Source organism: Kribbella sp. NPDC051587, assembly GCF_044453945.1.
Classification (GTDB): domain Bacteria; phylum Actinomycetota; class Actinomycetes; order Propionibacteriales; family Kribbellaceae; genus Kribbella.
This window is the reverse complement of record NZ_JBITDE010000006.1, coordinates 165863-221927: the sequence shown is the minus strand read 5'-3', so window position 1 is coordinate 221927 and position 56065 is coordinate 165863. Positions and strand designations below refer to the sequence as shown.

The following is a 56065-nucleotide window of genomic DNA, read 5'->3' as shown; positions in this document are numbered from 1 at the left end:
GCGAGCGCCGACGGGAACGGTCACGGAGAGCGCTATCTCACCGTTGCTGCGGGACCACGCGACCGCGGCTTCGCCGTACGGGGTGAGGTGTTTCGCCGAGGCGCTGGCGAGGTGCGTCGAGATCAGCGGATCGACGACGAGAGAGCGGTATCCCGGTTCTCCCGGAGCGAGTCCGGCGACGCGGCGGTGCATCCAGTCGGCGACGGCGCCGAGCGCGTAGTGGTTGAACGAGGTCATCTCGCCGGGGTTGATGCTGCCGTCGGGAAGCATGCTGTCGTAGCGTTCCCAGACCGTGGTCGCGCCCATCGTCACGGCGTACAGCCAGGACGGGCAGTGCGTCTGCAGCAGCAGGCGGTAGGCGATGTCGGTGTACCCGGCATCCGTCAGCGCGTCCGCGATCAGCGGCGTACCGACGAATCCGGTGCTGATCCGGAACGCCGCCGACCGGACCAGATCGGCTAACCGTGCACCTGCTCGCATCCGCTGCTCGTCCTCAGGCAGCAGCGCCCACTGCAGGGCAAGCGCATACGCCGTCGGTGCGTCGCTGAGCACTCTGCCGCCATCGGTGACGTACTCGGCCGCGAACGCCTTCCGCACCTGAGCAGCCAGATCGCGATAGTCGGTGGCGAGATCGCGCTCTCCCACGATCTCGGCCGCTTGGGCCACCACCTCGGCCGAGCGCGCGAGATGCGCGGTGGCGATCACATCCGGGTTGGCCTGGGCCTTGGCCGCGTTCTCCGGGGGAGCGGTCGGGTCGAGCCAGTCCCCGAACTGGAACCCGCCGGCCCACAACAGGTCGTCCCCGGCCAGCGCGGCCATCTTGTCCACCCAGGCGCGCATACTCGGCAGTTGGCGCTTGAGCAGCCCGGCGTCACCGGTTCGGTGGTAGACGACCCACGGAACGATCGTTGCCGCGTCACCCCATGCAGCCGTGGCCGGCTCGGCGTTCCGCAGGACGTCGGGAATCACGAACGGAACCGCGCCGTCCTTGTGCTGCTCGGCCGCCAGGTCGGACAGCCAGTTGCCGAGGAACCCAGCCGTGTCGAACAGGAAGCTCGCGGTGGGGGAGAAGACCTGGATGTCACCGGTCCATCCGAGCCGCTCGTCGCGCTGCGGGCAGTCGGTCGGCACGTCGACGAAGTTGCCGCGCATGCCCCAGACGACGTTCTCGTGGAACTTGTTCAGCAGCTCATGCGACGAGTCGAACCACCCCGTACGGCGCAGGTCGCTGCCGACGACGACCGCGGTCAGGTCCTCAAGACGCAGATCCGGTACGCCGGTCACCTCGGCGTACCGGAATCCGTGGAAGGTGAGCGGCGAGTCGAGCAGGACCTCGTCGGGACCGGCCAGCACGTAGGAGTCAGTGGCTTTCGCGGTCCGCAGCGGACGAACGCCGAGTTCGCCGTTCTCGAGGACCTCGGCGTGCCGGATGACGACCTCGTCGCCGGCTGCTCCGCCGCGCACGGTGAGCTGGACCCGGCCGACGAGGTTCTGGCCGAAGTCGATCAGGGTCTTGCCGCTGGGAGAAGTGGAGAGCGCTCTCGCCGGGAGTTGCTCGGTGATCCGCACCGGCGGACCATCGGGCGCGACGAGCAGGCCGAGGTCGGCGTCGATCACGTCAACGGGGCCGGAAGCGCCGGGTGCGCGACGGAGGTCAGTGCGCTGCCCGTCGTACAGGTCGTCGGCCAAAATCGCGCTCTCTCGCGTGATCCAGGTGCCGTCGGTGCCGAAGGTGTGAAGCCGGCCGTCGCCGGTGGTGACTTCGAGCTGAGCCAGTACGGCGAGGCGATCGCCGTAGACCGCTTTCTGGTCGCGGAAACCGAGGCGGCCGCGGTACCAGCCGTTGCCGAGCAGGAACTCGAGTTCGTTGTTGCCCGCCTGAACCAGGTCGGTCACGTCATAGGTCTGGTAGCGCAGCCGCTGCTGATAGACCGTCCAGCCGGGAGCGAGTTCCTCGTCGCCGACCCGGCTTCCGTTCAGCTCGGGGATGTAGAGACCGTGCGCCGTCGCGTAGAGCCGAGCCTTGGTGATGTCGCCCGGCAGGTCCAGGGCGGTGCTGACCAGGGGAGCGGGGGAGCCATGCGGGTTGTCGCGCGGGCTGATGAACTGCGCGGTCCAGTCCTCCGGGCTCAGCAGACCAGCCTCGACAACGGCCGGCTCGCTCCACTCACTCCAGTCGCCGTCCCCACGCACGCGGACTCGAACAGACGCCTGCTCACGCGAGGCCAGTGGCTCACCAGGCCACGGGACCAGCACCTGCTCGGCGGATTCCACGGTGTACGACTGCGTCGTCGTACCGGTGATCTCCACCTCGTACGACGTTTGGGCATAGGAGGCGGGTGCGGAAGCGACCTGCCAGGACAGACGAGGTGTGGCGGTACCCAGGCCGATGACAGGCCCGGAGTCGGTGCGGTGTTCGAAGCGGATGCTGCTCGGTGCGGCGAGATTCGGCATGGGGCTCCAACCGTTGCGAATGAAACGATTCAGGGCCAGCTTGCGTCGGGTGTCCGTTAAGAAATAGTCCGGAGTGCACGAGTCCTAGCACGAAATGCACCTCGGCCATATCGTGAGGCATGGTCGACGAGCCGGTCCGCACGCAGGGCACCACGCTGCACTTCGTGGAGGGCGCGATCGTGCACGCGGGAACGCACGTTCACGAGGACGGGCACCCGCTCCACACGCACAGTTTTTTCGAGATCGCGCTGGTCGTCGGCGGCGAAGGTGTGCACCACAGCCAGGCCGGCCGACAACCTCTGGTGGCCGGCGACGCGATTCTGCTGCGGCCGGGCGTGTGGCACGAGTACGAGCAGTGCCGGTCCCTTGAGGTGTACAACTGCTGCTTCTCGGCTGACCTGATCCGGCGCGAACTGGCTTGGACCCGCGAGGATCCGCTGCTCGGCTACCTGCTGTGGACGGGACCGTTCTCCGCTCAGCGTCGCGGAGTGCTGAGCACACATCTGGACGGCGACACATTCGCCGACGCGCTGCAGCATCTCGACGGTCTTCGCGCACTGCGCGACCATCCGATCGGCCGCCATCGGGGCGATCTGATCGGCTGGCTGTCGCTGTACCTGAGCTGCCTGGCTCGGAACGTGGCCGAGCGTGAAGACCTGCACGGGCACACGCACCCCGCCGTACTGGATGCGATGCGGTTGCTGGAGGCCGACCCGGCGCGGCCGTGGACGCTGACCGATCTGGCGCAGGCGCTGCACCTGGCACCGGGGTATCTCGTCCGGCTGTTCAAGTCCGCGACCGGCCTGCCGCCGATGGCCTATCTCTCCCGGCATCGCGTCGAGTTGGCGGCCGTGCAACTGCTGCATACGGACCTGCCGGTGAGCCGGATCGGCGAGTCGGTGGGCTGGCCGGACCAGAACTACTTCGCCCGCCGGTTCAAGTCGCACTTCGGACTCAGCGCCAGCGTCTACCGGCAACGTTTCAATACGCCGAAGTTCACGCCTTCCGGGCGTTGATCAGCAACTCCAGCCCGTCGAGGATCCGCTGGAGTCCGAACTCGAGGCCCTGGTTGTCCTGGCCTGCCGACCGCATCGCCGCGGCCAGGCTGGGGAACCGGTCGCCGTGCGTCGTGAGGATCGCGGCGAAGTCGCTGAGGAACGCCTCCTCGGTCAGGCCCTGCCGGCCAGGAACCGTCGTGGTCTGCAGGGTCAGCGTCCGAACGTGCCCGACCAGTACGACGATCGCGTCGAGCTGCTCGCTGCCGTCGAGACCGGTGTCGGTCAGCGCGCGGACGCCACGGTCCATCCAGGTCAGCTCGTTCGGCCCGATCGGGCGGCGGCCAATGGTGGACAGCAGTAGCCACGGGTGCCGGCGGAAACCCTCGTAGAGGTCCATCGACCACGCGTACAGCGCCTCCCGCCAGGGAAGCGAAGGGCGCTCCGGCGGTGCGCCCATCGCGAGATCGCTCATCACCGCGACCAGTTCGGCCTTGCCGGGGACGTAGCGGTAGAGCGCCATCTTGGTGACCGGCAGTTCGTCGGCGACCCGCTGCATCGAGACCGCGTCGAGCCCTTCGGCGTCGGCGATCCCGATCGCGGCCTCGGCGATCCCGGCCAGCGTCACGGCCGGCTTCGGGCCGCGGCTCGGCGGTTGCGCTGAGCCCCACAGCAACTCGGTCATCCGGAAACCCACTTCCCTTGTCGGTCGATCTGTGTCTACCATACACATTATTGTGTCCACCGGACACAGTTAACGGTGAGGAGCGGGAGCGATGAAGATTCTGGTGTCGGGGGCAAGCGTGGCGGGTCCGTCGGTGGCGCTGTGGCTGGGCTGCGCGGGACACGAGGTGACGGTGGTGGAGATCGCACCGGGACTACGGCAGGGCGGGTACGCCGTGGACTTCCGGGGCGAGGTGTTCCTGACCGTGCTGGAGCGGATGGGGGTCCTCGCGGATCTGAAGGCGCGGCAGACCGGCGGCAACGCGTGGCAGTTCGTGAACGCGTCGGGCAAGCACGTGATGCGGCTGCCCGCGGAGTTCGCCGGTGGCGAGCTGGAGGTCTTGCGCTCGGACCTGTCGCAGGTGCTGCACGACCACGGACGCGGCGCGGCGTCGTACCGGTTCGGTGACTCGATCGCGAGCCTGCAGGAGTTCACCAACGGCGTCGATGTGACGTTCGAGAGCGGACTGGAGGAGACCTACGACCTGGTGATCGGTGCCGATGGCATGCATTCGGTGGTACGGCGGCTCGCGTGGCCGGCGGAGCGGGTGACCGAGCGGCACCTGGACTACTACGTGGCCGGCTGGGAGGTGCCGAACACGCTCGGCCCGATCGACGAAACCCTGCTGTACAACGTGCCCGGGAAGCTGGCCAGCGTCAGCCCGGATCGGCGGGATCCCAAGTTGGCGCAGACCCTGTTCGTCTTCAAGTCACCCGTGCTGAGCTACAACCGGCGCGACCTCGACGAGCAGAAGGCGATCATCCGTGACCAGTTCACCGGGGTCGGCTGGCGGGTGCCCGAGCTGCTCGAGGCGTTGCCGTCGGCAACGGAGTTGTACTTCGACTCGATCAGCCGGGTGTACGTGGATCGCTGGTCCACCGGCCGGATCGTGCTGCTCGGGGACGCCGGGTACGGCGCGACCTTCGGAGCGCTCGGTACCGGGTCGGCCGTCGTCGGGGCGTACGTGCTGGCGGGGGAGCTGGGCCGGGCCGGCACCGACTACCGGACCGCCTTCGAACGCTACGAAACGGTGATGCGCAAGGCGGTCTCGACGACACAGGACGGCAGCCAGGCCGGGCGGTTCATGGCGCCGCCGACCAAGCTCGCGCTCGCCGCGCGCAACCTCACCCTCGGCAACCGGCTCGGGCTGACCATGATGCTCAAGCTGGCGCAGAAGATGAGCACCCTGGTCGACCTGCCGGACTACTCAGTGCAGCAGCGGTAGCTTGTGCAGGAACGACTCCCAGGAGTCGGGCAGCCAGCCGGGGACGCCGAGCACGGCCATGTAGAGCCAGATCGCGATCAGCACGCAGCAGAAGAGCGCGATCGTGCCGAGCGTCTTCAGCCAGGCGGGCTGCTTGCCGGTCCAGGCCGTGAGCTGTTTGACCCAGTCCTTGACCTTGTAGAGCAGGCGCTGGGCCCACTCGAACTCGCTGGCCAGGACGGCAAGACCCGCGATGAACAGCGGGATACCGCCGGGGCCCGGCAGCCAGCCGGTCAGTGGTGCCGCGATGATCAGCAGGCCACCGACCACGCCCACCACGATGCGATAGATGAGGTGCTTCTTCGGGTTCGCCCGAATCCGGCGCCGCCACTCCCACCGGTCGTCGTCAGCGTCCAAGGTGATGTTGTGATCAGTGCGGTCGGGACTGTTCTGCTCGGCCACGCCACCACCCTACGTGCTGACGCGGCCGAACCCTTGGAAATGCTGCTGACCAATCAGGAGCGGTTGGCGCGACCGAACTCCCAGTGCCACGGCTCCTCGCGGCTACCGCCCTGCTCGGCCCAGTCCGGGTGCACCCAGCCGAACGCGGGAGCGTGCGACTTCATCCAGCTGTACTGCGCGGTGTTGTACTTGTCGATGCCACCGCACAGGTCGACCGCGACACCCCAGCCGTGGTTCGACGTACCAGGGAGGGCGGCCAGGGACGGCTTGCGCGCGTACAGGCTGACCTGCGACTGGTAGGAGCGGTAGGAGTCGGTGATGCACAGCGCCTTGTCGAAGGCCTTCTTGAACGAGCCGGCCAGCTGCAGGTAGGCCGCGGCAGCGTCGCAGCGCAGCATGTGACCGTTGCCGATCGCACACAGTTTGCTGGACGGGATCATGCCGTTGCTGTAACCGCCCCAGCCGGTGGTCGCGGACCCGGTGGCCAGGAACGGCATCGGGTTGACCGGGTCGCCGCCGATCCGGACCTCGAAATGCAGGTGGGGGCCGGTCGAGTTGCCTTCGGTACCGACCGCGCCGATCCGCTGGCCCGCCACGACCTCCTGGCCATCGGTCACGTTGACCTGGCTCAGGTGGGCGTAGAGGGTCTCGAAGCCGTTGCCGTGATCGATCCGGACCAGGTTGCCGGCCCAGCTCGGGTGCTCGACCCGGACGGTTCCCGACGTGACCGCGCGGACCGGCGTACCGATGGCGGCGGGGAAGTCCTGGCCGGTGTGGAAGCCGGTCGACCACATCGAGCCGGACTGACCGAACGGCGTACCGATCTCGTAGGTCCCGTCGGCCAGCGGCCACGTCCACGCGCCGGTTCCGACGTTGACCGACGTACCGGTGTTGCCGCAGCGGAAGTTGACCGCGTTGGAGCCGGCCGTGGGGGAGACCTGCGGCTTGGTCGGGGCGCCGAGCGTCGGGCGGAGGGCCGCCCAGAGGTTCTGCGGGACGGGCGTGACGACGACCGAGCCCTTCGACTCGTCGGACGCGATCATCTCTTCGTTGTCGAGCGCGATGCCGATGTGGACCAGGCCGAGCGAGCGGCTGCCCATCAGCATGATGTCGCCCGGCTGGATCTGGTCCGGCGGGATCTGCTGGTAGCCGGGGTAGACCTTGCTGATCGTGTTCGGAAGCTTCGCGTACGGCGCCCACGCGGCGCGGGTGGCACCGAGGCAGCCGTACTGATCCGGGCCGGTGGCGTCGATGGCGTAGGCGCGGCCGACCAGGTTGAACGCCTGGTTCACGGCGCGGATCGTCTCCGACGACAGCACCCGAAGAGTCTTGCCGTTCACCGTGACCGACGCTGCGCCGGGAACCGGCTGTCCACCGGCGACCAGCGGACTCAGGCCGGCCGGGAGGGCCGCGGGGTTCTTGATCGTGGCGGCGGGCGGCAGCGTCACCTTGGCTGCGGTCAGCTCGGTGAGGTAGGCCTGCCAGCGCAGGAGCGCCTGCTGGTTGCGGGCGAGCTGGAGCTGCCTCGACAACTCCGAGGCGCCGTCGAGCTCCGGAAGCTGGTCGATCGCGCGCGAGGCGGCGTCGGCGGCCTTCTGCTTCACGTCGTTGCCGAGCTGCTGGGCGCGCTCGGCCGCTGCCTTCGCCGCGCCGCGCTTGCTGGCTGCCTCCGCCTTGGCCTGATCGGCGATGGCTCCGGCGTTCATCGCCTTGTTGTACTGCGCGGTCTGCGTAGTCCCGACCTGCTGGATCGCGGTCTGCCGGTCGGCGATCTCCTGCAGGTTCTCCGCGACCGGGGCCAGCGACCAGAGGATCGACTCCGCACCCAGCTGTGTCGGCACGCCCATCTGGTAGGCCTGCGCCGTGATGACGCCGAGCTTGCGGCGCTCCTCGTCGGCCCGGCCGGTGGAGGTGTTCGCGGCCGCCTCGGCCTTTTTGGCCGCGGCCTCAGCCTCGTCGGCGGCCTTGAGCGCGTTCGTGTAGGCGATGGTCGCCTTGGCGAAGTCGGCCTGCAGCACGGCGGCCTCGGCCTGGAGCTGCTCGAGCGAGCGCTTGACGTCGGTGACGGAGGCAGGAGGCGGTGGTGTGGGCGTGTCGGCGTACGCGGGCAGTGCCACCACTGCCAGCAGTGTGCCGAGCGCCGCGAACCGCAGCCCCCGACGGTTCCCCAGAACCATCAGGCTCCCCATGGTCGTCGTGCCTCACGTGCGCAGGACGGACGGAAGCCCCCGCGCGTGCCCAGCGTAGGCCGCGAACGGTCCTGACGGAAGAAAGCTGCCCGATCGTCACGTGACTGGCGTCACCCACTAAAGTCTGGAGTATGGCCTCGCACTTTGACGTTGTTGTCCTCGGCGCAGGTCCGGGTGGGTATGTCGCGGCGATCCGCGCGGCTCAGCTCGGGCTCAAGACCGCCATCATCGAGAAGAAGTACTGGGGCGGTGTCTGCCTGAACGTGGGCTGTATCCCGTCCAAGGCGCTGCTGCGGAACGCGGAGCTCGCGCACATCTTCCGCACCGAGAAGAAGGCGTTCGGGATCAGCGGTGAGGTCAGCTTCGACTTCCCGACCGCCGTCCAGCGCAGCCGCAAGGTCGCCGACGGCCGGGTCAAGGGCGTCCACTTCCTGATGAAGAAGAACAGCATCACCGAGTTCGACGGGTGGGGCGCGTTCACCGACGCGAACACCCTCGACGTGACGCTGAACGACGGTTCGTCCGAGACCGTCACCTTCGGCAGCTGCATCATCGCCACCGGCGCGACCACCAAGCTGCTGCCGGGCACCCAGCTGTCCGAGCGCGTGGTCACCTACGAGGAGCAGATCCTCACCGAGGAGCTGCCCGGCTCGATCGTCATCGCCGGTGCCGGCGCGATCGGTGTCGAGTTCGCCTACGTGCTGGCCAACTACGGCGTGAAGGTCACCATCGTCGAGTTCCTGGACCGGATGGTCCCGCTCGAGGACCCCGAGGTCTCCAAGGAGCTCGCCCGCGCCTACAAGAAGCTCGGCGTCGACGTCCTCACCTCCACCCGGGTCGACTCGATCGACGAGTCCGGCGAGAAGGTCAAGGTCACCGTCACCGGCAAGGACGGCGCCTCGAAGGTGATCGAGGCCGACAAGGTCATGCAGGCGATCGGCTTCCAGCCGCGCGTCGACGGCTACGGCCTGGACAAGACCGGCGTCCAGCTCACCGAGCGCGGCGCGATCGCGATCGACGGCCTCTGCAAGACCAACGTGCCGAGCATCTTCGCCATCGGTGACGTCACCGCGAAGCTGATGCTCGCGCACGCCGCCGAGGCGATGGGCGTGATCGCCGCCGAGACGATCGCCGGCCACGAGACCATGGAGCTCGACTACGCCATGATCCCGCGGGCGACCTTCTGCCAGCCGCAGATCGCCAGCTTCGGCTACACCGAGGAAGAGGCCAAGAAGCTCGGCCACGACGTGAAGGTCGCGAAGTTCCCCTTCACCGCCAACGGCAAGGCGCACGGCCTCAACGACCCGAACGGCTTCGTCAAGGTCATCAGCGACGCCAAGTACGGCGAGCTCCTCGGCGCGCACCTGATCGGCCCCGAGGTCACCGAGCTCCTCCCCGAGCTCACCCTCGCCCAGAAGTGGGACCTCACCACCAAGGAACTGGCCCGCAACGTCCACGCCCACCCGACGCTGTCCGAGGCCCTCCAGGAAGCCTTCCACGGCCTCGAAGGCCACATGATCAATTTCTGATCGCGCTTCGCAGCCGCCGTGGACCGCTGGTCCGCGGCGGCTGTTTTCTTGACGGCACAACCATTACGCTGACCTCCCGTTCTCGGCCTCGGAGGGACAGCGTGGCGAAGAAACAAGCCGACCCCTTGCCGCAACACACGGCCGAAGAGGTCCGGGTCGCGTGTGAGGCTCCGCTGCCCATGGGCGTGACCATGGTCCTGATGAAGAAGACCATCACCGGTCTCTACGTCCACGAGGGCGGCGTCTCGATTCTCGAGCGCCCCGACCGTGCCTGGCGTCAGCTGCCCGCCGTGACGAAGGTGTCCCGCGGCGCCTTCATCCGCAGCCGCATCAGGCTCCGGTTCGCCGACGGGAGCAAGGCGACGGTGCGCCCGTACAAGCCGAAGCTCCGGTGCCTGCTCGAGACAGGCAAGCGTGACAGCCTGACCTTCTCCTCGACCACCAGCGGCGACGCCCGCAGCAACGACTCAGCCCTGGACAGCCTCGCCGCAGTCTTCGTGATCCTGGTGGCGCTCGTCATGTTCCCGATCTCGCTGGTCCTGCTGGCGCGCGAGCTGTCCGGCACCTCCGCCCGCGCGAAGCAGGCAGCACTCCTGCTGCCGCAACTGCAGGCAGTGGCCCAGCCGCACTGATCTAATGACAAGGTGACCTCGCCTGCTCCGCCCAACTGGCCGGCCCCGCCGCCGGCGTAGCTGATGGTTCGTTGGCGGATGATCGTGCTCGCGGGACTGATCGCCGTACTGGTGGTCGGTTGTGCCGACGCGCGCAGGTACGACGGGAGCCAGCGGATCGGTCTCGACACCGCGACGCGTTCCTTCGGGCTGGAACTTCCGTCGTGTGAGGTGCAGAGCCTCGGGTACGCCGCCGGCGGTGCTCCGGCGGCGTACCTCGACCTGTCGTTCCGGGCACCGGGCGAGTGTGTCGATCGCTATCTCGCCGATCATCAGGCTGGCCCCGGCGTACCGGAGAACGCGCCGTTCGCCCGATCCGAGCTGACCGACAACGCGCGCTGGCCGGCCTACGGCTGGGAGAACCATGCTGGGCACTCGTATCTCAGCTACCCGGGCTTCCGTACCTCGACCGACCAGACGTTCCGGGTGATCGTCGACCGCACCACCCGGACGGTCTACCTCACCAGCGACTAGCTCACGGGTGGCGGTAGAAGGTTTGTAGGGGTTCGCCCGGGTGGTGGATGTGGAGGGCAAGGCCGGGAGCGGCGTCGGTGTCGACGATGGTGCCGCTGGCAGGCGCGGGCTCGAAGGGGAGGGGGACGGTCGAGCGGATGCCTGGTGCGCCCAGGACGGGGTGGCCGGCGAAGGAGGTCACGACCGGGTTGTGGACGTGGCCGGTCAGGATCGCGGTGATGGGCTTGCCGGTGAGGACTGCCTCTAGGGCGGGCTGCTCGAGCAAGAGCCATTGGTCCATGACTGGGTGGTGCATGGTGAGGGGCGGGTGGTGCATGGCTACGAAGGTCGGTCCGTCGAAGGGCTCGCGCAGTACGGCGTCCAGCCAGGCCAGCGAGTCCGCCGACAGCAGGCCGTGGTCCTCACCAGGCACTGAGGTGTCGACGAGGACGAAGCGCGCGCCGGCGGCCTCACGCACCTGATGGATCGGGTGGCCGGTGCCGGGGGAGTCCAGGTACGCCGCGAGTCCGGTCCGCAGCGGTTCACTCACGTCGTGGTTCCCGGGCAACACCAGAACCGGTACGCCGGTCGGCAGTTCCGCCGCCAGTTCGTCGTACTCGGCCAGCAGCCCGTGGTCGGCCAGATCCCCACTCACCAGTACGACGTCGACCGGCGTACTGAAGGCGGCCAGGTACGCCGTGATCCGCCGCAGCCGGTCGCGCGGCACGTCGGTTCCGTCCAGATGAGGGTCACTCAGGTGTGCGATGACGATCATCGCCCGACCCTAACCGCAGAACCCGGTCGTCAGGTCGCTGCAGGGGACCAGACCGCCACGCTCGAGGACGGGCCGGGCCTTGGCCGACCCGATGTAGTCGAGGAACGCCGCCGTGAGCGACTTCGGTTCGGGCGCTTTGTAGGTGTAAGCGTGCTCGACCTCCCAGAACCGGTACGACCGGTCCGCCACCCTCGCCGTGTCCGAGGCGACCTGGTCGATCGTCACGATCGAGACCTGCGCGAACCGCCGCGCGCTCCCGAGCTCGGCGTACCCGATCGCGCCGTCGATCTCGTTGACGCGGGTCAGCAGCTCCTCCGTCGTACCGACCTCGCAGCGGTGGTACCTGGCGACCGCGTCGTCGTCGCGAGCGCAGTTGTCGGAAGAGATGCCGAGCTCCTGGTCACCGGCGAGCACCTTCTCGCGGAACACGCGGCGCGAGCCGGAGTCCGGTCCGACCCGGCTGACCATCCGGATCGGGAGGTCGCGTCCGCCGAGCTGCTTCCAGTTGGTGAACTTGCCGCTGTAGATGTCGCGCAGTTGCGTCGTGGTCAGCGCGGTGACGTCGGCCGCCCGGTTGACCGTCACGGCGAACACGACCACCGCGACCGGCGTACCGACGAGCTGGGGTGCGCCCTCGGCGGGACCGTCCGACATCGCGATCTGCTGAGCGGCCTGGGCGGCGTCCTGAGCCCCGAGGTCGGCCAGGGCACGCACACCGCTGCGGCTCCCGTTCGCGGCGATCACGATGTCGGCGTTGGTGCACTCGGCCGCGTACGCGGTCCGCAGTTCACGCATGGTCGGCTCCACCGCGGTCGAGCCGATCACCCGGAGCTGGCCCGACGAGCAGTCGTCCGGCGGCCTCAGCACGTCGACGAGGAAGAACGCGACCAGCGCACCGACCAGGACGAGTGACAGCGCGCCGAACAGCAGCGTACGGCGACCCGGCCCGCGCGGACGTGGTTCGTGATAGACCCCGCCGCCGGTCGAGCCGCCGGCCAGGTACCCCGAGTGGCTGACGCCGGTCCCGGTACCGGACAGCACGAGCAGGAACTTGAAGTGGTCGCCGCGGTTGATCGCGATCCGCGGCAGGACGAGTTTGCTGGTGTCGACGAAGTTCGCCGGGGCCAGCCGCCGTTCCAGCATCTCGCCCAGCGACTGCGGGTAGGCCTCGGTCACCTTCAGCCCGACGATCTTGCGATCGGGGAACGCGAAGGCGACCTTCCCGTGCATGTCGTGCGGGTCGATGTCCATCCCGCCGGCGTTGTCCAGCCGGAGCAGCACGATGCTCGGGTCGGGGACCACCGCGCCCTGGTGGCGGACCTCGACGTCGACCATCCGCTGGGTCTGGTCGGCCCGCGGGTAGACACCGATCCGCGCGTCCACCTGGACGCGGTAGACCAGCCGCTTGCGGCGGAGCACGTAGCGGTCGACCAGCCAGGCGACCGCCGTACCGATCAGGGCGATGGCAGCGATGACGGTTTCGAGATTGACCGACGCGAAACCAGAGAAGTCGAACACCGTGCCCCCACTTCGATGAGTGCAGGACGCTAGTCCGCCGCGGTGAACGCTCCCTTACCGCCCGATGACGCGCCGGGGTGGGGCTTGGTCGGGCGGTTGCCGTCTGAGAGATTGGCGCCATGGCTGAACAGGTTGACGTGGTCGTGATCGGGCTGGGTGTCGGTGGCGAGGAAGCCTCCGGGCGGTTGGCCCAGGCCGGGCTGAACGTGGTGGGGATCGAGCCGCGGCTGGTCGGCGGTGAGTGCCCGTACTACGGGTGCATCCCGAGCAAGATGATGATCCGGGCCGCGAACCTGATCGCCGAGACTCGCCGCGTCGACGGCATGGCCGGTACGGCGTCCGTGCAGCCGGACTGGGCTCCCGTGGCGAAGCGCATCCGCGACGAGGCGACGGACAACTGGAACGACCAGGTCGCGGTGGACCGGCTCGTGAAGAAGGGCGTCACGTTCGTCCGCGAGCACGCGACGATCACCGGGCCGCGCACCGTGAAGGCGGGCGACCGGGAGTTCGAGGCGTCGAAGGGCATCATCGTCGCGACCGGGACGGTGCCGCTGGTGCCGCCGATCGAGGGCCTGGCCGGTACGCCGTACTGGACCAACCAGGACGCGATCCGCGTCGAGACGCTGCCGGCCTCGCTGGTCGTGCTCGGTGGCGGCGCGATCGGGGTCGAGCTGACCCAGGTCTTCGCGCGCTTCGGCGTCGCGGTGACCGTGGTCGAGGGCGCGGAGCGGATCCTGTCGATGGAGGAGCCCGAGTCCGGTGACCTCGCTCGCGAGGCGCTGGAGCGCGACGGCGTGACGGTCAACACCGGCGTCCACGCGTCCAAGGTCTCCTACGACGGCAGTAGCTTCACGATCACGCTGGACGACGGCCGCACGGTCACCGGCGAGAAGTTGCTGGTGGCAACGGGCCGGCGGGTCGACATCAAGGGGCTCGGGCTCGATCAGGTCGGGCTGGATGCCGACGCCCGCCGGATCGAGGTCGACGAACACGTCCGGGCCGCGGACGGCGTCTGGGCGGTCGGTGACGTGACCGGCGTCGGCGCGTTCACCCACACGGCCATGTACCAGGCGAACATTGCCGTCCACGACATCCTCGGTACCCAGGACGCTCCGCTGGCGCGCTACCACGCGATGCCGCGGGTCACCTTCACCGATCCGGAGATCGGCGCGGTCGGCCTGACCGAGAAGCAGGCGCGCGAGCAGGGGCTGACCGTGGCGACCGGGATCACCCAGATCCCGTCCTCGTCGCGGGGCTGGATCCACAAGGCCGGTAACGAGGGATTCATCAAGGTCGTCGTCGACACCGACCGCGGCGTCCTGGTCGGTGCGACGAGCGCCGGGCCGACCGGTGGCGAGGTGCTGAGTGCGCTCGCGATCGCCGTGCACGCCGCCGTACCCGTGCACTCTCTGCAACAGGTCATCTACGCATACCCGACGTTCCACCGCGCGATTGGTGATGCGCTCAAGGATTTATGACCGTCGCTGTTGCGATTCGATCGCAAAAGGACGAAGAATGACGGCGTGCATGTTCCTGATGGGTTCTTCGACGCCCCGACCTCCATCGCCACCGGCCTGATCGCGGCCGGTGCGGTCGGCTTCAGCCTCCAGCGGGCCAACCGCGAGATCCGCGAGACGGGTCCCGCGCTGGCCGGGCTGACCGCCGCGTTCGTCTTCGCCGTCCAGATGGTGAACTTCCCGGTCGGTGCCGGCACCAGCGGTCACCTGCTCGGTGGTGCACTGGCTGCCGCGCTCGTCGGCCCGTGGACCGCCGTACTGGTGATGTCGACGGTGCTGCTGGTGCAGGGGCTGTTGTTCGCCGACGGTGGGCTGACTGCGCTGGGCACGAACATCACGTTGATGGGGCTGATCACGGTCCTGGTCGGGTACTTCATCACGCGGGCGCTGCTTCAGGTTCTGCCGCGCCGGACGGGGAGCGTCGTACCGGCGACGACCGTTGGTGCGCTGGTGTCGGTTCCGGTTGCTGCGCTGGCGTTTACGGGCCTGTACGCGATCGGAGGTGCGGTCGACATCCCGCTCGGCAAGCTCGCCACCGCGATGGTCGGTTGGCACATCCTGGTGGGAATCGGTGAGGCGGTTATCACTGCCGCCGTACTGGGTGCTGTCGTCGCGACGCGGCCGGACCTCGTGTACGCCGCTCGCCATCTGCAGCAGGAGCTGGTGCTGGTCGATGCCGATGGCAACACTTCCACTGTGTCGCCGGATACGCCGATCGCCGCCAAGCCTGCTGGTCGGTCGTTCGGTATCGGGATCGCCGTGACGCTGGTCGTTGCCGGTGGGGTGAGCTTGTTCGCCAGCGCGCATCCTGACGGGCTCGAGTTCGTCGGCGCCAAGCTCGGCTTCGAGTCTGCGGCCAAGCACTCGGCGGTCGCGAGTAGCCCGTTGGCCGACTACGGCGTCAGCGGGATCGGGAACACCCAGGTGTCCGGCGCGCTCGCCGGGATCATCGGCGTACTGGTCACGATCGCCGTGGGGCTGGCCATCGCCAAGATTGCTTCGCTGCGCACGAACAAAGCCTCGTGAGCGGAGACGGCCTGCTCGTCGCGGTGGACAGCAAGGTTCACCGGATTCCGGCGCAGGTGAAAGTCGTCGCCCTCTTCGTCTTCGTCCTCGCCGTCGTCTCCACCCCGGCCGCGCACTTCTGGGCCTTCGCCCTGTACGCCGCTTTGCTCGTGGGCGCGCTCGTGGTCGCGAAGCTCCCGATGCCCGTGGTCTCGCGACGGCTGGCCGTGGAGACGCCGTTCATCGTGTTCGCGCTGCTGCTCCCGTTCGTCGCGACCGGCCCGACGGTCGACGTACTGGGCGTGCACTTGTCGCAGTCCGGCGTACTGGGTGCTTGGAACGTGCTGGCCAAAGGCACGCTCGGAGTCCTCGCAGCAATCTTGCTGTCGGCCACGACTGGGCCGCGCGAGCTGCTTGCCGGTCTCGAGCGGCTGCGGTTGCCATCGACACTCGTGGCGATCCTGTCGTTCATGGTCCGTTACCTGAGTGTGGTCTCCGACGACCTGCACCGGATGCGGATCGCCCGGGAGTCCCGCGGGTACGTCGGCGGCCGAGCCGGGCACCTGAAGGCGATCGCCGGGGGAGTGGGCGCGCTGTTCGTGCGCAGCTTCGAGCGTGGTGAGCGCGTGCACCTGGCGATGCGATCGCGCGGGTACAACGGGCGGATGCCCCTGCTCGGTGAGGTCGGCGCGACGCGAGCGCAGTGGATCGAGGGGCTGACGATCTCCCTGGCGGCGGTCGCCGTCGCGATGGCGGCTAGGGTTGTCAGCTTGTGAGCGGTCCTGCGATTCATGTCGAGCGTCTCGTCTTCGCCTACCCGGACGGACGGCAGGCCCTGTTCGGCGTCGACTTCACCGTCGAACGTGGCGAACGCGTCGCGCTGCTCGGCCCGAACGGCGCCGGCAAAACCACCCTGGTCCTGCATCTGAACGGGATCCTGGGGTCGGTCGCCGGTGGTTCGGGGAGCGGGCGGATCGAGATCGGCGGGACCGGGCTGCACCGCGAACATCTGCCGGTGATCCGGCGGAAGGTCGGGCTGGTCTTCCAGGATCCGGATGACCAGCTGTTCATGCCGACCGTGCGTGATGACGTGGCGTTCGGTCCGGCGAACCTCGGTCTGCGCGGCGTTGAGCTCGAGGATCGGGTGCGCGAGGCGCTCGTCCAGGTCGGCATGCAGGATCACGCGGATCTCGCGCCGCACCATCTCTCGTACGGCCAACGCCGCCGGGTAGCGGTCGCGACCGTGCTCGCGATGCGGCCCGAGGTGCTCGTGCTGGATGAGCCGTCGAGCAACCTGGACCCGGCCAGCCGGCGCGAGCTCGCCGACATCCTGACCGGCCTCGACGTGACCCTGCTGATGATCACCCACGACCTCCCGTACGCGCTCCAGCTGTGTGAGCGCAGCCTGCTCATGGACAGCGGCCGGATCGTCGCGGACGGCCGGACCCGGGACCTGCTCGGCGACGCCGACCTGATGAGCGCGCACCGCCTCGAGCTCCCGTACGGGTTCGATCCGCTCTCGGTCCCCGGCCCTGAAGGCCGCTGACCTACTCCAGAAATACCCCGCCAGTTTCTTACCAAGACCTTGTCTGTTACCCGCGAGTCGGCCATCGTGACTTTGAGTACTGCAGTCGCCACCCCTCGCACACAAGGCGGTCCGCCCATGAAGTCCATCGCCAGCCTGTTGTCCGCCGCGGCCCTCGGCGCCGTGGTCCTGCTCAGCCCAACGGTCGCCCACGCCGCGGTCAACTACGTCGCCCTCGGGGACTCCTACGCCTCCGGAGTCGGCACCCGCACCTACATCTCCAGCAGCGGCTCGTGCCAGCGCTCGGTCAAGGCCTACCCGTACCTCGACGCTGCCCGGCTCGGCGCGAACCTCACCTTCGTCGCCTGCTCCGGCGCCCGCGTCGCCGACGTCACGGCCAACCAGCTCAGCGCCGTGACGAGCGCCGCCAACCGCATCACCGTCCAGGTCGGCGGCAACGACGCAGGCTTCTCCTCGGTGATCACCGAATGCGCCAAGCCCGCCTGGCTCGGCGACTGCACCACCGCGATCAACAACGCCACCGCCACCATCAACAACACGATCCCCGCTCGCTTGAACGGCCTCTACGCCGCCATCAAGAGCCGCGCCTCATCGGCCCGAGTGATCGTCGTCGGCTACCCACGCCTCTTCAACGGCACCGACTGCAACGCCGGCACCTTCTTCAGCCCCGACGAAATGACCCGCCTCAACGCCACCGCCGACCTCCTCAACTCCAAGATCGCCGCAGCCGCCGGCGCCGCCGGCTTCGCCTTCGTGAACCCGACCACCGCCTTCATCGGCCACTCCGTCTGCGGCAACCCCGAATGGATCAACGGCCTGTCCAACCCGGTCAGCGAGTCCTACCACCCCAACGTCACCGGCCAAGCCCAATACGCCAACCTAGTAGCCCCCACCCTCAAATAACCCCACCACCTCCCACCCCACCCCACCCCGCCGTACCGGCCCCATCACCTACCGCCCCGCTCACCCCGCCGTACCGGCGCCCGCCCCCGCCGTACCGGCGCCCGCCGTTGGGCGAACCCTCCAGCTCAGGGGATATCCACTCAGCTGGAGGGTTGCCCATCGAAAATCTCAGGGGGCAACCCTCCAACTCAGCGGGCAACCCGGACCGGCCGCGAGCACGTGGGGCGCGCTTTGTGCACGCATCAACGGTGGTGCGGGCGGCGAGGTGGTTGAGGGGTGCTCAAGGTGGTGTGGTGGGACTTTGTGCACGCATCGACCACTTCGCGTGCGGTGAGGTGGTTGGGGGGGGTGCTCAAGGTCGTGGGGTGGCCGCACTTTGTGCACTGATCGACCACTTCGCGCGCCGCGAGGTGGTCGAGCGGTGTTCAAGGTGGGTTCAAGGTGGGTTCCGGCGTGAGGACATCCCGCGGGCCGGCCATCCGTCCGGCGAAGCTGCTGCATGACTCAGGCGTTGAAGAAGCGGGTGATGACTGGGGCGACGGCCTCTGGGTCGGCGACGTGTCCCTGGTGGGGGATGATCGCGCGCTCGGCTCCGGGGATGGCGGCGGTGACCGCGTCGGCGGCCGTGTCGAAGAATCCGGTGCCCAGGCCGGCCATCGTGTCGTCGGTGGTGCCGCCGGTGGCCATCAGGACCGGCTGCGTGATGGAGGCCAGCCGGTCGGTTGGCGGGGTGCCGTCGCCAAGACATGCCGCGTCGTAGGCCAGGGTGTGCGCGACGGCGACCGAGCCGGCCCACATCGGCGAGTTGTGCGCCTGCGCGATCGCCTCCTCAGGCGCGCCGGCCAACCGCATGAACAACCGCATGGCGTCGTCCCGGCGGTCGTCGGCCAGCAGCGACTGCACCTTCTCGGTGTACTCGAGGTGACGTTCCCTGGCCCCCTCGGACACGTCGTAGGGCACCTCGTAGGCGGCGACCTTGGCGATCGGCAGGCCTGCGGCGGCGGCCTCCAGGGCCAGCGCCGCGCCCGAGGACACGCCGTACAGGTACGCCGTGCCGCCGGCTTCGTCGATCAGGGCCGCGATGTCCTCGAACTCGCGTTCCAGGGCGTAGGGCATGGTGTCTGTGCTGTCGCCGCGGCCCCGACGGTCGTAGTTGTACACGGTGAAATGCTTGGCCAGCACCGGAGCCAGTGGGGCGTTCTCCGACCGGTCGACGATGCCGCCGCCGACCAGGATCACCGCCGGACCTTCTCCGAACCGCTCGTACGCGATCGACGTTCCGTCTTTCGACGTGACCCGCTGCATCGAATCCTCCTTGTCGTATGACAGACCCGCCACGGGTTCAGCCCATCAGGGAGATGGCGAGTTCCTCGAGCAGGTTCATCTGCTCCTGCATGCCGATCTCCATACCGGACTGGATGATCGTGTCGCGCAGTTCCTTGGTGCCGCACTGCATCAGCAGGGTGAGCGTGGTGCGCCCGTCGCGTTCGCTGAAGGTGGTGGTGGTGACCGGCGCGTCGGCGTCGGACCCGGGGGCGTCCGGCGTCTCGAACATTTCGGTGTTGACGATCCGTTCGTTGGGCACGATCTCCAGGAACTCGCCGTGGAAGGCCATCTCGCCGTGGCCGGCGGCCATCACATACCGCCACCTGCCGCCGACCCGCAGGTCGATCTCGACACTGCGCATGCTGCCGCGGTGACCGCTCCAGAACTGTGCGACCAGCTCCGGCGTGGTCCACGCCCGGTACACCAGATGCTTGGGCGCGTTGAACTCCCGGGTGATCAGGATCTGATCGTCCGCCGGCAGGCTGACTACCGCGGTCCCCTTGCTGCTTGTGGTGCCGGCCATCTCACTTCTCCTCGTTCTTGAGTTCTTCCAACACGGCGTCCAGCCGCTCGAACCGCTCCGACCAGGTGCGTTCGTACCGCGTGACCCAGTCATGGATCGGTTTCAGTGCCTGCCCGTTGAGCCGGTACAGCCGCTGCCGCCCGTCATCACGCACCTCCACCACCCCCACCTCGCGCAGAACCCGCAAGTGCTTGGACACCTGTGGCTGGGCCAGCCCCAGTACACGCACCAGGTCGTTGACCGGCCGTTCCCCGTCGATGAGGGCATCGAGGATCTGCCGACGCCTCGGTTCGGCCACCGCGTTGAACGCGTCCGTCGTCGTTGCTGCTCGTGCCACACTTGAATCATATACCCATATGGGAATGCGTCAAGCTCGGCCGAGCAGCTGTTGAACCTTTTGGGGGTGGTGGGGCGTGGACTGGGGACGGGTGATGGAAGGGGAGCCGGATGGTGAATTACGGGCTGGACTTGTCGGGCGTGGATCTTGATGCGGCGCTGGTGGATCTGGTGGCTGAGGGCGATCGGCTTGAGGCGGTCGTTGCGGGGGAGAGGGATTGGTCGCCGGGTACGCCGGCGGTGGGGTGGACGGTTGCGCACCAGATCGCGCATCTCGCCAAAGCCGATACGAACGTACTGATCGCGCTGAAAGACCCCGCGTCGTTCGCAAACGTCGGCACGGACGCCGATGGTGATGCTGCGGTGGGAGCAGCTCAGCCGCGGGAGGTGCTGTTGGAGCAGTGGCGGACTGGGCGCGTGGAGTTGTCGGAGGCGCTGGGCGAATTGCCGGCGGACCGCGCGTTTCCGTGGTTCGGGTCGGAACTGAACGCGCAGTTGATGATTTCGCTGCGCCTCATGGAGACATGGGCCCACGGGCAGGACATCTACGACACCTTGGGTATCGAGCACGAACCGACCCGCGGACTTGAACATGTGGCTGCGCTGGGAGTGGCTGGTCGTGAGATGTCGTTCGCGGTCGCACAACTCGCCGTACCGGCTGAGCCGTTCCGGGTTGAGCTGACCGGGCCTGGCGGTGGCAGTTGGGGTCCGGAGGATGCAGAGCAGCGGATCGAGGGGAGTGCGCTCGACTTCTGTCTCCGGGTGACCCACCGAAGGGATCGCGCGCAGACCGACCTCAAGGCAGTCGGGGAAGACGCGGACAGCTGGCTGGACGTTGCCCGCGTCTTCCTCTGATTAACAGCTACTGGATGTACGAGCGGAGGTGTTCCGCGGTCAGTGTCGGGCTGCTCTCGACGAGGTCAGCCGGCGTACCGGTGAAGACGACCTGACCGCCGTCGTGGCCGGCGCCTGGCCCGATGTCGATCAGCCAGTCGGCATGCGCCATGACCGCTTGGTGGTGTTCGATCACGATCACTGTGTTGCCGTCGTCAACCAGTTTGTCGAGCATCGTGAGGAGCGCGTCGACGTCGGCCAGGTGCAGCCCGGTCGTCGGCTCGTCGAGGATGTAGATCGAACCGCTCTTGCCCATGTTGATCGCGAGCTTCAGCCGCTGCCGCTCACCACCGGAGAGCGTGGTCAGCGGCTGCCCGAGCCCGATGTACCCGAGCCCCACCGACGACAACCGATCGAGGATCGTCCGCGCTGGACCCTTCACGAAGAACTCGCGCGCCTCGGTGACGGTCATCCGCAGGACCTCGCTGATGTTCTTCCCGCGCAGCTTGTACGCGAGCACCTCAGCCGTGAACCGAGCTCCGTTGCAGACATCGCAGACCGAGCCGACCTCACCCATCATCGCCAGATCGGTGTAGACCAGCCCGATCCCCTTGCAGGACGGGCAGGCACCGACGGAGTTGGCGCTGAACAGTCCCGGCTTCACCCCGTTCGCCTTCGCGAACTCGGCCCGGATCGGGTCGAGCAAGCCCGTGTACGTCGCTGGATTGCTGCGCTTGGACCCGCGAATCGGTTCCTGACCAGCCACGATCACCCCCGGCCGACCAGCCAACGACCCGTGGATCAATGAACTCTTCCCCGACCCAGCCACACCAGTGACGACGGTCAGCACCCCGAGCGGGACCTCGACACTGACGTCCCGCAGGTTGTGCAGGTTCGCGTGCTCGATCGACAGCTGCCCGGTCGGACGCCGTACGTCGTCCCTCACACCAACCCGGTGATCCAGGTACCGACCGGTGAGCGTGCCGGACTTCTTCAAACCCTCGAGGTCACCCGAGTAGCACAGCCGCCCACCCGACATCCCGGCTCCCGGTCCGAGGTCGACCACGTGGTCGGCGATCCGGATCGTCTCCGGCTTGTGCTCGACGACCAGGACGGTGTTGCCCTTGTCGCGGAGCTGAACCAGTAGGTCGTTCATCCGCTGGATGTCGTGCGGATGCAGCCCGACCGTCGGCTCGTCGAAGACGTAGGTGACATCGCTCAGACTCGACCCGAGGTGCCGGACGAGCTTCACCCGCTGCGCCTCACCACCGGACAGCGTGCCCGATTCACGGTCGAGGCTGAGATAACCCAGCCCGATGGTGACCATCGAGTCGAGGGTCTGCCGCAATCCGTCGACCATCGGACCGACCTCGGTGTTCTCGACGCCGGCCACGAACTTGGCCAGGTCGCTGATCTGCATCGCGGAGCACTCACCGATCGTGCGCCCGTTCACCGTGACCGACCGGGCCGTCTCGTTCAGCCGGGAACCACCGCACTCCGAACAGACGTCCTGTTTCACCGCCCGCTCGGCGAAGGCCCGCGCCTGGCTCTGCATGGCGTCGATGTCCTTGCCGATGTACTGGCGCCGGACCTTCGCCGCGAGGCCTTCGAAGGTCATGCTGTGCTGGCCGACCTTCACCTTCGTCGGTTCCTGGTAGAGGAACCGCTGCCAGTCGTCGGGGGAGTAGTCGCGCAGCGGCAGGTCGGGATCGAACAGCCCGGTCTTCGCGTACCCCTGCCACCACCAGGTGTCGACGGCATAGCCGGGCGCTGTGATCGCGCCCTCGTTCAGGCTGAGCGAGCGGTCGACGAGCTCGTCGACGACGAGCTCGGTGGTCCGGCCGAGGCCTTCGCAGGCCGGGCACATCCCCTCGGCCAGGTTGAAGCTGAAGGCGCCGGCTCCGCCGATGTGCGGCGTACCGGCGCGGCTGAACAGGATGCGCAGCATGGTGTGTGCGTCGGTCGCGGTGCCGACCGTGGAGCGGGAGTTGGCCCCGATCCGCTCCTGGTCGACGACAATGGCAGCGGACAGGTTGCGCAGGGCGTTCACCTCGGGCCGGGCCAGGCTCGGCATGAAGTTCTGGATGAACGCGGTGTAGGTCTCGTTGATGAGGCGCTGGGACTCGGCGGCGATGGTGTCGAAGACGAGTGAGGACTTGCCCGATCCGGAGACTCCGGTGAACACGGTCAGGCGGCGTTTGGGGATGTCGAGCGACACTCCGGCGAGGTTGTTCTCCCGGGCACCACGGACTTCGATCACGTCATGGCTATCAGCAAGCATCCTTCAATCCTCCCATTGAACCGCCGATGAAGACTTTGGCCGGAACGTGATCGCTGACCACCCCGGAAAAGTTTCGACAGGGCATGAAGGGTGTGAGAATGTCCGGCATGCGTGCCACCGTGAAAGACGTCGCGAAACTGGCCGGGGTCTCCCCGAAGACGGTCTCCAATGTCATCAACGGTGTGGTGTTCGTCCGGCCGGAGACCCGGGCCCGGGTCGAGCAGGCGCTGAGCGAGCTCGACTACGTACCGAACATGAGCGCCCGCGGCCTGCGCAACGGCCGGACCGGCATGATCGCCCTGGCCTTGCCGGACCTGCTCCGGCCGTACTCGGCCGAGATCGTGCACCTGGTCGTCGAGCTCGCCCACGAGCGCGGCTGGGGTGTGCAGATCGAGCAGACCGCGGCCGAGCCCAGGCGTGAGTTCGAGCTGTTGTCGAAGGCTCGCGCGTACCTGGTCGACGGCCTGATCCTCAACCCGGTGAACCTCGACGACAGCGCCGTACTGTCGGCCGGCCCGCTGCCACCGCTGGTTCTGATCGGCGACGTCGACCAGGACCTGGTCAGCCAGGTGGCGATCGACAACGCCGCCGCGGCCCGCGACATGACCCGGCACCTGATCGCGAAGGGCTGCCGCCGGATCGCCGCCGTCGGTACGCCGGAAATCCCGCGCGGCTCGAGTGGCGCCGGCGTACTGGGTGGAGCAGCAGAAGCACCCGGTACGGCGGCATCCCGGCTGCGGACCGCCGGCTATCGCGCTGCGCTCGAGGAAGCCGGCATCCCGAACGATCCGGCCCTGGAGATCGGCCTCGACCGCTGGCGTCCCGAGGGCGCAGCCACCGTGGTCGGCAAGTACCTGGCCGACCACCAGCTCCCCGACGCGTTCTTCTGCTTCACCGACACCCTCGCCTCCGGCGCCCTGTCCGCGCTGTGGGGCGCGGGCGTCGCCGTACCGGGTCAGACTCTGGTCGCCGGCTTCGACAACGTGCTGGAGAGCCAGTTCATGATCCCGCCGCTGACCACGGTCGACTTCGACCGGCGCGCGTTCGTCAGCGCGGCCCTGGAGCTCCTGGAGGAGCGGATGGCCGACAAGAACGCCGCCCCGCGCCGCGTGATCGTCCCGCACCGCATCATCGAGCGGGTCAGCACCACCCGCTGACAAGACACATTCCGGCAAAAACAAACACAAACACTTGTCAACGCATTCCAACGATGTAATCATCCAGGGGCCCTGCGAAGGAGACCTGAATGAGTGCGTTGGACCAGCATTTCTCCCGGCGCCGGTTGCTCGGGACGGCGGCAGCGATCGCCGGTGGCGGTGTCCTGCTCGGATGCTCACCCGGAGCGTCCCGGTCGGCCGCCGACCTCAGCTACTGGCACCTGATGACCGGTGGAGACGGGATCGTGATGGCCGGCCTGGTGGACGCCGTCAACGCCCAGAACCTCGGCTTCCATGCGACCCAGACGGTGCTGGCCTGGGGCCCGCCGTACTACACCAAACTGGCGATGGCCTCGGCCGGCGGCCGTGCACCCGATCTCGCGATCATGCACGCGTCACGGATCGCCGGATACGCGCCCGGCGGCCTGCTCGAGCCGTGGGACCTCGACCTGCTGGCCGAGGTGGGCCTGCACGAGAGCGACTTCCCGCCGCTGGTGTGGCAGAAGGGCCTGTACGACGGGAAGCTGTACTCGATCGCCCTCGACACGCATCCCTTCGTGCTCTACTACAACACCGAGCACGCGGAGAAGGCCGGAGTCACCGACGACCTGCACACGCTGAAGTCCCCCGAGGAGTTCACCGAGGTCGCGCGCAAGCTCCAGAAGGTCACCGGCAAGCACGGACTCTCGTACGGCTACCTCGGCGACGGCTCGCAGATGTGGCGGCTGTTCTACACGTTCTACCGGCAGCAGAACGCCGAGATGAAGCTCGTGCCCGGCCAGCAGGCGCAGGTCGACGAGGCCGCGGCGGTCAAGGCGCTCAAGTTCGTGCAGTCGTTGCTCGACGACACGATCGCCACCAAGGCCGGCGACGGCGGTACGGCGACCAGCGAGTTCCTGCATGCGGAGAGCGGAATGCTGTTCGGTGGTGTCTGGGAGCTGCCCCCGATCAAGGATGCGAAGCTGCCGTTCGACGCGATCCCCATTCCAACGTTGTTCGGGACCGACGCGGCGTACGCGGACTCGCACACGTTCGTGCTCCCACGGCAGTCGAAGATCGATCCGGTACGGCGTAAGCACACGTACCAACTGGTCGCGGAGATCCTCAAGCGCTCGGTGAAGTGGGCCGGTGCCGGCCACATCCCGGCGTACCAGCCGGTGGTGAAGAGCTCGGAGTACCAGGCACTGAAGCCGCAGTCGAACTACGCGGGGATCCCGGAGTACGTGAACTACGACCCGGACGCGTGGTTCGGCGGCGCGGGCAGTGACTTCCATCGGTACTTCGCCGAGAACGTGCAGAACGTCTTCCTCGGCAGCGGGGATCCCGCCGCCGGGTTCGAGGGCTTCGTGAAGCGGCTGAACGTGCTGCTCGACCGTCCGCAGCCGCTGTGAGCGGGGTCGCGGTGCAAGAGGCCGACGTGAAGGGGGCCGCTGTGAAAGGGGATGGAAAGATGTCGACCACCCGGCGCGGGGAGCACCTGACCGGATGGGCGTTCGCGGCACCGTTCGCCGTACTGTTCGTCCTCTTTCTCGTGGTGCCCGCGGTCTACGGTCTCTACCTCAGCTTCACCGGGGAGACGCTGACCGGATCCGGTGGCTCGGTGATCGGTTTCGCGAACTACGCCGAGGCGCTGACCGACCCGGACATGTGGCATTCGCTCGGAAACACCTTGTGGTTCACGGTCTTGAGCACGGTGCCGCTGGTGATTCTGTCGCTGGCGTTCGCGTTGCTGGTGAACCTCGGGTTGCCGGGGCGCTGGTTGTGGCGGTTGTCGTTCTTCCTGCCCTACCTGCTCGCCTCGACGGTCGTGGTGATGTTCTGGTCGTGGATGTACAACCCGAAGCTGGGACTGATCAACGGCGTCCTGGCCGAGTTCGGGATCGGGCCGGTGGCGTGGTTGCAGGATCCGAAGGTCGCGATGATCTCGGTGGTCATCACCACGTTGTGGTGGACGATCGGCTTCAACTTCCTGCTCTACCTGGCCGCGTTGCAGAACATTCCGGAGCAGCAGTTCGAGGCGGCTGCGATCGACGGCGCGGGTAAGTGGCGGCAATTGTTCTCGATCGTGATCCCGCAGTTGGCGCCGACGACCGGATTGATCCTGACGCTGCAGATTCTCGCGTCGCTGAAGGTCTTCGACCAGATCTACATGCTGACCAACGGCGGGCCGGCCGGTTCGACGCGTTCACTCGTGCAGTACATCTACGAGTCCGGCTTCACCGGCTACCGCTTCGGTTACTCGTCAGCGATCTCGTACCTGTTCTTCGCGATCATCGTGCTGGTCTCACTGGCGCAGTACAAGCTGATCAACCGCAGGAGTGCCGCATGAGTTCCTACACGTTGTCCCGAGGGATCAAGCAGGGACACAAGCCGGGAGAGAATCCGTGGAGTGTCTCGCGGATGGTTGCCCTGCTGGTGCTGGCCTTCCTGGCCGCGACCTGGCTGGTTCCGTTCGCGTGGTCGGTGCTGACATCGCTCAAGAGCGAGGCGGACGCCGGCGCTTCGTCGATCAGCCTGAATCCGCCGGATGGCTTGGGATTCGAGGCCTATCGCAAGGTGCTCGCGGCGGGCGACATCCCGGCCTGGGCATGGAACAGCCTGCTGACCTCGGTCGCGATCACCTTGATCACGGTCGCGACGTCGGCGCTGGCCGGCTACGCTTTCTCGCGCGTCGACTTCCGGGGCAAGCGGTGGTTGTACGCCGCGATCATTGCGGCGATCATCATTCCGCCGCAGTTGCTGATCGTCCCGCTGTTCCGGCAGATGCTGGCCTTCAACCTGGTCGACACCTATTGGGGAATCATCCTGCCGCAGGCGTTCGCACCGGCGATGGTGCTGATCCTGAAACGTTTCTTCGACCAGATCCCGGTCGAGCTCGAGGACGCGGCGCGGGTGGACGGCGCGAACCGGCTGCGGGTGTTCTGGTCGATCGTGCTGCCGTTGTCCCGCCCGATCCTGGCGGCGGTCGCGATCTTCGTGTTCATCGGTGCCTGGAACAACTTCCTCTGGCCATTCATCGTGACCACCGACGCCGACCTGATGACGTTGCCGGTCGGCCTGCAGACCGTGAAGAGCGCGTACGGCTTGCAGTACGCACAGAACATGGCCTCGGCGATCCTCGCCGCATTACCGCTCGTAGTGGTCTTCCTGTTCTTCCAGCGCCAGATCATCAAAGGCATTGCGACGACCGGATTCGGTGGCCAGTAAGGCAAAGCGCAACGTTTACGTGACGCGACAACGTCCGCACGATTACTGGACAACGGTTCCGGAACGCGGGATTCCTGAACTCATCCCTTGAAAACCTCGTCACTCTCAGCAAGGCTTCACGGATCACTTCCGCGTCGTATCCGGGAGCGGGCATGACGGGGGAGTGTGTGGCCACGTGAGACACGCGGCCACGCCAATCCGCCCTCGGGGGTAATAACGACAAGAAGGGGGACGTGTGTCAGCGATGACAAGGCTCGTCGAGCAGTGCCGTGATGTGAGGAGTCACGGCAACGAAGGTCTCGGACGGGCTTCGATCCAACCGGCGGTCTGCAGCGGCATCCACGAGGTGACCTCGTCGATTCCGTCGGTTCAGCCGCGACGCGTGGCCTTGCTCAGACTGAGTAGCGGTCTGACCACCACGCTGCGTCTCGACGAAGGTGCCAAGGCACCGGAGCGGGGCGCGACTGTGTACGTCCGGGGTGGCCGGGGGATGGGCGACGCGCCTGTCTCAGGTGGGGTCATCCTCGCGTCGGCTCACCCCAGCTGACCACGAGTCAGCTGACAACATGGTCCAGGCCACTGGACTGAATCAGTGACTCGCCGGTCTCAGGTCCCAACGCCGAGCTGAGGCCGGCAAGTCCCTGCCGAGGTCCTACCAGGTCTGGCCCGCGGGCGTACGCGTCACCGCGTTGAATCGGTTGAACATGTTCGTCAGACCGATCATCAGCAGAATCGCGGACAGCTGCTTCTCGTCGAAGTGCTCGGTAGCAGCTGTCCACGTCGGGTCCGACACCGCATCGCCGCGGTCGGCGATGCGGGTCGCCTCCTCGGCCAGCGCGAGTGCGGCGCGCTCGGCGTCGGTGAACAGGTCCGATTCGCGCCAGGCCGCGACCTGGTGCAGGCGTTCGTCGGTCTCGCCGTTCTTCAGCGCCGACTTGATCCCGCCGTACACGCAGGCCGAGCAGCCGTTGATCTGGCTTGCCCGCAGGTGCACGAGCTCCAGCACCGGACCCGGCGCTCCGCCTTGGTAGACGGCCTTGAAGATGTTCTGGATGCCCTTCATGGCGTCCGGCAGCAGCACGGTCGGGTTGGGCATGCGAGCAGTCATGGGAGGTACTCCTGGTTCCGTTGTGGTGTCTTCACTCCCTCGACGGATCCCGGCCCCAGGATGTGACAGCGGCCCGCAGATCTTTCCGGACGCGTTCCTCGACCGATACGGTCAGGTCCGAATACTGCGCCGTCAGACAGATCGGTCCGTCGTAGTCCGCCTTCACCAGAGCAGCGTGTACGGCGTTCCAGTCGGCCAACCCGTCGTCGGCCTGGCCGAACTGGGTCTTCCAGCCCTCGTCGGTCTCGACGTACTTGGCGTTCTTCAGGTTGACGATGCCGAGCCGATCGGCGCCGAGCTCGATCGTCACGGCCGGATCGTCACCGGCCAGGGCGTCGTGGGCCGCATCCCAGACCAGCTTGAACCGATCCGGTAGTCCCTCCAGCAACTGGAGCACACCAAGCGTCGACGGGATGAACTTGCCGTGATGCGGCTGCACGCCGACCTGGACGTCATACCGCTCAGCCAGTACGACGGACTCCTCGAGCTGCGCGCGATTCCGCCGTACCGAGGCTGTGTAGCCGTCGGGACCGAGCGGCGCCATGATCCGGATCATCGGTACGCCGGCTGCCGCGCAGGCGGCGAAGACCGGTTCGGTGAGATCGGAGGCGACGCTGATCGGCTCGATGCCCTCGTCGCGGAGCTGCTTGGTGAACGTGGGCAGCTCGGCCTCGGCCGTCGCCGTCGTGACGTAGGCCGTGTCCCGGACCGGGACCTCGGCGCCGGCGAACCCGAGTCCGGCGATCAGCCGGCCGAGCTCGTCGCCGGGCAGACCGGCCCACGGTTTGGTGAAGACGGACCAGATCATCAACGGCCTCCCAGCCCACTCATGGTGATACCTCGGACGAACCAGCGCTGTGTCAGGAAGAACAACACGATCAGCGGGACGGTGGTGACGGTCGCGGCCATCAGCAGCAGGTTCCACTGAGTGCCGTTGGTGTCCTGGAACACTTGCAGCCCGACTGACGCCGTACGGGTCGCGTCGCTGTTGGAGATGACGAGCGGCCAGAGCAGGTTGTTCCACTGACCGATGAACTTGAAGACTGCCAGGGTCGCGATCGCCGGTACGGCGAGGGGCACGATCACTCGGACGAACGCCTGCCAGCGGTTCGCGCCGTCGAGGCGAGCCGCTTCCTCGTAGTCGCGGGGGATACCGAGGAAGAACTGGCGCAGCAGGAAGACGCCGATCGCGGTGAACGCGTGCGGCAGGATCATCCCGGGCCAGGTGTCGATGCCGTGCAGTTTCGCCACCAGGACGAACTGCGGGATCAGAGTGACCTGCGACGGGATCATCAGCGTGGCCAGGTAGATGCCGAACAGCCAGGTGCGGCCGGGGAAGTTCAGCCGGGCGAACGCGTACGCCGCGAGGGCCGCCGTCACGGTCTCCAGCAGGGTGGTGCCGGCGGCGAAGTAGATGGTGTTGAGCAGGTACTTGCCGAGCGGCACGAGTTCGAAGGCGCGGGTGAGGTTCTCCGGGTGCCAGCTGCTCGGCCAGAACGACGGCTTGGCCGCCATCGACTCGGCGTCGGACTGGAACGCGACCAGCACCATCATCACGACGGGGACGAGGGTGAGCGCGGTGACGACGAAGCAGGTGAAGACCACGAGCTTCTTGCGGACGTCAGTTGTCATAGTGCACCAGCTTTCGCTGCATGGTGAACTGGGCCGCGGTGATCAGCACGATGAACGCGAACAGCACCAGCGACTGGGCGGCGGCGTACCCCTGGTCGTAGTTCTCGAAGCCGGTCCGGTAGATGTACATGACGAGGGTGGTCGTGCGGGTGCCTGGACCGCCGTTGGTCATGATCAGCGCCTGGTCGAAGACCTGGAACGAGCCGATGATCGAGGTGACGATCACGAAGAACAGTGCCGGTGACAGCATCGGGAGCGTGACGTTGCGGAGGGTCTGCCAGCTCGTCGTACCGTCGACCCGGGCCGCTTCGTAGAGCTGTTGCGGGATGGCCTGCAGACCGGCCAGGAAGACCACCATGCCGAAGCCGAAGCTCTTCCAGACGCTCATCAGGATCAGTGCGGGCATCGCCCAGTTGTCCGAGATCAGCCACTGCGGTCCGTCGATCCCGAACCATCCGAGCACGGCGTTCACCAGGCCGTCGTGCGGGATGTAGAGCCAGATCCAGACGAACGCGACCGCCACCGTGATCGTTGCGTACGGCAACAGCAGCAGCGAGCGGAAGACCGCGATGCGCTTGAGCCCTTGGTTGAGGAGCAGCGCGAGCAGGAGGCTGACCAGGATGGTCAGAGGGACGCTCACGAGCGTGAAGTACGCCGTGTTGCCGAGCGCGGACCAGAAGGTCGGGTCAGGTCCGAGTCGCGCGAAGTTGCGCAGGCCGACCCATTTGGGTGGGCTGAACAGGTTCCAGTCCAGGAGCGAGATGACTCCGGCCGCGACGACGGGGCCGGCGGTGAAGATCAGGAAGCCGATCAGGCTGGGCAGGATGAACAGCCAGGCGGTGAGCGACTCGCGGTTGCGCCACCTGGGTGTGGGCCTGGACGTTGGCGTCAGCGTCGGTGTGGCGGCTGCGAGTGGTGCGGTGTCGACGGCCATGGGTCACCCCTTCCTGGCCGTGGCTTGGCGGACGGTGTCCTGGTGCTGACGCATCAGGATGTCCAGGCGTGGAGTGAGGCCGGCGATCGCCTCGCTCACGGTCACCTGGCCGAGGAACGTGCGCGGGAGGTCCTGGCCGAGCAGCTGCTTGACCTGGTTCCAGTTCGTGGTGACGTCGAAGGGGTGACCGCCGGCGACCTTGCCGGCCAGGATGTCCTGGACGATGCCGAGGTTGTCCGGCGGTGGCTGGAACGCGCTGCCGGCGCTGAGCCGGGCCGGGTTGTTCCGGCCGGCCTTGGCGTAGATGTCGAGGGCACCGGTGCTGGTGAGTGTCTTGAGCAGCTTCCACGCGAGGTCGAGCTCGGCGCCCTCGCGTACCCCCGATGGAATTCCGAAGCTGGATCCGGACACTCGCGGCGTGCTGCCGGCATCTCCGGCCGGGAACGGGATCACGTCCCAGTCGAACTTCGCCTTGCGGGCGTTGACGACCTGCCACGGGCCGTTCTGCATGAAGGCGACGTTGCCCTGGATGAAGTTGGCCAGCGAACTCTCGGTGACCAGGTTCTTGATCGGCGGCGTCACCTTGTCCTTGACGAACAGGTCGATGACGAACTGGATCGCCTTCATCGCCTCGGGCGCGTTGAGCGTGCTGCGGTCGGCCGCGGCGTTCATCACGTTGCCGCCGGCGCAGTAGATCCAGGAGACCAGGTCGTCGATCGCGGGCGCGCAGGTGAAGCCGTACTGGTCCTTGCCGGTCAGCTCCCTGGCCAGGTCGCGGAAGGTTGCCCACGGCATCGGTTCGGTGCGGGAGGGGAGCGGGATGCCTTGCTTCTGCAGCAGCGTCTTGTTGTAGAACATGACAGTCGGGGCGACGTCGAAGCCGATCGCGTAGGTCTTGCCGTTGAAGCTCGAGATCTGCCGGCTGGTCGGGTAGAAGTCGTCCAGGTGGAAGTCCGGGTCGGCCGCGATCAGGTCGTCGAGCGGCCGGTGCGCTCCGCGGGCGGCGTACGTCGGGATCAGGGTGCCGTTGATCGCGGTGACCAGGCTCGCGGTACCGCTGACGAGTTGCAGGTCGAGTTTGGTCGGGTAGCCGCTGGACGGAGTGAGGGTCGGGACCGACTTCACGCCGAGCTGTTGCTCGACGTACTGGCTGAAGTCGTCCCAGACCTTCTTCTCCGCGGCGCTGCTCGACCACATCGCCCAGGTCGCGGCGCCGCTGGGCGGACCGGTCGAGCATCCGGTGACGGCCGCCCCCAGGCCGGCCAGTCCGGTGAGTTCGAGAAAGCTGCGGCGGGACAGCTTGGCTGGCATAGCTCTCCTCAACGTCTCTTTAGTTGAAGGCGAGGTCGATGGATTCGGCGCGGATGCGCTCTTCGTCGACCTGTACGCCGAGGCCTGGGGCGGTGGGGACGGTTGCGACCGCCTTGGTGATGGTCAGTCCTTCGACATACAGGTCGGAGAGGAGCTCCGGCCCGTTCAGCTCGGCGGGCAGCGCGAGCTCGAGCTGGCTGAAGACGTGCAGCGCGGCAGCAAACGCGATCCCGCAGTCGGTGAGTCCGCTGGCCAGAATCTCGAGACCGCCGGAGAGCGCTGTCTGAGCGGTCTTGAGGGCGTTCCGCAGACCGCCCGACTTGCAGATCTTGACCACGACCAGGTCGGCCGCCTCGAGGCGGATCGCCCGGGCGAGGTCCTGGGCGGAGAAGCTGCCCTCGTCGATCGCGATGGGGAGGTCGATCAAGCCCCGCAGCCGCGCCATGGCCAAGGTGTCGGTGCTGGGCACCGGCTGCTCGACACAGTGGATGGTATGGACGTCGTGCGTGCGGTCGAGCAGTTGCTTGAGTGCGCTCGGGCGGTAGGACTGGTTGGCGTCCAACCAGAGCGGCTTGCCTCCGGCAACCTCCGCAACGGTTCGGATCGCCGCGGCATCCGCGTCCAGGTCGCCACCGATCTTCACCTTGTACGCCGCATAGTCCGCTGACTGGACGGCGTGCTCGCGGACGGTGTCCTGGTCGCCGACGCCGATCGCGGAACACAGTGGGATCTCGTCGTGGATCTTGCCGCCGAGGAGTGCGTGTACCGGGATCCCGGCGAGCTTGCCGGCCGCGTCGTGCATCGCGACGTCGACGGCGGCACGGGCGAACGGGAAGCCGTTGGAGACGGCGGGGCTCAGCCGCTTCGCCGCGCGCTGGTGGAAGAGCTCGACGTCGAACGGCGTGAGCTCGAGCAGGATCGGGGTGAGGTGCCGGCGGATGATCACCGCCATCGTCTCCGCGGTCTCGTAGCTCCAACTGGGGAGCGCTCTCTGCTCTCCCCACCCGACGACCCCGTCCTCGGTAGTCAGCTTCACGAAGATCACCGCGGCCGCCTGATCCGGTCTGCTGTCCGGTGCCCCCACCGCCCCGCTGCCCAGCACGAACTTCCGCGCAAACGGCACCGCGACCGGAAACACCTCAACCCGCCGAATCCGCCCCCCACCCCCAAGGGCCCCCACCCCTCCCAACCCCAAAGCTCCTGGGGCCGCCGATCCCGTCGTCCCCGGACCTGCCCGGCCTGGGCTCGTCGATCCCGACGCCATCACCTCTGGGCTTGCCGGGGGTGTGTGCGTTGGGGGTGTGCTCGTCGGGCTGGGGCTTGTGGCGGTTGGTTCTGTGCTCATGGGGTCGTCCCTTCAGGCCGCGATCGACCAAGTGGCCGGGTCGACGAAGCTTGGGCCGCGGGTGCCGTTGTCCAGCCACGCCAGGGCATCGCCGAGGACGTAGCCGGCGAGGGCGAGGTGACCTTCGACCGAGTCACCGGCGATGTGCGGGCTGAGCAACAGGTTCTCGGCCCGGAGAACGCTCTCTCCGAAGCTCGGCGGCTCGGGGTCGTAGACGTCCATCGCCGCGTACAGGCGGCCGTCGAGGACGTGGTCAAGGAGTGCCTGCTGGTCGATCGCCGGTCCGCGGGAGGAGTTGACCACGACCGAGCCGTCGGGGATCCGGCCGATCAGCTCGCGGGTGATCATGCCCTTGGTCTCCGGCACGTTCGGCACGTGGATCGTCAAGAAAGCGCTCTCTACCGTTTCTCCGAGCTCGGCCGTGCGTACTCCGAGCTGCGCAGCACGCTCGGCGCTCAGGTACGGGTCGTACACGACGATGTCGCAGCCGAAAGGCTTCAGCAGCGTGATCAGCGCGCGGGCGGTACTGCTCGCTCCGACGATGCCGACCTTCGCCCCGGCGACCTCATGACCGCGGAAACCGGACTGCTTCCACCCGCCGGCCCGGATCGCGCCGTCGAACCGGGGGAGTCGCCGCGCCAGCGTGAGCATCGCCGCGAGGCAGTACTCACCGACCGACCACGCGATCCGCGGCCCGGCCGAGAACACCGCGACTCCCTGCTCGAGGATGGCCGGGTCGATCAGGTTCTTCACCGTGCCGGCCGCGTGCGCGACCACCTTCGGCCCGGTTCCGTCGGACCACAGTTCCTTGCCGAGCGTCGGCGTACCCCAGCTCGTCAGTACAACGTCCGCACCCGCCACCAACTCGGGTACGGCGGCCGGGTCGAGCGCGGCCGGCTTCGCCGGGTCATCGGTACCGGCGAGGTGCTGCTCGGTCGCCCAGACCACCTCGAACCGCTCGTCGAGCAGGCGCCGCGTCGCGGCGTCCACCACATCGGCGGCCCGCGCCGGCGACATCAGCGCGGCCAGTCTCAGCCCAGAATTCGACACAGGGTCAGCTCCTCAGTTCCGTGGTGATCTCGACGGTAGGCGCTTTCCGTTATGCAGGTCCAAGCCCGATTTCGCATGAACCGATACCGTGCTGGCATGGATCTCTCGCTGCAGCAGCTCCGCGGGTTCGTCGCCGTCGCCGAGGAACTCCACTACGGCCGCGCGGCCCAGCGCCTGAACCTGACCCAGCCCCCGCTCACCCGGCAGATCCAGGGGTTAGAGCGCTCTCTCGGGGTCAAGCTGTTCGACCGGACCGGCCGGGGCGTGCGGATGACCGCGGCCGGCGACGCGTTCCTGGATCACGCTCGCCGCGTCCTCGCGCTGCTCGAGGTCGCCCCCGAGGCCGCGCGCCGCGCAGCTGACGGGATCACGGGAACGCTGCGGATCGCATTCACCGCGATCGGCGCGTACGCCGTACTGGCTGACTTCCTGACCACGGTCGCCAAGCACGCGCCGGCCGTGACGTCTGAGCTCACGGAGCTGGTCAGTCCGGATCAGTTCGAGGCGCTGGCGGACCTGAAGATCGACATCGGCCTGGTGCGGCCGCCGATCCCGGAGCAGTTCGCCTCGGTTCTGGTTCACTCCGAGGACCTGGTGCTCGCCGTACCGGAGAACCATCCACTGGCCGGCGGCGACGCCCCGGTGACGCTGGCCGATGTGACCGACGAATACATCGGGTACAGCCCGGAGGGATCGCAGTACCTGCATGACATCTGCGCGGCGATGATCGGCATGGATCGGTACGCCGTCAGTCAGTTGGCCTCGCAAGTCCCGACGATGCTCGCGTTGGTGCGGGCAGGGTTGGGGTGTGCGCTGATCCCGCGGTCGATCATGGCGATGCGCGTCGAGGGCGTGAGCTACCGTGAACTGGAGGCGGCTGACGCGCATTCGGTGACGCTGCACGCCTGCTGGAGTCCCGACAATCCGAACCCAGCTCTGCAACGCCTGACGGCAAGCTTGACTTCGAGTGCACTCTAGCTCGTAGTGTCGAAGGCATGACTGGACAGCACGCAATCGGTTCTGGGTTCGGGCACGACAGCACTGCGGACGAGGTCCTCGACGGTATCGATCTGACCGGCAAGCTGGCGGTGGTCACCGGTGGCTACTCCGGCCTCGGTCTGGAGACGACCCGCGCCCTGGCGAAGGCCGGCGCGCACGTGCTCGTCCCGGCTCGCCGCCCGGATATTGCCAAGACGGTGCTTTCTGAGATTGGGCTCTCCGAGATTTCCGGTGTAGAGATCGATGAGCTGGATCTCGGAGATCTCGACAGCGTCCGCGCGTTCGCCGACCGGTTCCTGGCCTCGGGCCGGAGCATCGATCTGATGATCGACAACGCCGCAATCATGGCCGCGCCGGAGACCCGGGTCGGTCCCGGCTGGGAGGCGCAGTTCGCGACCAACCACCTCGGTCACTTCACGCTCGTGAACCGGCTCTGGCCCGCGCTGGCCGCCGGCGGTGGCGCCCGGGTGATCTCGGTGTCGTCGAGCGGGCACCGGCGTTCGGACATCCGCTGGGACGACCTACAGTTCGAGCAGGGCTACGAGAAGTGGCAGGCCTATGGTCAGGCCAAGACAGCAAACGCTCTCTTCGCCGTGCAGCTCGATGCCCTGGGCAAGGATTCCGGTGTGCGCGCGTTCGCGTTGCACCCGGGCGGCATCCTGACTCCGCTGCAGCGGCACCTGGAGCGCGAGGAGATGGTCGGGCTCGGCTGGATCGATGCCGAAGGCAACCCGTTGAACCCGGGCTTCAAGTCGCCTGAGCAGGGCGCCGCCACCCAGGTCTGGGCAGCCACCTCACCGAAGCTCGAGGGTCTCGGCGGACTGTTCTGCGAGGACTGCGAGATCGCGGAGCTGTCCACCGACGACAGCCCGGGCGTGCGTCCGTACGCCGTCGACCCGGACTCCGCGGCCAGGTTGTGGACGGTCTCGGCGGAGCTGACCGGGGAGAACGCGTTCCGGTAGGGTCCTGCGCAGTGTCCGTTCCGCTTTCGCCTGTCGACCTCGGCGACCTCGTCAACCGCCTGCGCGCGGCCGGCTGCGTGTTCGCCGAGGACGAGGCCGCGCTGATCGTGGAGACCGCGCGGAACGCGGCCGAGCGCGAGGCGATGACGGTACGCCGGATCTCCGGCGTACCGCTGGAGTATGTCGTCGGCTGGGCGTGGTTCCGCGGTTTGCGGATCGCGGTCGATCCCGGGGTGTTCATCCCGCGTCGCCGTACCGAGTTCTTGGTCGAGCAGGCGCTGCGGGTGACCGCCTCGGGCGCCGTTGTGGTCGACCTCTGCTGCGGCGCGGGCGCCTTGGGCGCGGCAGTTGCCGCCGAGCGGCAGGTCTCGCTGTACGCGGCCGACATCGAGCCTGCCGCCGTCCGCTGCGCCGAGCGCAACCTCGCGCCCTGGCAGGGAGCGGTTTCTCAAGGCGATCTGTACGACGCTCTGCCGGCCGAGCTGCGAGGGCGGATCGACGTGTTGCTGTCGAACGTGCCGTATGTGCCGACCGACGAGATCCGCCTGCTGCCGCCCGAGGCACGGCTGTACGAGCCGCGCGTCACGCTGGACGGCGGCCCGGATGGATTGAGCACCTTCCGCCGGGTCGCCGCCGGTGCGGCCGAGTGGCTCGCACCGGGTGGGCATCTGTTCGTCGAGATGAGTGATCAGCAGGCTCCGCCGGCGCACGCGGTGCTGCTCGAGCACGGTCTGACCGCGGAGATCGCGGTCGACGACGAGCTCGGCGCGAATGTTGTCCACGGCACCTATCAGCCGTAGCTGCCCGGAGAGGCAAATCCACTCGCTCGCCTGCGGATCGCTCGCGATGATGCATCCCGTTATGGGTAAACACATCGCGTTCCTGACCATCCCGGCCGCCGGGCACCTCAATCCGACCCTCCCGCTGGTCGCCGAGCTGGTACGGCGCGGTCACCGCGTCACGTATGCGACCGGTCCGTCGTACCGGAGTGCCGTCAAGGCCGCAGGGGCCACCTTCGTCGAGCTGGACTGGATCCCGAAGCCGGTGAAGGTGTCACCCGGTGGTCAGACGACCGCGGATCTCAGCGCGATGCTGACCGGGTTCGTGCGGGCTTCGCGACCGGTGATGCCGACGACCGGCCGGACCTGTTCTGCTACGACATGATGACGTTCATCAGGTCGATGATGGCAGACAAACTCGGCCGGCGATCGGCGCCCGGGCCGCGACCTCGGAGTGGGAGCCGCCGACGCGATCGAGGCTCAGGTGAGCGTCTGAGTCTCGGCCGCGGACTTCTCCTGGCCGGCCGCCCACGACGCCAAGAGCGCTAGTCCGTCCGCGGCCGCGGTACCGACGGGCGCGGTGTAGACGTTCAGGCGCAGGCCAGGATCGGCAGGCAGCTCCATCGACTCGACGTCCAGGTCCAGCCGGCCCACGACCGGATGGTGTAGACGCTTGCGTCCAGACCGGTGGAGCCTGACGTCCTGCGATGCCCACCGTTGCCGGAAGAGCTCACTCTGTGTTGACAACTCACCGACCAGGGCGATCAGGTCCTCGTCATGCGGAGTGCGTCCGGCCTCCAACCGGAGCTTCGCGGCGACATCGCGTGCGATGCGGTCGTAGTCGACGAAGAACGTCTGAGCCGATGCGGGATCCAGGTACACGAACCGTGCGGTGTTCGCCGGCCGTCGGGCCTCCGCCAGCACCGGTGAGTACAGTGCGCGAGCCAGTTGGTTGGTGGCCAGGACGTCGTACCGGCTGTTGCAGATCCAGGCCGGCGCATCGGTCATTGCCTCGAGCACCTGCTGCAGCGCCGGACGCACGGTCTCGGTGGGCCGTCGGCGGCGTGGACTGCGCGGCGACCCGGACTGCCGGGCAAGGTCGAACAGGTGATCGCGCTCAGCCTCGTCAAGCTGAAGGGCAACGGCCAGGGCGTCGAGTACGCCATCGGAGGCCCCGGCCAGGCCGCCGCGCTCCATCCGCACGTAGTAGTCGACCGATACGCCGGCCAGCAGAGCTACCTCTTCGCGACGCAGACCCTTCACCCGGCGGTTGCTGCCATAGGCGGGCAGCCCGGCCCGCTCGGGCGCGATCCGCGCGCGGCGCGAGCTCAGGAACTCCTTGATCTCTGTGCGCAGATCGATGGTCACCACGTCTCTACTCTAGGCCGGGGTCTGCAGGCGATGGGAGGTACTGCCGGTACCCCCCACCTGCGTTCTAGGTACCTGTTGCGGTCGTGGCGATGCCACCGTCGACCGGGACGACGGCGCCTGTGAGGTAAGCACCGGCCCGGCTGGCGAGGAACACGGCGACCCCTGCCATGTCGTCGTCGCGCCCGAGCCGGCGCAGCGGAGCCTTCGCCGCGATCGTGTCACCGACGGCATCGAGCGTGGCCGCCATCATCCGCGACGGGAACGGTCCGGGGGCTACCGCGTTCACGGTCACGTGCTGAGGGCCGAGTTCGCGGGCAAGCACTCTGGTGAGTTGATGCAATCCCGCCTTGCTGCCCGCGTACGAGTAGTTCGGCGACGCGGCGACGTGGATGGCGGCGATACTGCCGATGTTGATGATCCGCGCGGGATCATCTGCGGTGCCCGCCTTGCGAAGGGCGGGGAGCAACGCCTGCACCAGCCAGAACGGCGCCTTGAGGTTGAGGTCGACCACGGTGTCCCAGGCCTCGGCCGGGAAGGTCTCCAACGGCTCGCGCCGCATCGCTCCCGCGTTGTTGACCAGGATGTCCAGCTTCTCCTCGTCGGCCGTGACGAGATCGGCGAGGCGCCGGCATTCGGCGTACTGGGACAGGTCGGCGGGGATCGCTTGCACCTCGCCGAAATCCGACAGTTGCTGTTGTGCCTGCGCACAGGTGTCTACATTGCGTGAGCTGATCACGACGCGGGCGCCGGCCTGCAGCAGGCCGCGCGCGATCATCATCCCGATGCCGCTGGTGCCGCCGGTGACAAGTGCGTACTTCCCGCTCAGGTCGAAAAGTCCTGTGTGACTGGTGAATTGGTGGTCCGTCATGGGTCTCCGTCCCTTGTGCTGTGGCAGCAGGCTGTCAGGAGTCCAGGACGTCTGGGAGACCGTAGTGATCCAGGTACTGGCAGGGCCCCTGATCAGGACTGTGCGGCGTAGGCGTCGACGGCTGCGAGGTGTTCGGCGATGGTGGCCGGGTCGTCGAAGGAGGCGCGGAAGCTGTTCCGCGCGAGCTCGGCCAGTACGGCGTTGTCCAGGCCGAGGTGCTCGTGGACGGCCACGTAGTTGTCGTTGACGTAGCCGCCGAAGTACGGCGGGTCGTCGGAGTTCACGGTGACCACGACGCCGGCCTCGAACAGCATCCGCAACGGGTGTTCGGCCATCGACGGCACCACCTGTAAAGCCACGTTCGACAGCGGGCAGACGGTAAGCGGGATGCCTTCATCACGCAGGCGCGTGACCAGGGCTGGATCCGTCGCTGCGGCGACACCGTGATCGATGCGATCAGGTCGGCACACGTCGAGGGCCTCACTCACGTAGTCGGCCGGGCCGTCCTCGCCGGCGTGAATGGTGGTCCGATAACCGCGGTTGCGGGCGGTCTCGTAGTACTGGGCGAACTTGGCCGGCGGGTTCCCGCGCTCGGCGGCGCCCAGGCCGATGCCGATGATCTGGTCGCCCCAGGGCGCGATCAGGTCCAGCACCTCGAGGGCATCGGCCTGCGACCGATGCCGCTGGCTGGTCACCATCAGGGCGCCGTCGATGCCGAGATCGCGGCGGGCGTCGGCGATCGCCGCCAGCGCACTGTCGACCTGATCGCCGATCGGCACACCGGCCTCGAGGAAGGTCTGGACGCCGAGGAACATCTCGGTCCGCCGTACGCCGTCGGCGGCCGCGCGCGTGAGATAGGCGTGGGTGAGGTCGTAGAAGTCCTGTCCCCGGCGCAGCACTGATGCTGCCTGGAACAACAGGGGGAGAAAGTGCTCGAGCCCGGTGAAGCTGTACGCCGCCCGCAACTCGTCGAGGCTTGACCAGGGCAGGCTGACTTCGTTGCGTTCGGCAAGCGTGAACAGCAGCTCGGGCTCGAGGCTTGCTTCCAGATGAACGTGCAGTTCAGCCTTGGGAAGCCCCGCGATGAAGTCAGTCATGATCCCAGGCTAGATGCGGCGTTGGGTGTGGAGGAGGTAGTCGCGGCGGTTGAGGGGGTTGTGGTCGGTGCGGGGACGGTCGGGCGGGGTGCCGGGGACTGGGTGGTAGTGGGAGAAGGTGGATTCGAGGACGCCTTCGCCTCGGGTGAGGGCGGGGAGTTGTTGTTCGAGTTGGTAGACCGCGGCTGCGGGGATGGCTCCTTCGAGGACCGAGGTGTCGGTGGCGAGGGCCGGTACGTCGGGGATGGCGCGGAGGCGGGCGAGTGCGGAGAGGACTGCGCTCGTGGTGTCGGTCGGGACCTCGAGTTGGAAACGGTGCATGGGCTCGTGGACCGACGTACCGGCTTGTCGGAGGGCGGTCATCAGGACCAGGGGAGTGAGGTTGCGGAAGTCTCCGGCCGTGCTCGACATGCTCTTGTCGAAGACGGCGTGGGCATGACTCTGGCGTGCCGAATATCCGGAGTGCGTCAGGTACACCCGGGCGTCTGGGACTGCCCATCCGTGCAGACCTTGAGAGAGCGTTTCCCGGACTGTTTCTTCGACGGCCTTGATGAACGCGTACGGCATCGAGCCGAGCTCGACCTCCAGCTCGAAGGTCACGCCCGCGTCGACAGGTGCCGGTTCGACGCGCAGGCCGATCGTGGCGAGGAACGGGTTGCCGTCCTTCTTCTTGATCTCGAACGCCGCTCCGACACCGCGGACGCGCTCGACACAGATCGTCGTGGTCTCCCGGAAGGTGACGTCGATGCCGAACTCGGCGGCGAGCGTTGTCTGGATGACCTCCTTCTGCACCTCGCCGTACAGCGAGACGGAGGTCTCCTGCCGCAGGTCGTCCTGGCGCACGTTGATCAGCGGATCCTGTTCGGAGAGCTGAGAGAGCGCTTCCCGGAGTTTCCCCTGATCGCCGAGCCGCTGCGGCGTGACCACGGTTTCCAGCGTCGGCGGCGCAAAGAATCCACCAGCAGCGGCCTGCGCTGGTACGTCGTCGCCGGCGAACACGCGATCACCGATCTGTACGTCGGGCAGTCCCCACAGCTGGGCGATCTGACCCGCGACGACCTGACTGGCGATCACGGCCGCGCCGTTCGCGAACACGCGCACCGCGGTGATCTTCGCGTCGCCACCACTGGCGCCGTACCGGATGCGGTCGCGCACCTGCAGGGTGCCGGAGAACATCCGGACGTACGCGATCTTCTCGCCGGCTGCACCACGCTCGACCTTGAAGATCACGCCGTAGAGCGCTCTCTCGCCCGTTCTCGCCGGTGGCAGCAACGTGCGGATCCCGTTGCTCAGCGCATCGACGCCGCTGCCGGTGATCGCGGATCCGAAGTACACCGGGTGCACCAGGGACTGGGCGGTTTGCTGACCGAGTGAGCGCTGGAGAGCGTCGTCAGAGAGCGCTTTCTCGTTCTCCACGAATGTTCTCAGCAGCTCGTCGTCGTTCTCGGCGAGCACTTCGATCAGCGCGCCCGGGGCCGGATGTGCGGTGAAGGCGGCGGTTCGCGTACCGAGGCCCGTCACCGACCCCATCGGTACGACGGCCGGCGAGAGCTTGTCGGTGATCTCCTTCAGCACACCGTCGTACTGGGCGCCGCGCCGGTCGATCTTGTTCACGAAGATCAGCGTCGGAATCCGCAGCCGCTGCAACGTCCGCATCAGCACCCGCGTCTGCGCCTGCACGCCCTCGACCGCGGACACCACCAGCACCGCACCGTCGAGCACGCTCAACGCGCGCTCGACCTCGGCGATGAAGTCCGGGTGACCGGGAGTGTCGATCAGGTTGACCGTCACCGGGTCGGCCCGGCCGATCGTGAACGACACGACCGCCGACTTGATCGTGATCCCACGCTGGCGTTCCAGCGCGAGGGAGTCGGTCTGGGTACTACCGTCGTCGACGCTACCGATCTCGTCGATGACTCCGGCGGCGTAGAGCAGCCGCTCGGTCAGACTGGTCTTACCGGCGTCGACATGCGCCAGGATCCCAAGATTCAGTACTTTCACGCAGCCTCATGTCCTCAGAGCAGATGTCCGTTCCTTCCATGACAGACAGGACGTGAGATCGCACGATGTACTCCTTGGCTCGGGTTCCGGACAACACTCCGAGTAGACCAACGCGCCCGAGATCCGTCCAAACGTTTTAGCCCCCAGCTAAAGGAGCCCTGTGCAGCCAGCTGAAGCCAGCCAGTACGCCGCCGCGGTCCTCGGACCGATCGAGTCCGTCGAACCCGTGCAGGGGTTCGTCGGCAACCAGACGTTCCGCCTCCGCGCCGTCAACGGCGCGACCGCCTACCTGAAGACCGGCGCCACGATCGCCGCCGAGTCCCACGCTCTCGAGAACGGCCAGCGCCTCGGCATCCCCGCACCCCGCGTTCTCGCCACCGACCTGGCCGTGCCCTACCTACTCATGGGCGAGCTACCTGGCGCACCGTCCGACGCGCCCGCGGTAGTCCACGCCGCCGCAGGACACCTGCGCGAACTCCACACTGTGCACGCCGAAGCCGACTGGCCGGCGACGCTGCAGGCACCAGTGGACGCCCTCGACGACCTCGTCCCACCGGGCCTCGCCGACCAGCTCCGGAGAGCGCTCCCTCCGTTCATCGCGCAGGTCGCCGACGTGACGCCGGCCCTGCTGCACGGCGACCTACATCTAAGGCACCTGTACGCCGACGCCGACCAGCTGACCGGGATCCTCGACTGGGGCGACAGCCTGTACGGCGATCCGCTGTTCGACGTCGCGCGATTCACGATGACCGCGGACACCGCCGTCGTACTCGCCGGCTACGGGCTGACCCCGGACCGCGAGCTCGACCGGATCTTCTCGCAGTACCGGATCCTGTGGTCCCTGATGGCGTTGCGCGCCGAGATCGCCGCCGGTGGGGACTGGATCGAGCCCCACGTACGGCGGATCGCGGCCGAGCTCAGTTGATCAGCGTGCCGATGTGTTTGCCGCTGCTGATGGAGGCGGCAGCGGACGGCCGGTCGATGTCGAAGACGTGCAGTGGCAGCCGGTGGTCGCGGGCCAGGATGAAGGCGGACTGGTCCATCACGCCGAGGCCGCGGTCGATGATCTCCTCGTAGCTGAGGTGGTCGAACCGGGTCGCGTCGGGGAACTTGTTCGGGTCGGCGTCGTACACCCCGTCGGCACCGTTCTTGGCCACCAGGAGGGCGTCGGCCTCGAGCTCGACGGCGCGCTGTACGGCCGGGTAGTCGGTGGTGGTGAACGGCTGACCGTTGCCTCCGGCAAGGACCACGATCGAGCCCTTCTCCAGGTGCCGCAACGCGCGCATCCGGATGTACGGCTCGGCGATGTTGTTGATCGGGACCGCGGTCATCAGCCGGACCCCGTGCGCGCCGAGGGCGGCGAGCCGGCCGCGGAGCAGGACGGCGTTGATGACGGTACCGAGCATGCCGATGTTGTCGGCCTCGACCCGGTCGATGCCCCAGTCCTCGGCGCGGTTGCCGCGGAACACGTTGCCGCCGCCGACGATCACCGCGACCTGGACGCCGGTGGCGCGCAGCGCGATCACCTCGGTCGCCAGGTGCGTGAGGCGGTCGCTGTCGAATCCGAACTCGTCACCCCCAGCGATCGCTTGGCCGGACAACTTGAGCACGAGCCGTCGGTACATGCTGCTCCGTTCACTGCGGATGGCGGTGATGGTCTTTTATCACACGAGAATTGTCGGCGCCTTCGTCTAGCCTCGGCGCATGGACGTATTGACGGTGGAGACCATCCAGGCCGCGGGCCTGGCCGACTGGAGCAAGTTGTCGACGGCGCTGCACGCGCGCTACCTGGTCGGATCGCTCGCGGACGGCCTCGGGTTCGCCCAAGCGGTGGCGGAGCTCGCCGACGGACACGATCCGGAGGTCCGCGCGACCTCGACGTTCGTCGACCTCAAGCTGGCCACGCCCGGCGCGGTGGACAGCGACGGGGATGTCCGGACCACGGTGACGCAGCTCGACGTCGACCTGGCGCGTGGCATCACCGAGCTGGCCGCGGCGCGCGGCCTGAAGGCCGATCTGGACGGCATCTTTCTCACCGAGCTGGGCCTCGACACGCACGACGCGGACGAGATCGGTCCGTTCTGGGCCGCGCTGCTCACCGGCGACGCCGCCAACTACAAGAACCATCTCGAGGTGGTCGACCCCACCGGCCGTACGCCGGACCTGTGGTTCCAGAAGACGTCCGAGCACGAGACGCCGCGCCAGCGTTTCCACTACGACCTGTGGATGCCGATCGCGCAGGCGCCGGCCCGGATCGAGGCTGCCGTGGCCGCCGGCGGCACCGTCGTCTTCGACGAGTACCCGTCGTTCACCGTGCTCGCCGACGCCCAGGGCAACCGCGCCTGCATCTGCACGATCAACGGCCGTAAATGAGTGGTCGCGGTGGCCGGTTGCTGGCTACCGTGTGAGCGAGAGCCGCTGCTGGATGCGGTGTTGAGGAGGTACGTGATGACTTGCATGGCAGTCCGGTTGCGTACCAACTCCTCCTTCTGAGCTCTCTTCTGGGCTACCGGACCGGTTGGTGCGTCGCGGCGTTGGCCGCGGGTCCCGTGCGCGCTGCGCACTCCGTACCAGCTGAACCGGAGCTCTGCCATGTCCTCCGTGGACACCCAACTGCATGCTGTCCTGTTGCGCGCGATCACCAGCGTGAAGTACGACGTACTTCGCACCCGCGCGGCTGAACTCTCCGCCCGCTATCGCCAAGCGGGCCTCATCGATACGCTCCCCGCCTTGCGCGATGAGCTCGACTGCCTGGCATACGCCGTGGTGCGGATGCCGGCCACCTACCGGGCGATCCAGGCCGCGTTGCGTGCGGCCGATCTTCATGTGGGCGAGGCGACCACCCACCTCGACCTGGGCGGCGGAACAGGCGCTGCTGCCTGGGCCGCCGCCTCGATCTGGCCGGGCATCCAGACCCGGATCGTCGAACGCCAAGCCGTCGCTGTCGCGCTGGGGCGCAGGCTCAGCACGTGGAGCCCAACTCCCGTGTGGTCGAAGGCGGACCTTCGCGACTGGCAACCGTCGGCCTCGGTCGAGCTGGTGACGGTCGCGTACGTTCTCAACGAGCTGACGGCGGAGACGCGGGAGAGCGTTCTCTCTGCCGCGGCGGCCTCCGCCAGCACGATCGTCGTGGTCGAACCCGGCACCCCGCGTGGATATCGGCACATCGTCGAGGCCCGCGACCAACTGATCCGTCTCGGGTTCACCATCGCTGCGCCCTGCCCACATCAACTCCGGTGCCCGCTCATCGAGCCCGACTGGTGCCATTTCGCTGTCCGGCTGCCGCGCACCGAACTGCATCGGCGACTCAAGGCCGGCACTCGTAACTACGAGGACGAGAAGTTCAGCTACCTGGTGGCGACCACGCGACCCGCGAGGCCGGCGGCTGCCCGGGTCCTCACCCCGCCGGTCCGTCCGAAGAACCAGGTGCTGCTCACTTTGTGTACGTCGGCCGCCGAGCGCGCACAGGCACGGATCCCGAAGTCCGATCCGGAGTACGCGCTCGCCCGTGCTGCGGAGCAAGGAGGTGCCTGGCCGCCTCAGAGGTCGTAGCCGCCGGAGGCTTCGAGCGTTTGGGCGGTGACCCAGCGGCCTTCGGGGGAGAGGAGGAAGGTGATCACGGCGGCGACGTCTTCGGACTCGCCGATGCGGCCGAGTGCGGTGTTGTCGGCGATCGGCGGGATCAGCTCCGGGTGCTGAGCGAAGGCGTCGCCGCCGAGGCGGGTGCGGGTGACGCCGGGAGCGACGGCGTTCACCCGGATCCCGCGGGCGCTGAGCTCCTTGGCGAGGTAGCGGGTGAGCACGACCTGGGCGCCCTTCACACTCCCGTAGACCGAGTACCCGTTCGACGGCCGCGCGCTGAGCAGGCCGGCCGAGCTGGTGGTGAAGACGACCGCTCCACCGTCCGCGATCAGCGGCAGCAGCGTCTGGGTGAGGAAGTACGGACCCTTCAGGTGCACGCCGACCATCTGGTCGAACAGTTCCTCGGTGGTGTCCTCGAACGGAACCGGCGGCTGCCCGACACCGGCGTTGTTGACCAGGAAGTCGAAGGTGTCGCGTCCCCACTTGTCCCGCAGCGCGGCCGAGATCGCGTCCCGGAAACCGGAGAGCGCTCCCTGGCTGCTCACGTCCAGCCGCAGCGCGACCGCCGTACCGCCGTCCTTCTCGATCCGCTCGGCTGTCTCGAGCCCGCGCTCGGCGCTGCCGTGGTAGGTGAGGATGACGCCGATACCGCGCTTCGCGACCTCGAAGGCCGTGGCCTGACCGATTCCGGAGCTTCCACCAGTGATGACAGCAATTTGCATGATCGCGCCTATCTCCTACAACGTCATGGTTGGTTACCTCTCCAGTGAACGTTGTGGGACGCAGGTTTCCGTAGACCAATGCTCGCCATCATTTGCACGATCCTGTCAGGAGGGCGGATGCGCCACGAAACCCGTCTTCTCACCCGAGTCGAAACCACAGGTCCGGTAGTAGGCGTGCGTCGATTCACGCTTGGACCCGGTCAGCAGCATCACCTTGTAGCAACCGGCGTCCCACGCGGCCTGGAGCGTCCCGGCCATGATCGCCTTCCCGAGACCGGTCCCGCGGCGCGCCGAGTCCACGATCACGTTCTCCACCACCCCGTACGGCGCCGCGCCCCGGCTGAGGTTCGGGACCAGGTTCAGGTAGGTCGAAGCGACCACGTCGCCAGCGTCTTCCAGCACGAACAGGTGCATCCCGGGCGTTCGCAGGATCTGGTCGTACGTCGCGACAGCACGCTCTTCCGGGACGATCGGGTCGTTGGGATGCAGTTGCCCGTACAACCGCATCACGCTCGCAAAGTCCGCTGACTCAGCCTCACGAAACATGCTCCGACCCTACTCAGAGCACAGCCGGCTCCAGGTGATCAGGGGTTCCCAGCCAGCTGACGTCTGATGGTGCGATGCGCCCAGGTGCAGCACGGAGCTGTTACCGGAAGCAACGTGTTGGACAACCGGCCAGCCAAGCGCCGAGGTCTCCTCGGGCGCGAGCTCGGCCGGGTCGATCCAGTCCACCGCGCTGATCCGCGCGTCCGCCGTACCCAGCTCGAAGGGCGGTCGTGGTGAGGCTTCGAAGTACACGATCTCGACGCTTCGCCCGCGCCAGTGATGCACGCAGTCGGCGACGATTTGGCCGGGCGTGACAACGACACCGGTCTCTTCGGCGGTCTCGCGGGCTGCGGCTTCGGCGGCCGTCTCGCCGGGTTCGACGTGGCCGCCGGGTACTTCCCAGCGGACCACGCCCAGCCGTTCGTGCCGAACCATCAAGATCCGGCCGGCCCCGTCGATCGTGCAGGTGAAGGCCGTGAGCTGCTGCGGCAGGTTGAGTGGACGGGCCGGCACTGTGGTCAGTCGGCGTCGAGGAACGTGGTGACGGAGTCGAGGACGAGGTTGGTGCGGGCCAGGCCGTTGAAGTGGGTGGTGCCGGGGAAGACGGCCAGTTGCGAGGCCGGTACGCCGGTGAAGTCGCCGTTGGTGTCGCCGCCGCGCAGCTGCAGGAAGCGGACGGCGTGCTCCAGCTTCACCATGTCGCAGTCGCCGACCGTGAACAGCGTGGGCGCGTCGATCCCGCGGATGTCGTCTTCGGACCAATCGGTCACCGAGCCCATGAAGGCGCCCAGTTTGTCGAGCAGCGCCTGCAGGTGTTCGTGGTCGGGGTGTGGTGACTTGGCCAGGTAGTCGGCCTCCATCGGCGTACCGGCGATCATCTCGACCTTCATCGCTCCGACGGCGCCCGCGTTCTCGGACCGCATGCCGTCGACCGTGAACGAGACCGACGAGATCACGGCCTTGCGCACGAGCTCGGGGTGCTTGATCGCGAGCTCCAGAGCAACCGCTCCACCGACGCTGAACCCGAACAGATCAACCTGCGGTACGCCGAGCTCCTGGAGCAGGCCGACGACGTCGGACGCGAGATTGCTGGTGCTCAGCGGGCGGTCGATGTCGTTCGTCCGGCCGTGCGCCTGGAAGTCGACGGCGATGACCTGACGGCCCTCGGCCAGCCCCGGCAGCAGCGCGCCGAACTGCAGGTCGATGTTGAACAGGCCGCCGTGCAGCAGCACCAACGGTGTCCCGCCCGAGCCGTGGATCTCGTAGTACAGCTCCAGTCCGTTGACCGAGGCGAACCCCGTTTGCTTGCTCATGGCACCCCCACCAATAGACAGAACGGATGACCTGCCGGATCGGCCAGGACGTACAAAGGCTCGGACTCTACACCGGTCCGGTCCATCAGAACCTGGGCTCCGAGCTCCTCCGCCCGCCGCCGATGCAGGTGCAGGGCCTCAACCGTCGGTACGGCGTAATCGAGGTGCATCTGCATCGGAACCTCAGGCGACGGCCACGTCGAGCGGGGCAACACATCGGTCCGGTTGACGGCGAGCTGCCGGTTGCCGTCGTCGTCGACCAGCACGAGCCAGCCGGCATCGTCCGCCGTACCGTCCGTCGGCGGCTCGTCGCCCGGCCGGTACCGCAGACCGAGAAGCTGCCGATAGAACTCGGCGAGCTCTCGTGCATCCAGCGCGTCGAGCGCGGTGTGCATGCGCCGCGGGTACGCGCTCTCTACGTTCTCGGAGGTGCTCATGCTGCTCACCTTTTCAGATTTCCGCGCCAGCGTCCGGGGGAGATGCCATGGTGGCGGCGGAACGCGGTGGCGAAGGCGAATTCGTTGCTGTAACCGACGCTGCCGGCGATCGCCGCCAGGGTGAGATCAGTGCGGGAGAGCGCATCCTCGGCGCGTCTCATCCGCAGCTGGGTCAGATAACGCCCAGCCGGTACGCCGACGACGCGTGCGAATTGGGCGGCGAAGGCCGCTCGGGACAGCCCGGCAGCCCGAGACATTGCCGGCAGGGTCCAGTCGAGGGCGGGGTCGGCGTGGAGTTGCTCCAGAACGCTGCGGATCGGTGGGTTCCCGAGTGCGCGGTACCACCCGGGTGCCGCGTCGGTGCTGCGCCACCACGCGCGGAGCGCGTAGACGAGGTTCACGTCGAGGAGGCGGTCGAGGAGCGCTTGCTGACCGGAGTCGGTGGCGCGCGCCTCGGCCGCGAGCAGGTCGATCGCTGCGGCGTGGGCCGGATCCTGATCGCGGCCGGCGACGATCGCGATGCCCGGCAGGCTCTGCAGCAGCGATTCGCCGACGCTGCCGCTCAGCACGTAGGCGCCACACATGACGAGCGCGTCGGCCGGTCCGTCGAGATCCTTCGCAGAGAGCGGTTTCTCGCGCGCCGCTCCGATCGGAACCGTCGGTGCCCCGACTTCGCTCACGATCTCGTACGGCGTCCCGGCCGTCGCGAGCACGACGTCTCGGGGTTGCAGGGGGATCGGGTCGGCTCCGGCGCGCACGATGAAGCCGGTTCCTTCAAGCAGGATGTGCGCGGTGAGGGGCCGGCGGCCTCCGAAGCGCAGGCCCCATGGCCGGACCTGGTGCAGCACCGAGAAGACCGCTCCCTGCGCGCGGGCGCGAGATAGCTCGTCGCTCAAGATATCCACGCCGCCAGCGTAGACGATGGCGAATGTTTGCTGGCGGAAAAGACATTGGGCGTCTCGCTGAGTGCGCCTAGTTTGGGTGCGTGACTACATTTGCCGTCCTCGGCGGGACCGGAAAGGTCGGCCGCCGCCTCACTCGAATCCTGACCACGAACCAGCACGATGCTCGCCCGGTGAGCCGCAGCACTCCCATTCGCTTCGACTGGCGTGACGAATCGACCTGGCCGGCCGCGCTCGAGCGAGCCGAGGGCGTCTTCATCGTCGGGCCAGGGTCGGCGACCGATTGGAGTTCCACGCTGGCCCGGTTCCTGAAGGTGGCCGGCGCGGCCGGCGTGCAGCGTGCCGTGCTGCTGTCGGCTCGTGGTGTGGAGTTCGCTCCCGACGGTGTCGTCGCCGCGGCAGAGAGCGCTCTGCGGGCGGGATCTCTCGACTGGACGATTCTGCGGCCGACGCATTTCGCGCAGAACTTCACCGAGGCGATGTTCGTGCCGGTCGACGGGCGGATCGTCGTACCGGTCGGGGAGGCGGCGCATCCGTTCCTCGACGTCGAGGATCTGGCCGAGGTCGCTGCGGTCGTCCTGGCCGGCGGTGAGTACGGCGGCCAGGTCCTGGAGTTGTCGGGGCCGGAGGCGATCACCTTCGCAGCCGCTGCTGAGGCGCTGGCCGGGAGAACAGGAGAGAGCGCTGTCTTCGTTTCCGAGGGCGCCGAAGATCATGTCGCTCGCTTACGGGCGGCCGGGACTCCCGAGGGCTACATCAGTTGGCGGATGGCGATGCTGAACGGCATTCGGTCCGGCGCGGACGCGTACGTGTCGGACGGCGTTGCTGAGGTCCTCGGCCGTCCCGCGACTCCGTTCGGCGTCTGGGCCGCCCGGGAGGCAGGGACGGCTTGATTTCGATATAAGTGAACTGTACGTTCAGTTCAGATAAGGGCAACGGATCCGGTATCCCGGCGATCGAGCTGTCCGCTGCGGACTTCGATGGGCCCACCGCGCACGGATCCGGACAAACTCTGAAGGGACCTTTATGAGCGTGTGGTTCATTACCGGCGCCTCCCGCGGTTTCGGGGCGGAGCTGGTCGAGAAGGCGCTGGAGGCCGGGCATCAGGTGGTTGCCACGGCGAGAACGCCAGAGAGCGTTCTCTCACGTTTCCCGGCGGCGGGGGAGAGCCTGCTCGCCGTACCGCTGGATGTGACCGATGAGGCCCAGGTGGCGGCAGCGGTCGAGGCTGCGATCAAGCGGTTCGGGCGGATCGACGTACTGGTGAACAACGCTGGGCGTGGGCTGCTCGGGGCGGTCGAGGAGGCAAGCGACGCCGAGGTTCGGGCGGTGTACGACACCAACGTGTTCGGCCTGCTCGCGGTCACCCGCGCGGTTCTCCCGGCACTGCGGGCGCAGGGGGCCGGGCATGTGGTGAACATGAGCTCGGTCGGCGGGTTCAACGGGTCGCCGGGCTGGGGCATCTACGCGTCGACGAAGTTTGCCGTGGAAGGGTTCTCCGAGTCGCTCTCCCACGAGCTGAAGCCGCTGGGCATCGGAGTGACGATCGTCGAGCCGGGGTACTTCCGGACCGACTTCCTGGACGCGAGCAGCCTGCATGCCGCGCAGCACGGAATCCAGGACTACGTGAACGGCCCGGCCGGGCAGACGCGGCTCAAGGCCGCGGCTGTCAGCCACAAGCAGCCGGGCGACCCGGCGAAGGGCGCCGCAGCGATCGTCAGTGCGATCGATTCCGGCAAGGCACCGTTGCGGCTGCAGCTCGGCGGCGACAGCCTCGCCTCGATCGAGAACAAGATCCAGCGGGTCCGGACCGAGCTGGAGGCGTGGCGCCAGATCGCGCTCTCCACCGATCACGACATCGTGCCTGCCTGATCCCGCGACCGGAAGATGATTGAGTAGGGCGCGATGAATGCGAACCGGATCGTCGCCCACCCCAGCGGCGCGCGCAGTGAGCGCGTGCATGCCGCGGTGCTGACCGCGACGCAGGAACTGCTTGACGAGGGCGGCTACCCGGCCGCCACCGTCGATGCGATCAGCCAGCGATCCGGTGTCAGCAAGGCCACCATCTACAAGCACTGGCCGTCGCGTACGGCGGTCGCCGCCAAGGCGTTCGGTCAGTTGATGGCCGGCGAGCTCCCGCTCCCCGACACCGGCAGCACCCGGCAGGACCTGATCGAACAGGTCTGCCGGGTCTCGGCGTTCTACGCCAGCGCGCGCGGCAACGTGTTCGCTCAGCTGCTGGCCGCCTGTGTCGACGACGAGGCCGGAGCCGCTTACTTCCGCGAGTACTTCCTCACCGGCCGCCGCGAGGCCATCACCACGCTGTGGCAGCGAGCCCTCGGCCGCGGCGACGTGAGCGCCGCCCTGCACATCGACGACGTCATCGACCTCCTCTTCGGCCCGCTCATCTTCCGTCGCCTCACCGGCCACTACGACCTCACCGAACCCCACGCTCGCCGCCTCGCCGAGACCGCCCTGGACGGCCTGCTCACCCAGTAGCGGACTCTGAGGATCTGGGAAACGCGCCGGTCGCGTGACAGGATCTTGGGCATGGCGGGGAAAAGTGCTGAGGAGCAGCGGCTGGAGGATCTGGTCCGGCTGCGGCGGGTGCGGGACCGGATCGACCGGGAGTACGCGCAGCCGCTGGACGTCGAGGCGCTGGCTCGCGGCGCCGGGATGTCGTCGGGCCATTTGAGCAGGGAGTTCAAGCGCGCGTACGGAGAGTCGCCGTACAGCTATCTGATGACGCGGCGGGTCGAGCGGGCGATGGCCTTGCTGCGGGGTGGCGAGATGAGCGTGACGGACGTGTGTTTCGCGGTCGGTGGGTCGTCGCTGGGGACGTTCAGCACGCGGTTCACCGAACTGGTGGGGATGTCGCCGAGCGCGTACAAGCGCGAGGTCAGCCAGGCCGCGGCCGGCTTGCCGTCGTGTGTTGCCAAACGCGTGACGAGACCGATCAGGAATCAAGAAGCAGACCAGGCCGCGACCCACCTACTGTGATGGACATGACTACAGCAGGCACCAAGATCGCTACGAGCTTCCTCCCGCACACCGACCCGGACGCGTCGGTCACCTTCTACCGCGACATCCTGGGCTTCGAGGTCCGGATGGACGTCGGCGGCGGCACGATGCGCTGGATCACCGTCGGCCCGGCCGGGCAGCCGGACACCGCGGTCGTGCTGACCCCGCCGTTCGCCGACCCGGGCATCACCGAGGACGAGCGCAAGACCATCACCGAGATGATGGCCAAGGGCACCTACGCCACGCTGGTGCTGTCGAGCCCGAACGTGGACGAGTTCTTCGAGAAGGTGGTTGCCGGTGGCGCCGAAGTGATCCAGGAGCCGACCGACCAGCCGTACGGCGTGCGCGACTGCGCCTTCCGCGACCCGGCGGGCAACCACATCCGCATCAATCAGCAGGCCTGAGACCACGCCCCCGCCTGAGACGGCACTGACCTGGAGAACCGCGAATGACCGAGCATGTTGCCGACAGCCACGATCTGATCCGGGTCGTCGGCGCCCGCGAGAACAACCTGAAGGACATCAGCGTCGAGATCCCGAAGCGCCGGCTGACGGCGTTCACCGGGGTGTCGGGCTCAGGGAAGAGCTCGCTGGTCTTCAGCACGATCGCCGCGGAGTCGCAGCGCCTCATCAACGAGACGTACAGCGCGTTCCTGCAGGGGTTCATGGCCAACCAGTCCCGCCCGGACGTCGACGTACTGGACGGGCTGACCACCGCGATCATCGTCGACCAGGAGCGGATGGGGGCCAACCCGCGCTCCACGGTCGGGACGGCGACCGACGCGAACGCGATGCTGCGGATCCTGTTCAGCCGGCTCGCGAAACCGCCGGCCGGGCCACCGACGGCGTACTCGTTCAACGTCCCGCGGCGGACCGCGACCGGCTCGATGGTCGCCGAGAAGGGCGCGGGCGTGAAGCAGGTCGTCCGGGAGGCTGTGTACGCCGGGGGCATGTGCGCGCGCTGTGAGGGGATGGGCTCGGTCACCGACTTCGACCTGACCGCCCTGTACGACGACAGCAAGTCGCTGAACGAGGGCGCGCTGACCATCCCGGGGTACAGCATGGAGGGCTGGTACGGGCGGATCTTCCGGGGCAGCGGCTACTTCAACCCGGACAAGCCGATCAAGAAGTTCACCAAGAAGGAACTGCACGACCTGCTGCACCGGGAACCGACCAAGATCAAGGTCGAGGGCATCAACCTCACCTACTCCGGGATCATCCCGCAGATCCAGAAGTCGTTCCTGAGCAAGGATGTCGAGGCGATGCAGCCGCACATCCGCGCGTTCGTGGAGCGGGCGGTGACGTTCACGACCTGCCCGGACTGCGGTGGTACGCGGCTCAGCCAGGAGGCGCTGGCCTCGAAGATCAGCGGGAAGAACATCGCCGATCTGTGCGCGATGCAGATCAGCGACCTGGCCGCCTGGATCCGGAAGCTGAAAGAGCCGTCGGTGAAGCCGCTGCTGAACGCGCTGGGCGACACGCTCGACTCGTTCGTGTCGATCGGCCTGGGCTACCTGTCGCTGGACCGTCCGGCCGGATCGCTGTCCGGTGGTGAGGCGCAGCGGACGAAGATGATCCGGCACCTCGGGTCGTCGCTGACCGATGTCACCTACGTCTTCGACGAGCCGTCGATCGGTCTGCACCCGCACGACATCCAGCGGATGAACGAACTGCTCCTGCAACTGCGCGACAAGGGCAACACCGTCCTGGTGGTCGAGCACAAGCCGGAGATGATCGCGATCGCCGACCACGTCATCGACCTCGGCCCGGCGGCCGGGAGCGAGGGCGGCGAGGTGGTGTTCGAAGGCACCGTCGAGAAGCTGCGCGCCAGTGACACCATCACCGGTCGACACCTGGACGACCGGGCCGCGGTGAAGAGCGAGGTGCGCGCGGGGAACGGCGTACTGGAGGTTCGGGGCGCTTCGACGCACAACCTGCAGAACGTGGACGTCGACGTACCGCTCGGTGTCCTTGTGGTCGTGACCGGCGTGGCCGGGTCGGGGAAGAGCTCGCTGATCCACGGATCGATCGCCGACCGCGAGGGTGTGGTGACGGTCGACCAGAGTGCGATCAAGGGATCGCGGCGGAGCAACCCGGCGACGTACACGGGAATGCTCGAGCCGATCCGGAAGGCGTTCGCGAAGGAGAACGGCGTCAAGCCTGCGCTGTTCAGTGCGAACTCCGAGGGTGCATGCCCGGCGTGTAATGGGGCCGGTGTCATCTATACCGACCTCGGGGTGATGGCGACCTTCGAGGCGACGTGTGAGGAGTGCGGGGGCAAGCGGTTCCAGGCGTCGGTGCTGGAGTACACGCTCGGCGGGCGGAACATTGCCGAGGTGCTCGAGATGCCGGTGGCCGAGGCGGTCGAGTTCTTCGCCGATGGCGATGCGAAGGTTCCGGCCGCGCACAAGATCCTGGACCGGCTGGCGGATGTCGGGCTCGGCTACCTGAAGCTCGGTCAGCCACTGACCACACTG

56 protein-coding genes (2 of these 56 cut by a window edge) are annotated in these 56065 nt (G+C 67.6%); 28 read left to right on the top strand and 28 right to left on the bottom strand.

Annotated elements, in window-relative coordinates; all coding sequences use genetic code 11:
• Positions 1 to 2454: the 5' portion of a family 78 glycoside hydrolase catalytic domain gene (locus ACIA49_RS22990; protein WP_396379344.1), read on the bottom strand. Its footprint begins 306 nt before the window's first position; the window shows 2454 of its 2760 coding nt (coding positions 1–2454); the start codon lies at positions 2452 to 2454; the stop codon falls past the left edge of the window.
• Between the two features lie 119 nt (positions 2455 to 2573).
• Between ACIA49_RS22990 and ACIA49_RS22985 the strand changes: the two genes are divergently transcribed.
• Positions 2574 to 3470 (top strand): helix-turn-helix domain-containing protein, encoded by an 897-nt coding sequence (locus tag ACIA49_RS22985; protein WP_396379343.1) that lies wholly within the window; start codon positions 2574 to 2576, stop codon positions 3468 to 3470.
• On the opposite strand, the gene ACIA49_RS22980 is transcribed toward ACIA49_RS22985, so the two are convergent.
• A complete protein-coding gene (locus ACIA49_RS22980; protein ID WP_396379342.1) occupies positions 3451 to 4134 on the bottom strand; it encodes a TetR/AcrR family transcriptional regulator in 684 nt (227 codons plus the stop codon). The genes ACIA49_RS22985 and ACIA49_RS22980 overlap by 20 nt on opposite strands.
• Positions 4135 to 4225: 91 nt before the next feature.
• Here ACIA49_RS22980 and ACIA49_RS22975 point away from each other — a divergent pair, with 91 nt between their 5' ends.
• Positions 4226 to 5398: an FAD-dependent monooxygenase gene (locus ACIA49_RS22975; RefSeq protein WP_396379341.1), complete on the top strand. Its 1173-nt coding sequence runs from the start codon at positions 4226 to 4228 to the stop codon at positions 5396 to 5398.
• Here ACIA49_RS22975 and ACIA49_RS22970 read toward each other — a convergent pair.
• A complete protein-coding gene (locus ACIA49_RS22970) occupies positions 5381 to 5839 on the bottom strand; it encodes a PGPGW domain-containing protein (RefSeq protein ID WP_396379340.1) in 459 nt (152 codons plus the stop codon). The two genes, ACIA49_RS22975 and ACIA49_RS22970, sit on opposite strands and share 18 nt — an antisense overlap.
• A gap of 53 nt (positions 5840 to 5892) precedes the next feature.
• Positions 5893 to 8016 (bottom strand): peptidoglycan DD-metalloendopeptidase family protein, encoded by a 2124-nt coding sequence (locus tag ACIA49_RS22965; protein WP_396379339.1) that lies wholly within the window; start codon positions 8014 to 8016, stop codon positions 5893 to 5895.
• Between the two features lie 143 nt (positions 8017 to 8159).
• Between ACIA49_RS22965 and lpdA the strand changes: the two genes are divergently transcribed.
• From lpdA to ACIA49_RS22950, 3 genes are all read left to right on the top strand, one after another.
• Complete coding sequence (lpdA, locus tag ACIA49_RS22960; protein WP_396379337.1) at positions 8160 to 9557, top strand: dihydrolipoyl dehydrogenase; 1398 nt, start codon at positions 8160 to 8162, stop codon at positions 9555 to 9557.
• Between the two features lie 101 nt (positions 9558 to 9658).
• Positions 9659 to 10189, top strand: a complete 531-nt coding sequence (locus ACIA49_RS22955) for a hypothetical protein (protein ID WP_396379336.1) — start codon at positions 9659 to 9661, stop codon at positions 10187 to 10189.
• Positions 10190 to 10267: 78 nt separating this feature from the next.
• On the top strand, positions 10268 to 10702 hold the full coding sequence (locus ACIA49_RS22950; protein WP_396379335.1) for a hypothetical protein: 435 nt from the start codon (positions 10268 to 10270) through the stop codon (positions 10700 to 10702).
• Between the two features lies 1 nt (position 10703).
• Here ACIA49_RS22950 and ACIA49_RS22945 read toward each other — a convergent pair whose 3' ends face one another.
• Together ACIA49_RS22945 and ACIA49_RS22940 are read right to left on the bottom strand one after the other, a co-directional pair.
• The gene (locus tag ACIA49_RS22945) at positions 10704 to 11456 is read right to left on the bottom strand and encodes a metallophosphoesterase (RefSeq protein ID WP_396379334.1); all 753 of its coding nucleotides are present in this window, start codon (positions 11454 to 11456) and stop codon (positions 10704 to 10706) included.
• 9 nt (positions 11457 to 11465) lie between these two features.
• Positions 11466 to 12974, bottom strand: coding sequence for a PstS family phosphate ABC transporter substrate-binding protein (locus ACIA49_RS22940; RefSeq protein WP_396379333.1), 1509 nt, complete (start codon positions 12972 to 12974; stop codon positions 11466 to 11468).
• A 119-nt stretch (positions 12975 to 13093) separates the two neighbouring features.
• On the opposite strand from ACIA49_RS22940, the gene ACIA49_RS22935 reads away from it, so the two are divergent.
• The 5 genes from ACIA49_RS22935 (at position 13094) to ACIA49_RS22915 (ending at position 17945) form a co-directional block, all read left to right on the top strand.
• The gene (locus tag ACIA49_RS22935; RefSeq protein WP_396379331.1) at positions 13094 to 14452 is read left to right on the top strand and encodes a dihydrolipoyl dehydrogenase family protein; all 1359 of its coding nucleotides are present in this window, start codon (positions 13094 to 13096) and stop codon (positions 14450 to 14452) included.
• A 45-nt stretch (positions 14453 to 14497) separates the two neighbouring features.
• Entirely contained in the window at positions 14498 to 15517 is a 1020-nt protein-coding gene (locus ACIA49_RS22930; RefSeq protein WP_396379329.1) for an energy-coupling factor ABC transporter permease, read from the top strand.
• A complete protein-coding gene (gene cbiQ / locus ACIA49_RS22925; RefSeq protein ID WP_396379328.1) occupies positions 15514 to 16272 on the top strand; it encodes a cobalt ECF transporter T component CbiQ in 759 nt (252 codons plus the stop codon). Before ACIA49_RS22930 ends, cbiQ begins: the two co-directional genes overlap by 4 nt.
• Positions 16269 to 17042, top strand: coding sequence for an energy-coupling factor ABC transporter ATP-binding protein (locus ACIA49_RS22920; protein ID WP_396379327.1), 774 nt, complete (start codon positions 16269 to 16271; stop codon positions 17040 to 17042). The genes cbiQ and ACIA49_RS22920 overlap by 4 nt, the downstream gene beginning before the upstream one ends.
• Before the next feature lie 117 nt (positions 17043 to 17159).
• On the top strand, positions 17160 to 17945 hold the full coding sequence (locus ACIA49_RS22915; RefSeq protein WP_396379326.1) for an SGNH/GDSL hydrolase family protein: 786 nt from the start codon (positions 17160 to 17162) through the stop codon (positions 17943 to 17945).
• Between the two features lie 504 nt (positions 17946 to 18449).
• Here ACIA49_RS22915 and ACIA49_RS22910 read toward each other — a convergent pair.
• Genes ACIA49_RS22910 through ACIA49_RS22900 form a run of 3 tightly spaced genes read right to left on the bottom strand, consistent with a single transcriptional unit; the run spans position 18450 to position 20131 of the window.
• Positions 18450 to 19250, bottom strand: a complete 801-nt coding sequence (locus ACIA49_RS22910) for an alpha/beta fold hydrolase (protein ID WP_396379324.1) — start codon at positions 19248 to 19250, stop codon at positions 18450 to 18452.
• 37 nt (positions 19251 to 19287) lie between these two features.
• Positions 19288 to 19794 (bottom strand): SRPBCC family protein, encoded by a 507-nt coding sequence (locus tag ACIA49_RS22905; RefSeq protein WP_396379322.1) that lies wholly within the window; start codon positions 19792 to 19794, stop codon positions 19288 to 19290.
• 1 nt (position 19795) lies between these two features.
• Entirely contained in the window at positions 19796 to 20131 is a 336-nt protein-coding gene (locus ACIA49_RS22900; protein ID WP_396379320.1) for an ArsR/SmtB family transcription factor, read from the bottom strand.
• A 110-nt stretch (positions 20132 to 20241) separates the two neighbouring features.
• Between ACIA49_RS22900 and ACIA49_RS22895 the strand changes: the two genes are divergently transcribed.
• On the top strand, positions 20242 to 20985 hold the full coding sequence (locus ACIA49_RS22895; protein ID WP_396379319.1) for a maleylpyruvate isomerase family mycothiol-dependent enzyme: 744 nt from the start codon (positions 20242 to 20244) through the stop codon (positions 20983 to 20985).
• Positions 20986 to 20992: 7 nt separating this feature from the next.
• On the opposite strand, the gene ACIA49_RS22890 is transcribed toward ACIA49_RS22895, so the two are convergent.
• Positions 20993 to 23245 (bottom strand): ATP-binding cassette domain-containing protein, encoded by a 2253-nt coding sequence (locus ACIA49_RS22890; RefSeq protein ID WP_396379318.1) that lies wholly within the window; start codon positions 23243 to 23245, stop codon positions 20993 to 20995.
• Positions 23246 to 23352: 107 nt separating this feature from the next.
• Between ACIA49_RS22890 and ACIA49_RS22885 the strand changes: the two genes are divergently transcribed.
• The 4 genes from ACIA49_RS22885 to ACIA49_RS22870 all read left to right on the top strand — a co-directional run bounded on the left by ACIA49_RS22885 (position 23353) and on the right by ACIA49_RS22870 (position 27609).
• Complete coding sequence (locus tag ACIA49_RS22885) at positions 23353 to 24402, top strand: LacI family DNA-binding transcriptional regulator (protein ID WP_396379317.1); 1050 nt, start codon at positions 23353 to 23355, stop codon at positions 24400 to 24402.
• Between the two features lie 89 nt (positions 24403 to 24491).
• Positions 24492 to 25793, top strand: coding sequence for an extracellular solute-binding protein (locus ACIA49_RS22880; RefSeq protein ID WP_396379315.1), 1302 nt, complete (start codon positions 24492 to 24494; stop codon positions 25791 to 25793).
• A 59-nt stretch (positions 25794 to 25852) separates the two neighbouring features.
• The gene (locus ACIA49_RS22875) at positions 25853 to 26731 is read left to right on the top strand and encodes a carbohydrate ABC transporter permease (protein ID WP_396379313.1); all 879 of its coding nucleotides are present in this window, start codon (positions 25853 to 25855) and stop codon (positions 26729 to 26731) included.
• The gene (locus tag ACIA49_RS22870) at positions 26728 to 27609 is read left to right on the top strand and encodes a carbohydrate ABC transporter permease (protein ID WP_396379312.1); all 882 of its coding nucleotides are present in this window, start codon (positions 26728 to 26730) and stop codon (positions 27607 to 27609) included. The genes ACIA49_RS22875 and ACIA49_RS22870 overlap by 4 nt, the downstream gene beginning before the upstream one ends.
• Before the next feature lie 652 nt (positions 27610 to 28261).
• Here ACIA49_RS22870 and ACIA49_RS22865 read toward each other — a convergent pair.
• The 7 genes from ACIA49_RS22865 to ACIA49_RS22835 form a co-directional block, all read right to left on the bottom strand.
• A complete protein-coding gene (locus ACIA49_RS22865) occupies positions 28262 to 28717 on the bottom strand; it encodes a carboxymuconolactone decarboxylase family protein (RefSeq protein WP_396379311.1) in 456 nt (151 codons plus the stop codon).
• A 31-nt stretch (positions 28718 to 28748) separates the two neighbouring features.
• The gene (locus ACIA49_RS22860; RefSeq protein WP_396379310.1) at positions 28749 to 29525 is read right to left on the bottom strand and encodes a sugar phosphate isomerase/epimerase family protein; all 777 of its coding nucleotides are present in this window, start codon (positions 29523 to 29525) and stop codon (positions 28749 to 28751) included.
• A complete protein-coding gene (locus tag ACIA49_RS22855; RefSeq protein WP_396379309.1) occupies positions 29525 to 30349 on the bottom strand; it encodes a carbohydrate ABC transporter permease in 825 nt (274 codons plus the stop codon). The genes ACIA49_RS22860 and ACIA49_RS22855 overlap by 1 nt, the downstream gene beginning before the upstream one ends.
• The gene (locus tag ACIA49_RS22850) at positions 30339 to 31283 is read right to left on the bottom strand and encodes a carbohydrate ABC transporter permease (RefSeq protein ID WP_396379308.1); all 945 of its coding nucleotides are present in this window, start codon (positions 31281 to 31283) and stop codon (positions 30339 to 30341) included. Before ACIA49_RS22850 ends, ACIA49_RS22855 begins: the two co-directional genes overlap by 11 nt.
• A gap of 3 nt (positions 31284 to 31286) precedes the next feature.
• A complete protein-coding gene (locus ACIA49_RS22845; protein ID WP_396379307.1) occupies positions 31287 to 32594 on the bottom strand; it encodes an ABC transporter substrate-binding protein in 1308 nt (435 codons plus the stop codon).
• 19 nt (positions 32595 to 32613) lie between these two features.
• The gene (locus ACIA49_RS22840) at positions 32614 to 33717 is read right to left on the bottom strand and encodes a mandelate racemase/muconate lactonizing enzyme family protein (RefSeq protein ID WP_396379306.1); all 1104 of its coding nucleotides are present in this window, start codon (positions 33715 to 33717) and stop codon (positions 32614 to 32616) included.
• Between the two features lie 234 nt (positions 33718 to 33951).
• On the bottom strand, positions 33952 to 34989 hold the full coding sequence (locus tag ACIA49_RS22835; RefSeq protein WP_396379305.1) for a hydroxyacid dehydrogenase: 1038 nt from the start codon (positions 34987 to 34989) through the stop codon (positions 33952 to 33954).
• 96 nt (positions 34990 to 35085) lie between these two features.
• Here ACIA49_RS22835 and ACIA49_RS22830 point away from each other — a divergent pair, with 96 nt between their 5' ends.
• From ACIA49_RS22830 to ACIA49_RS22815, 4 genes are all read left to right on the top strand, one after another.
• On the top strand, positions 35086 to 35967 hold the full coding sequence (locus tag ACIA49_RS22830) for a LysR substrate-binding domain-containing protein (RefSeq protein WP_396379304.1): 882 nt from the start codon (positions 35086 to 35088) through the stop codon (positions 35965 to 35967).
• A 17-nt stretch (positions 35968 to 35984) separates the two neighbouring features.
• Positions 35985 to 36950, top strand: a complete 966-nt coding sequence (locus tag ACIA49_RS22825; RefSeq protein ID WP_396379303.1) for an SDR family NAD(P)-dependent oxidoreductase — start codon at positions 35985 to 35987, stop codon at positions 36948 to 36950.
• 11 nt (positions 36951 to 36961) lie between these two features.
• A complete protein-coding gene (locus tag ACIA49_RS22820) occupies positions 36962 to 37750 on the top strand; it encodes a putative protein N(5)-glutamine methyltransferase (RefSeq protein WP_396379302.1) in 789 nt (262 codons plus the stop codon).
• Between the two features lie 61 nt (positions 37751 to 37811).
• Entirely contained in the window at positions 37812 to 38114 is a 303-nt protein-coding gene (locus ACIA49_RS22815; RefSeq protein WP_396379301.1) for a hypothetical protein, read from the top strand.
• Positions 38115 to 38209: 95 nt separating this feature from the next.
• Here ACIA49_RS22815 and ACIA49_RS22810 read toward each other — a convergent pair whose 3' ends face one another.
• The 4 genes from ACIA49_RS22810 to ACIA49_RS22795 form a co-directional block, all read right to left on the bottom strand.
• The gene (locus tag ACIA49_RS22810) at positions 38210 to 39100 is read right to left on the bottom strand and encodes a helix-turn-helix transcriptional regulator (RefSeq protein WP_396379300.1); all 891 of its coding nucleotides are present in this window, start codon (positions 39098 to 39100) and stop codon (positions 38210 to 38212) included.
• A gap of 64 nt (positions 39101 to 39164) precedes the next feature.
• On the bottom strand, positions 39165 to 39968 hold the full coding sequence (locus tag ACIA49_RS22805) for an SDR family oxidoreductase (protein WP_396379299.1): 804 nt from the start codon (positions 39966 to 39968) through the stop codon (positions 39165 to 39167).
• Between the two features lie 92 nt (positions 39969 to 40060).
• Positions 40061 to 41065 carry an adenosine deaminase gene (locus tag ACIA49_RS22800; protein WP_396379298.1) on the bottom strand — a complete coding sequence of 335 codons (1005 nt, stop codon included), beginning with the start codon at positions 41063 to 41065 and terminating at the stop codon, positions 40061 to 40063.
• A gap of 9 nt (positions 41066 to 41074) precedes the next feature.
• Positions 41075 to 43066: a GTP-binding protein gene (locus ACIA49_RS22795; protein WP_396379297.1), complete on the bottom strand. Its 1992-nt coding sequence runs from the start codon at positions 43064 to 43066 to the stop codon at positions 41075 to 41077.
• Between the two features lie 160 nt (positions 43067 to 43226).
• Between ACIA49_RS22795 and ACIA49_RS22790 the strand changes: the two genes are divergently transcribed.
• A complete protein-coding gene (locus ACIA49_RS22790) occupies positions 43227 to 43991 on the top strand; it encodes a phosphotransferase family protein (protein WP_396379296.1) in 765 nt (254 codons plus the stop codon).
• Here ACIA49_RS22790 and pyrH read toward each other — a convergent pair.
• The gene (gene pyrH / locus ACIA49_RS22785; RefSeq protein WP_396379295.1) at positions 43984 to 44691 is read right to left on the bottom strand and encodes a UMP kinase; all 708 of its coding nucleotides are present in this window, start codon (positions 44689 to 44691) and stop codon (positions 43984 to 43986) included. The two genes, ACIA49_RS22790 and pyrH, sit on opposite strands and share 8 nt — an antisense overlap.
• 79 nt (positions 44692 to 44770) lie before the next feature.
• Between pyrH and ACIA49_RS22780 the strand changes: the two genes are divergently transcribed.
• A complete protein-coding gene (locus ACIA49_RS22780; protein WP_396379294.1) occupies positions 44771 to 45439 on the top strand; it encodes a VOC family protein in 669 nt (222 codons plus the stop codon).
• Positions 45440 to 45658: 219 nt separating this feature from the next.
• A complete protein-coding gene (locus tag ACIA49_RS22775) occupies positions 45659 to 46618 on the top strand; it encodes a small ribosomal subunit Rsm22 family protein (protein ID WP_396379293.1) in 960 nt (319 codons plus the stop codon).
• Here the strand turns inward: ACIA49_RS22775 and ACIA49_RS22770 are convergent.
• The 6 genes from ACIA49_RS22770 to ACIA49_RS22745 form a co-directional block, all read right to left on the bottom strand.
• A complete protein-coding gene (locus ACIA49_RS22770; RefSeq protein ID WP_396379292.1) occupies positions 46606 to 47370 on the bottom strand; it encodes an SDR family NAD(P)-dependent oxidoreductase in 765 nt (254 codons plus the stop codon). The genes ACIA49_RS22775 and ACIA49_RS22770 overlap by 13 nt on opposite strands.
• 105 nt (positions 47371 to 47475) lie before the next feature.
• Positions 47476 to 47916, bottom strand: coding sequence for a GNAT family N-acetyltransferase (locus ACIA49_RS22765; RefSeq protein ID WP_396379291.1), 441 nt, complete (start codon positions 47914 to 47916; stop codon positions 47476 to 47478).
• 9 nt (positions 47917 to 47925) lie between these two features.
• Entirely contained in the window at positions 47926 to 48429 is a 504-nt protein-coding gene (locus tag ACIA49_RS22760) for an NUDIX domain-containing protein (RefSeq protein ID WP_396379290.1), read from the bottom strand.
• 5 nt (positions 48430 to 48434) lie between these two features.
• A complete protein-coding gene (locus ACIA49_RS22755) occupies positions 48435 to 49229 on the bottom strand; it encodes an alpha/beta fold hydrolase (protein WP_396379289.1) in 795 nt (264 codons plus the stop codon).
• Positions 49226 to 49666 carry a VOC family protein gene (locus tag ACIA49_RS22750; RefSeq protein ID WP_396379287.1) on the bottom strand — a complete coding sequence of 147 codons (441 nt, stop codon included), beginning with the start codon at positions 49664 to 49666 and terminating at the stop codon, positions 49226 to 49228. The genes ACIA49_RS22755 and ACIA49_RS22750 overlap by 4 nt, the downstream gene beginning before the upstream one ends.
• Positions 49667 to 49671: 5 nt before the next feature.
• Positions 49672 to 50571 (bottom strand): AraC family transcriptional regulator, encoded by a 900-nt coding sequence (locus ACIA49_RS22745; RefSeq protein WP_396379286.1) that lies wholly within the window; start codon positions 50569 to 50571, stop codon positions 49672 to 49674.
• Positions 50572 to 50651: 80 nt separating this feature from the next.
• On the opposite strand from ACIA49_RS22745, the gene ACIA49_RS22740 reads away from it, so the two are divergent.
• The 6 genes from ACIA49_RS22740 to ACIA49_RS22715 form a co-directional block, all read left to right on the top strand.
• Positions 50652 to 51461 (top strand): NAD(P)H-binding protein, encoded by an 810-nt coding sequence (locus ACIA49_RS22740; protein ID WP_396379285.1) that lies wholly within the window; start codon positions 50652 to 50654, stop codon positions 51459 to 51461.
• A gap of 133 nt (positions 51462 to 51594) precedes the next feature.
• Positions 51595 to 52440, top strand: a complete 846-nt coding sequence (locus ACIA49_RS22735) for an oxidoreductase (RefSeq protein WP_396379284.1) — start codon at positions 51595 to 51597, stop codon at positions 52438 to 52440.
• Positions 52441 to 52473: 33 nt separating this feature from the next.
• The gene (locus ACIA49_RS22730) at positions 52474 to 53067 is read left to right on the top strand and encodes a TetR/AcrR family transcriptional regulator (protein WP_396379283.1); all 594 of its coding nucleotides are present in this window, start codon (positions 52474 to 52476) and stop codon (positions 53065 to 53067) included.
• A gap of 51 nt (positions 53068 to 53118) precedes the next feature.
• Positions 53119 to 53568, top strand: a complete 450-nt coding sequence (locus tag ACIA49_RS22725) for a helix-turn-helix transcriptional regulator (protein WP_396379282.1) — start codon at positions 53119 to 53121, stop codon at positions 53566 to 53568.
• Between the two features lie 5 nt (positions 53569 to 53573).
• Positions 53574 to 53993 (top strand): VOC family protein, encoded by a 420-nt coding sequence (locus ACIA49_RS22720; protein WP_396379281.1) that lies wholly within the window; start codon positions 53574 to 53576, stop codon positions 53991 to 53993.
• Between the two features lie 44 nt (positions 53994 to 54037).
• A protein-coding gene (locus tag ACIA49_RS22715) for an ATP-binding cassette domain-containing protein (RefSeq protein WP_396379279.1) crosses the window boundary here: on the top strand, positions 54038 to 56065 show its 5' portion. It continues 333 nt past the right edge of the window; 2028 of the gene's 2361 nt are visible here — the first part of the coding sequence; the start codon lies at positions 54038 to 54040; its stop codon lies off the right edge, out of view.

Bases quoted from the DNA above. Each gene is read 5' to 3' on its own strand.
- ACIA49_RS22905 (WP_396379322.1), bottom strand. From the start codon at position 19,794: ATGGCCGGCACCACAAGCAGCAAGGGGACCGCGGTAGTCAGCCTGCCG.
- lpdA (WP_396379337.1), top strand. From the start codon at position 8,160: ATGGCCTCGCACTTTGACGTTGTTGTCCTCGGCGCAGGTCCGGGTGGG.
- ACIA49_RS22850 (WP_396379308.1), bottom strand. From the start codon at position 31,283: ATGGCCGTCGACACCGCACCACTCGCAGCCGCCACACCGACGCTGACG.
- ACIA49_RS22750 (WP_396379287.1), bottom strand. From the start codon at position 49,666: ATGAGCACCTCCGAGAACGTAGAGAGCGCGTACCCGCGGCGCATGCAC.
- ACIA49_RS22825 (WP_396379303.1), top strand. From the start codon at position 35,985: ATGACTGGACAGCACGCAATCGGTTCTGGGTTCGGGCACGACAGCACT.
- ACIA49_RS22855 (WP_396379309.1), bottom strand. From the start codon at position 30,349: ATGACAACTGACGTCCGCAAGAAGCTCGTGGTCTTCACCTGCTTCGTC.
- ACIA49_RS22950 (WP_396379335.1), top strand. From the start codon at position 10,268: ATGATCGTGCTCGCGGGACTGATCGCCGTACTGGTGGTCGGTTGTGCC.
- ACIA49_RS22815 (WP_396379301.1), top strand. From the start codon at position 37,812: ATGGGTAAACACATCGCGTTCCTGACCATCCCGGCCGCCGGGCACCTC.
- ACIA49_RS22770 (WP_396379292.1), bottom strand. From the start codon at position 47,370: ATGCAAATTGCTGTCATCACTGGTGGAAGCTCCGGAATCGGTCAGGCC.
- pyrH (WP_396379295.1), bottom strand. From the start codon at position 44,691: ATGTACCGACGGCTCGTGCTCAAGTTGTCCGGCCAAGCGATCGCTGGG.
- ACIA49_RS22830 (WP_396379304.1), top strand. From the start codon at position 35,086: ATGGATCTCTCGCTGCAGCAGCTCCGCGGGTTCGTCGCCGTCGCCGAG.
- ACIA49_RS22870 (WP_396379312.1), top strand. From the start codon at position 26,728: ATGAGTTCCTACACGTTGTCCCGAGGGATCAAGCAGGGACACAAGCCG.
- ACIA49_RS22880 (WP_396379315.1), top strand. From the start codon at position 24,492: ATGAGTGCGTTGGACCAGCATTTCTCCCGGCGCCGGTTGCTCGGGACG.
- ACIA49_RS22910 (WP_396379324.1), bottom strand. From the start codon at position 19,250: ATGCAGCGGGTCACGTCGAAAGACGGAACGTCGATCGCGTACGAGCGG.
- ACIA49_RS22780 (WP_396379294.1), top strand. From the start codon at position 44,771: ATGGACGTATTGACGGTGGAGACCATCCAGGCCGCGGGCCTGGCCGAC.
- ACIA49_RS22805 (WP_396379299.1), bottom strand. From the start codon at position 39,968: ATGACGGACCACCAATTCACCAGTCACACAGGACTTTTCGACCTGAGC.
- ACIA49_RS22875 (WP_396379313.1), top strand. From the start codon at position 25,853: ATGTCGACCACCCGGCGCGGGGAGCACCTGACCGGATGGGCGTTCGCG.
- ACIA49_RS22765 (WP_396379291.1), bottom strand. From the start codon at position 47,916: ATGTTTCGTGAGGCTGAGTCAGCGGACTTTGCGAGCGTGATGCGGTTG.
- ACIA49_RS22845 (WP_396379307.1), bottom strand. From the start codon at position 32,594: ATGCCAGCCAAGCTGTCCCGCCGCAGCTTTCTCGAACTCACCGGACTG.
- ACIA49_RS22800 (WP_396379298.1), bottom strand. From the start codon at position 41,065: ATGACTGACTTCATCGCGGGGCTTCCCAAGGCTGAACTGCACGTTCAT.
- ACIA49_RS22985 (WP_396379343.1), top strand. From the start codon at position 2,574: ATGGTCGACGAGCCGGTCCGCACGCAGGGCACCACGCTGCACTTCGTG.
- ACIA49_RS22860 (WP_396379310.1), bottom strand. From the start codon at position 29,525: ATGATCTGGTCCGTCTTCACCAAACCGTGGGCCGGTCTGCCCGGCGAC.
- ACIA49_RS22730 (WP_396379283.1), top strand. From the start codon at position 52,474: ATGAATGCGAACCGGATCGTCGCCCACCCCAGCGGCGCGCGCAGTGAG.
- ACIA49_RS22755 (WP_396379289.1), bottom strand. From the start codon at position 49,229: ATGAGCAAGCAAACGGGGTTCGCCTCGGTCAACGGACTGGAGCTGTAC.
- ACIA49_RS22735 (WP_396379284.1), top strand. From the start codon at position 51,595: ATGAGCGTGTGGTTCATTACCGGCGCCTCCCGCGGTTTCGGGGCGGAG.
- ACIA49_RS22915 (WP_396379326.1), top strand. From the start codon at position 17,160: ATGAAGTCCATCGCCAGCCTGTTGTCCGCCGCGGCCCTCGGCGCCGTG.
- ACIA49_RS22935 (WP_396379331.1), top strand. From the start codon at position 13,094: ATGGCTGAACAGGTTGACGTGGTCGTGATCGGGCTGGGTGTCGGTGGC.
- ACIA49_RS22945 (WP_396379334.1), bottom strand. From the start codon at position 11,456: ATGATCGTCATCGCACACCTGAGTGACCCTCATCTGGACGGAACCGAC.
- ACIA49_RS22885 (WP_396379317.1), top strand. From the start codon at position 23,353: ATGCGTGCCACCGTGAAAGACGTCGCGAAACTGGCCGGGGTCTCCCCG.
- ACIA49_RS22895 (WP_396379319.1), top strand. From the start codon at position 20,242: ATGGTGAATTACGGGCTGGACTTGTCGGGCGTGGATCTTGATGCGGCG.
- ACIA49_RS22975 (WP_396379341.1), top strand. From the start codon at position 4,226: ATGAAGATTCTGGTGTCGGGGGCAAGCGTGGCGGGTCCGTCGGTGGCG.
- ACIA49_RS22865 (WP_396379311.1), bottom strand. From the start codon at position 28,717: ATGACTGCTCGCATGCCCAACCCGACCGTGCTGCTGCCGGACGCCATG.
- ACIA49_RS22980 (WP_396379342.1), bottom strand. From the start codon at position 4,134: ATGACCGAGTTGCTGTGGGGCTCAGCGCAACCGCCGAGCCGCGGCCCG.
- ACIA49_RS22965 (WP_396379339.1), bottom strand. From the start codon at position 8,016: ATGGTTCTGGGGAACCGTCGGGGGCTGCGGTTCGCGGCGCTCGGCACA.
- ACIA49_RS22720 (WP_396379281.1), top strand. From the start codon at position 53,574: ATGACTACAGCAGGCACCAAGATCGCTACGAGCTTCCTCCCGCACACC.
- ACIA49_RS22890 (WP_396379318.1), bottom strand. From the start codon at position 23,245: ATGCTTGCTGATAGCCATGACGTGATCGAAGTCCGTGGTGCCCGGGAG.
- ACIA49_RS22775 (WP_396379293.1), top strand. From the start codon at position 45,659: ATGTCCTCCGTGGACACCCAACTGCATGCTGTCCTGTTGCGCGCGATC.
- ACIA49_RS22725 (WP_396379282.1), top strand. From the start codon at position 53,119: ATGGCGGGGAAAAGTGCTGAGGAGCAGCGGCTGGAGGATCTGGTCCGG.